The sequence below is a fragment of the Sinorhizobium saheli genome, from assembly GCF_001651875.1.
GTDB classification, from domain to species: domain Bacteria; phylum Pseudomonadota; class Alphaproteobacteria; order Rhizobiales; family Rhizobiaceae; genus Sinorhizobium; species Sinorhizobium saheli.
This window is the reverse complement of sequence record NZ_LNQB01000073.1, coordinates 56797-112065: the sequence shown is the minus strand read 5'-3', so window position 1 is coordinate 112065 and position 55269 is coordinate 56797. Positions and strand designations below refer to the sequence as shown.

58 protein-coding genes (2 of these 58 cut by a window edge) are annotated in these 55269 nt (G+C 65.4%); 32 read left to right on the top strand and 26 right to left on the bottom strand.

Annotated elements, in window-relative coordinates; all coding sequences use genetic code 11:
* From ATB98_RS13970 to ATB98_RS13935, 8 genes are all read left to right on the top strand, one after another.
* On the top strand, positions 1-2007 hold the 3' portion of the coding sequence (locus ATB98_RS13970; protein WP_066875562.1) for a DUF2339 domain-containing protein. Its footprint begins 807 nt before the window's first position; 2007 of the gene's 2814 nt are visible here — the last part of the coding sequence; the start codon falls outside the window, past its left edge; the stop codon is at positions 2005-2007.
* Positions 2004-2660 carry an HD domain-containing protein gene (locus tag ATB98_RS13965; protein ID WP_066874599.1) on the top strand — a complete coding sequence of 219 codons (657 nt, stop codon included), beginning with the start codon at positions 2004-2006 and terminating at the stop codon, positions 2658-2660. The genes ATB98_RS13970 and ATB98_RS13965 overlap by 4 nt, the downstream gene beginning before the upstream one ends.
* Positions 2661-2738: 78 nt before the next feature.
* Positions 2739-3590, top strand: coding sequence for an MOSC domain-containing protein (locus tag ATB98_RS13960; protein WP_066874597.1), 852 nt, complete (start codon positions 2739-2741; stop codon positions 3588-3590).
* A 140-nt stretch (positions 3591-3730) separates the two neighbouring features.
* Positions 3731-4969 carry an MFS transporter gene (locus tag ATB98_RS13955; protein WP_066874595.1) on the top strand — a complete coding sequence of 413 codons (1239 nt, stop codon included), beginning with the start codon at positions 3731-3733 and terminating at the stop codon, positions 4967-4969.
* Between the two features lie 174 nt (positions 4970-5143).
* Positions 5144-6223, top strand: coding sequence for a quinolinate synthase NadA (gene nadA / locus ATB98_RS13950; RefSeq protein WP_066874594.1), 1080 nt, complete (start codon positions 5144-5146; stop codon positions 6221-6223).
* 57 nt (positions 6224-6280) lie between these two features.
* A complete protein-coding gene (locus ATB98_RS13945; protein WP_066874591.1) occupies positions 6281-7879 on the top strand; it encodes an L-aspartate oxidase in 1599 nt (532 codons plus the stop codon).
* A gap of 37 nt (positions 7880-7916) precedes the next feature.
* Positions 7917-8819 carry a carboxylating nicotinate-nucleotide diphosphorylase gene (nadC, locus tag ATB98_RS13940; protein ID WP_066874589.1) on the top strand — a complete coding sequence of 301 codons (903 nt, stop codon included), beginning with the start codon at positions 7917-7919 and terminating at the stop codon, positions 8817-8819.
* Positions 8820-8917: 98 nt separating this feature from the next.
* Positions 8918-9436, top strand: coding sequence for a superoxide dismutase family protein (locus ATB98_RS13935; RefSeq protein WP_066874587.1), 519 nt, complete (start codon positions 8918-8920; stop codon positions 9434-9436).
* A 46-nt stretch (positions 9437-9482) separates the two neighbouring features.
* Here the strand turns inward: ATB98_RS13935 and ATB98_RS13930 are convergent, their stop codons facing one another.
* From ATB98_RS13930 to ATB98_RS13895, 8 genes are all read right to left on the bottom strand, one after another.
* The gene (locus ATB98_RS13930) at positions 9483-10499 is read right to left on the bottom strand and encodes an NUDIX hydrolase (RefSeq protein WP_066874585.1); all 1017 of its coding nucleotides are present in this window, start codon (positions 10497-10499) and stop codon (positions 9483-9485) included.
* A complete protein-coding gene (locus tag ATB98_RS13925) occupies positions 10447-10986 on the bottom strand; it encodes a tyrosine phosphatase family protein (RefSeq protein WP_066874583.1) in 540 nt (179 codons plus the stop codon). The genes ATB98_RS13930 and ATB98_RS13925 overlap by 53 nt, the downstream gene beginning before the upstream one ends.
* A gap of 1 nt (position 10987) precedes the next feature.
* Entirely contained in the window at positions 10988-11596 is a 609-nt protein-coding gene (locus ATB98_RS13920; RefSeq protein ID WP_066874581.1) for a YfbR-like 5'-deoxynucleotidase, read from the bottom strand.
* Positions 11593-12441, bottom strand: a complete 849-nt coding sequence (gene ygfZ / locus ATB98_RS13915; protein WP_066874579.1) for a CAF17-like 4Fe-4S cluster assembly/insertion protein YgfZ — start codon at positions 12439-12441, stop codon at positions 11593-11595. The genes ATB98_RS13920 and ygfZ overlap by 4 nt, the downstream gene beginning before the upstream one ends.
* Before the next feature lie 64 nt (positions 12442-12505).
* A complete protein-coding gene (locus ATB98_RS13910; RefSeq protein ID WP_066874577.1) occupies positions 12506-13258 on the bottom strand; it encodes a hypothetical protein in 753 nt (250 codons plus the stop codon).
* Between the two features lie 14 nt (positions 13259-13272).
* On the bottom strand, positions 13273-13542 hold the full coding sequence (locus ATB98_RS13905) for a hypothetical protein (protein ID WP_085939040.1): 270 nt from the start codon (positions 13540-13542) through the stop codon (positions 13273-13275).
* 158 nt (positions 13543-13700) lie between these two features.
* On the bottom strand, positions 13701-14156 hold the full coding sequence (locus ATB98_RS13900) for a TIGR02301 family protein (RefSeq protein WP_066874575.1): 456 nt from the start codon (positions 14154-14156) through the stop codon (positions 13701-13703).
* A complete protein-coding gene (locus ATB98_RS13895; protein WP_066874572.1) occupies positions 14153-14620 on the bottom strand; it encodes an NUDIX hydrolase in 468 nt (155 codons plus the stop codon). Before ATB98_RS13895 ends, ATB98_RS13900 begins: the two co-directional genes overlap by 4 nt.
* Before the next feature lie 61 nt (positions 14621-14681).
* On the opposite strand from ATB98_RS13895, the gene ATB98_RS13890 reads away from it, so the two are divergent.
* On the top strand, positions 14682-15452 hold the full coding sequence (locus tag ATB98_RS13890; RefSeq protein WP_066875561.1) for an SOS response-associated peptidase: 771 nt from the start codon (positions 14682-14684) through the stop codon (positions 15450-15452).
* 116 nt (positions 15453-15568) lie between these two features.
* Here ATB98_RS13890 and ATB98_RS29490 read toward each other — a convergent pair whose 3' ends face one another.
* Positions 15569-15718 carry a hypothetical protein gene (locus ATB98_RS29490; RefSeq protein ID WP_167354076.1) on the bottom strand — a complete coding sequence of 50 codons (150 nt, stop codon included), beginning with the start codon at positions 15716-15718 and terminating at the stop codon, positions 15569-15571.
* Positions 15719-16110: 392 nt separating this feature from the next.
* On the opposite strand from ATB98_RS29490, the gene cysS reads away from it, so the two are divergent.
* The 7 genes from cysS to rarD all read left to right on the top strand — a co-directional run bounded on the left by cysS (position 16111) and on the right by rarD (position 22781).
* Positions 16111-17511 carry a cysteine--tRNA ligase gene (gene cysS, locus ATB98_RS13885; RefSeq protein ID WP_066874570.1) on the top strand — a complete coding sequence of 467 codons (1401 nt, stop codon included), beginning with the start codon at positions 16111-16113 and terminating at the stop codon, positions 17509-17511.
* A 43-nt stretch (positions 17512-17554) separates the two neighbouring features.
* The gene (locus ATB98_RS13880; RefSeq protein ID WP_066874568.1) at positions 17555-18034 is read left to right on the top strand and encodes a GFA family protein; all 480 of its coding nucleotides are present in this window, start codon (positions 17555-17557) and stop codon (positions 18032-18034) included.
* Positions 18034-18513: a GFA family protein gene (locus ATB98_RS13875; RefSeq protein WP_066874566.1), complete on the top strand. Its 480-nt coding sequence runs from the start codon at positions 18034-18036 to the stop codon at positions 18511-18513. Before ATB98_RS13880 ends, ATB98_RS13875 begins: the two co-directional genes overlap by 1 nt.
* The gene (locus ATB98_RS13870) at positions 18510-19010 is read left to right on the top strand and encodes a GFA family protein (protein ID WP_066875560.1); all 501 of its coding nucleotides are present in this window, start codon (positions 18510-18512) and stop codon (positions 19008-19010) included. Before ATB98_RS13875 ends, ATB98_RS13870 begins: the two co-directional genes overlap by 4 nt.
* Complete coding sequence (gene pip / locus ATB98_RS13865) at positions 19007-19969, top strand: prolyl aminopeptidase (RefSeq protein ID WP_066874559.1); 963 nt, start codon at positions 19007-19009, stop codon at positions 19967-19969. The genes ATB98_RS13870 and pip overlap by 4 nt, the downstream gene beginning before the upstream one ends.
* 53 nt (positions 19970-20022) lie before the next feature.
* Entirely contained in the window at positions 20023-21639 is a 1617-nt protein-coding gene (cimA, locus tag ATB98_RS13860) for a citramalate synthase (RefSeq protein WP_066874557.1), read from the top strand.
* A gap of 200 nt (positions 21640-21839) precedes the next feature.
* Entirely contained in the window at positions 21840-22781 is a 942-nt protein-coding gene (gene rarD / locus ATB98_RS13855) for an EamA family transporter RarD (RefSeq protein WP_066875559.1), read from the top strand.
* Positions 22782-22809: 28 nt separating this feature from the next.
* Here the strand turns inward: rarD and ATB98_RS13850 are convergent, their stop codons facing one another.
* The gene (locus tag ATB98_RS13850) at positions 22810-23427 is read right to left on the bottom strand and encodes an LOG family protein (RefSeq protein WP_066874555.1); all 618 of its coding nucleotides are present in this window, start codon (positions 23425-23427) and stop codon (positions 22810-22812) included.
* Positions 23428-23673: 246 nt separating this feature from the next.
* On the opposite strand from ATB98_RS13850, the gene ATB98_RS13845 reads away from it, so the two are divergent.
* The 5 genes from ATB98_RS13845 to ATB98_RS28005 all read left to right on the top strand — a co-directional run bounded on the left by ATB98_RS13845 (position 23674) and on the right by ATB98_RS28005 (position 30135).
* Positions 23674-25422 (top strand): LysM peptidoglycan-binding domain-containing protein, encoded by a 1749-nt coding sequence (locus ATB98_RS13845; protein WP_066874553.1) that lies wholly within the window; start codon positions 23674-23676, stop codon positions 25420-25422.
* A 173-nt stretch (positions 25423-25595) separates the two neighbouring features.
* Complete coding sequence (locus ATB98_RS13840) at positions 25596-27488, top strand: ABCB family ABC transporter ATP-binding protein/permease (RefSeq protein ID WP_066874551.1); 1893 nt, start codon at positions 25596-25598, stop codon at positions 27486-27488.
* Between the two features lie 106 nt (positions 27489-27594).
* Positions 27595-28293 (top strand): phosphatidylserine decarboxylase, encoded by a 699-nt coding sequence (locus ATB98_RS13835; RefSeq protein ID WP_066874549.1) that lies wholly within the window; start codon positions 27595-27597, stop codon positions 28291-28293.
* 9 nt (positions 28294-28302) lie between these two features.
* Positions 28303-29166 carry a CDP-alcohol phosphatidyltransferase family protein gene (locus ATB98_RS13830; RefSeq protein ID WP_066874547.1) on the top strand — a complete coding sequence of 288 codons (864 nt, stop codon included), beginning with the start codon at positions 28303-28305 and terminating at the stop codon, positions 29164-29166.
* 217 nt (positions 29167-29383) lie between these two features.
* Positions 29384-30135, top strand: a protein-coding gene (locus tag ATB98_RS28005) for an IS5 family transposase (protein ID WP_157111050.1) whose coding sequence is annotated in 2 segments (ribosomal slippage) — positions 29384-29702 and positions 29702-30135 — 753 coding nt in all. Because the reading frame shifts where the segments join, the coding sequence is not laid out codon by codon here.
* Between the two features lie 100 nt (positions 30136-30235).
* On the opposite strand, the gene ATB98_RS13815 is transcribed toward ATB98_RS28005, so the two are convergent.
* The 5 genes from ATB98_RS13815 to alr all read right to left on the bottom strand — a co-directional run bounded on the left by ATB98_RS13815 (position 30236) and on the right by alr (position 36020).
* On the bottom strand, positions 30236-30976 hold the full coding sequence (locus ATB98_RS13815; RefSeq protein ID WP_066874543.1) for an SDR family NAD(P)-dependent oxidoreductase: 741 nt from the start codon (positions 30974-30976) through the stop codon (positions 30236-30238).
* 10 nt (positions 30977-30986) lie between these two features.
* Entirely contained in the window at positions 30987-32477 is a 1491-nt protein-coding gene (gene purF / locus ATB98_RS13810; RefSeq protein WP_066875557.1) for an amidophosphoribosyltransferase, read from the bottom strand.
* A 144-nt stretch (positions 32478-32621) separates the two neighbouring features.
* Positions 32622-33221 carry a CvpA family protein gene (locus ATB98_RS13805; RefSeq protein ID WP_066874541.1) on the bottom strand — a complete coding sequence of 200 codons (600 nt, stop codon included), beginning with the start codon at positions 33219-33221 and terminating at the stop codon, positions 32622-32624.
* A gap of 139 nt (positions 33222-33360) precedes the next feature.
* A complete protein-coding gene (radA, locus tag ATB98_RS13800) occupies positions 33361-34764 on the bottom strand; it encodes a DNA repair protein RadA (RefSeq protein WP_066874539.1) in 1404 nt (467 codons plus the stop codon).
* A gap of 116 nt (positions 34765-34880) precedes the next feature.
* A complete protein-coding gene (gene alr / locus ATB98_RS13795; RefSeq protein WP_066874537.1) occupies positions 34881-36020 on the bottom strand; it encodes an alanine racemase in 1140 nt (379 codons plus the stop codon).
* 150 nt (positions 36021-36170) lie between these two features.
* Here alr and ATB98_RS13790 point away from each other — a divergent pair, with 150 nt between their 5' ends.
* The 3 genes from ATB98_RS13790 to ATB98_RS13780 all read left to right on the top strand — a co-directional run bounded on the left by ATB98_RS13790 (position 36171) and on the right by ATB98_RS13780 (position 38101).
* The gene (locus ATB98_RS13790; protein WP_066874535.1) at positions 36171-37028 is read left to right on the top strand and encodes an AraC family transcriptional regulator; all 858 of its coding nucleotides are present in this window, start codon (positions 36171-36173) and stop codon (positions 37026-37028) included.
* Between the two features lie 69 nt (positions 37029-37097).
* Positions 37098-37799 carry an AzlC family ABC transporter permease gene (locus ATB98_RS13785; protein ID WP_066874533.1) on the top strand — a complete coding sequence of 234 codons (702 nt, stop codon included), beginning with the start codon at positions 37098-37100 and terminating at the stop codon, positions 37797-37799.
* Entirely contained in the window at positions 37796-38101 is a 306-nt protein-coding gene (locus ATB98_RS13780; RefSeq protein ID WP_066874531.1) for an AzlD family protein, read from the top strand. Before ATB98_RS13785 ends, ATB98_RS13780 begins: the two co-directional genes overlap by 4 nt.
* Positions 38102-38316: 215 nt before the next feature.
* Here the strand turns inward: ATB98_RS13780 and ATB98_RS13775 are convergent, their stop codons facing one another.
* From ATB98_RS13775 to rpsF, 5 genes are all read right to left on the bottom strand, one after another.
* Positions 38317-39816, bottom strand: a complete 1500-nt coding sequence (locus ATB98_RS13775) for a replicative DNA helicase (protein WP_066874529.1) — start codon at positions 39814-39816, stop codon at positions 38317-38319.
* 330 nt (positions 39817-40146) lie between these two features.
* On the bottom strand, positions 40147-40722 hold the full coding sequence (gene rplI / locus ATB98_RS13770) for a 50S ribosomal protein L9 (protein WP_066874527.1): 576 nt from the start codon (positions 40720-40722) through the stop codon (positions 40147-40149).
* A gap of 34 nt (positions 40723-40756) precedes the next feature.
* Positions 40757-41710: a YybS family protein gene (locus ATB98_RS13765; protein ID WP_066874525.1), complete on the bottom strand. Its 954-nt coding sequence runs from the start codon at positions 41708-41710 to the stop codon at positions 40757-40759.
* Positions 41711-41891: 181 nt separating this feature from the next.
* Positions 41892-42140 carry a 30S ribosomal protein S18 gene (gene rpsR, locus ATB98_RS13760; RefSeq protein ID WP_012707461.1) on the bottom strand — a complete coding sequence of 83 codons (249 nt, stop codon included), beginning with the start codon at positions 42138-42140 and terminating at the stop codon, positions 41892-41894.
* Positions 42141-42164: 24 nt separating this feature from the next.
* Complete coding sequence (gene rpsF, locus ATB98_RS13755; protein ID WP_066874523.1) at positions 42165-42590, bottom strand: 30S ribosomal protein S6; 426 nt, start codon at positions 42588-42590, stop codon at positions 42165-42167.
* Between the two features lie 353 nt (positions 42591-42943).
* Here rpsF and ATB98_RS13750 point away from each other — a divergent pair, with 353 nt between their 5' ends.
* Positions 42944-43282, top strand: a complete 339-nt coding sequence (locus ATB98_RS13750) for a four-helix bundle copper-binding protein (protein ID WP_066874521.1) — start codon at positions 42944-42946, stop codon at positions 43280-43282.
* A gap of 15 nt (positions 43283-43297) precedes the next feature.
* On the opposite strand, the gene ATB98_RS13745 is transcribed toward ATB98_RS13750, so the two are convergent.
* Complete coding sequence (locus ATB98_RS13745) at positions 43298-44341, bottom strand: aldo/keto reductase (protein ID WP_066874519.1); 1044 nt, start codon at positions 44339-44341, stop codon at positions 43298-43300.
* Between the two features lie 315 nt (positions 44342-44656).
* Between ATB98_RS13745 and fabD the strand changes: the two genes are divergently transcribed.
* The 4 genes from fabD (at position 44657) to fabF (ending at position 48425) form a co-directional block, all read left to right on the top strand.
* Positions 44657-45601: an ACP S-malonyltransferase gene (gene fabD / locus ATB98_RS13740; protein WP_066874517.1), complete on the top strand. Its 945-nt coding sequence runs from the start codon at positions 44657-44659 to the stop codon at positions 45599-45601.
* Between the two features lie 25 nt (positions 45602-45626).
* Entirely contained in the window at positions 45627-46364 is a 738-nt protein-coding gene (gene fabG / locus ATB98_RS13735) for a 3-oxoacyl-[acyl-carrier-protein] reductase (protein ID WP_066874515.1), read from the top strand.
* A gap of 339 nt (positions 46365-46703) precedes the next feature.
* Positions 46704-46940 carry an acyl carrier protein gene (locus tag ATB98_RS13730; RefSeq protein WP_003531676.1) on the top strand — a complete coding sequence of 79 codons (237 nt, stop codon included), beginning with the start codon at positions 46704-46706 and terminating at the stop codon, positions 46938-46940.
* A 219-nt stretch (positions 46941-47159) separates the two neighbouring features.
* Positions 47160-48425: a beta-ketoacyl-ACP synthase II gene (fabF, locus tag ATB98_RS13725; RefSeq protein WP_066874513.1), complete on the top strand. Its 1266-nt coding sequence runs from the start codon at positions 47160-47162 to the stop codon at positions 48423-48425.
* A gap of 307 nt (positions 48426-48732) precedes the next feature.
* Here fabF and ATB98_RS29995 read toward each other — a convergent pair whose 3' ends face one another.
* The gene (locus tag ATB98_RS29995) at positions 48733-48972 is read right to left on the bottom strand and encodes a hypothetical protein (RefSeq protein ID WP_234781923.1); all 240 of its coding nucleotides are present in this window, start codon (positions 48970-48972) and stop codon (positions 48733-48735) included.
* Between ATB98_RS29995 and mltG the strand changes: the two genes are divergently transcribed.
* From mltG to gmk, 3 genes are all read left to right on the top strand, one after another.
* The gene (gene mltG, locus ATB98_RS13720) at positions 48863-49993 is read left to right on the top strand and encodes an endolytic transglycosylase MltG (protein WP_234781921.1); all 1131 of its coding nucleotides are present in this window, start codon (positions 48863-48865) and stop codon (positions 49991-49993) included. The genes ATB98_RS29995 and mltG overlap by 110 nt on opposite strands.
* A 153-nt stretch (positions 49994-50146) precedes the next feature.
* Positions 50147-51034: a YicC/YloC family endoribonuclease gene (locus ATB98_RS13715; RefSeq protein WP_066875555.1), complete on the top strand. Its 888-nt coding sequence runs from the start codon at positions 50147-50149 to the stop codon at positions 51032-51034.
* 3 nt (positions 51035-51037) lie between these two features.
* On the top strand, positions 51038-51697 hold the full coding sequence (gene gmk / locus ATB98_RS13710) for a guanylate kinase (RefSeq protein WP_066874511.1): 660 nt from the start codon (positions 51038-51040) through the stop codon (positions 51695-51697).
* Between the two features lie 60 nt (positions 51698-51757).
* Here the strand turns inward: gmk and rsmA are convergent, their stop codons facing one another.
* From rsmA to ATB98_RS13690, 4 genes are all read right to left on the bottom strand, one after another.
* The gene (gene rsmA, locus ATB98_RS13705; protein WP_066874509.1) at positions 51758-52582 is read right to left on the bottom strand and encodes a 16S rRNA (adenine(1518)-N(6)/adenine(1519)-N(6))-dimethyltransferase RsmA; all 825 of its coding nucleotides are present in this window, start codon (positions 52580-52582) and stop codon (positions 51758-51760) included.
* Positions 52582-53613 carry a 4-hydroxythreonine-4-phosphate dehydrogenase PdxA gene (gene pdxA / locus ATB98_RS13700; protein ID WP_066874507.1) on the bottom strand — a complete coding sequence of 344 codons (1032 nt, stop codon included), beginning with the start codon at positions 53611-53613 and terminating at the stop codon, positions 52582-52584. The genes rsmA and pdxA overlap by 1 nt, the downstream gene beginning before the upstream one ends.
* A gap of 10 nt (positions 53614-53623) precedes the next feature.
* On the bottom strand, positions 53624-54568 hold the full coding sequence (locus tag ATB98_RS13695; RefSeq protein WP_066874504.1) for a SurA N-terminal domain-containing protein: 945 nt from the start codon (positions 54566-54568) through the stop codon (positions 53624-53626).
* Between the two features lie 199 nt (positions 54569-54767).
* On the bottom strand, positions 54768-55269 hold the 3' portion of the coding sequence (locus tag ATB98_RS13690; protein WP_066874502.1) for an LPS-assembly protein LptD. It continues 1844 nt past the right edge of the window; only the last 502 of its 2346 coding nucleotides appear in the window; its start codon lies beyond the right edge, outside the window; its stop codon occupies positions 54768-54770.

Genomic DNA, 55269 nt, shown 5'->3' with positions numbered 1-55269 from the left:
CCCTGGGTGCTGTTCGGGTTCCTTACGATAGCGTGGTTTGCGACGCTCGCCGCATCGCGCCTGCGCCGCTGGACGGTGGTGCCCACGCTCGCCAATATCGGCCTCGGTCTCTGGGGACTGGCCTACGTCGCCTTGTCCACGCCCTTCGAGGCGCCGCCGGTCGCCTTCGCGCTTCTGGTGATGCTCGCCGGCGTCGGCCTGATCTGGCCCGGTAGTGCCGAGCGCCAGGCGGGGCCAGGCGCAACAGCGAAACCGGCCAGGCCAGAAGCCGCCGTGGCCGGTGCGTGGGAGAGGCTCTTCACGCCGCCTCACGCAGCCATCACCATCTCGGCGGCGGTCGTTTCGACCGTTCTCGCCCTTCTCTTCATCAGCCCGGCGGTCAACGCCCTGCGCTTTCCGGTCACCGAGTTCGTGGTCGTGGTTGCGGCCCTTGCCGCCGCGGGCGCCATGCGGCCGACGGCAGTCTATGCCGCGCTGTTCGCCGCCTTCGCGGCCATTGCCGGCATCTGGAGCCTGACCGCCCTCAGCGGCGTTCTTGCCTATCTCGATCCATCGCTCAACCTGCCGGCGCCCGAAATTGTCGTCTCGGGCCTGACGGCGATGCTGACGGCGATGACCTTGTCGGCGCTTTTCGCCCTGTTCGGAACCTTCGTGCTTGCCCGGCGCCCGGCCGCGAACCGGCAGTTCGCGATCCTCTGGGCGGGCGTTGTGGCCGTCGTGCCGAATGCGCTGCTTGCCATGTCGTTCCTGATGACGGGCAACTTCGCCTTCGACCTGTCGCACGGGCTTGCCGCCTTTGCCGGCGGTCTCTTCCTGCTCGGTCTCGTCGAATGGCTCTATCGCGGCCGAGTCGAGGAGCTCGATCTCGCCGCCGGCCTGCTGGTGCTCGGCTCCTTCGGCCTCTTCGTCATTGGCCTGCATGCCTGGACCGACGGTCTTGCCACGACGCTCCTGATTGCATTCCTCGGTGCCGGCTATACGTTCGCGACGCGTCTTCGCGCCTGGCCCGTCCTTCCGTGGATAACGGTCTCCGCTGCCGTCGTCGTCCTGGCGCGGATCGCCTGGGAGCCCACGATCGTCGGCGCGGGCGCCCTCGGCAGGACGCCGGTCTTCAATGCGCTCCTGCCGGGCTACGGCATCCCGGCGCTGCTGCTCGTCGCATCCGCTTATCTGATGCGCGTCTCGCCGCACACACGGGTGCGCAATCTCCTGCAAGCGCTCGCGAGCCTCTTCGTGTTGCTGACGCTCGCAATCCTCGTGCGCCATGCGATGAACGGCGGCGTGCTCGACAGCTCCGTTCCGACGCTCGGCGAGCAGGCGATCTACACGCTGCTCGCGATCGGCGCCTCCGGCATCTTCATGACGCTCGACGGACGGTCGCCGAGCCCGGTGTTCCGCTACGGCGGCATGGTGCTCGGGGCCCTGTCGATGCTCTCGGTGCTTTCGGCGCATCTTGTCGGCCTCAACCCCTATTTCAGCGGCGAACTGCTTGGAAGCATTCCGTTCTTCGATCTGCTTCTGATCGGCTATCTGCTGCCTGGCATAGGCTATGCGGGTCTTGCCTGGTACGCGCGCGGCAGGCGACCGCTCCCCTATGTGATGGCGCTCGCCGTCAGCGGCGCCGTGCTTGCCTTCGCCTGGGCGACCCTGAGCGTCCGCCGTTTCTGGCAGGGGGAGAACGTCGCCGACTGGAAGGGTTTCCTGCAGGGAGAGACCTATACCTATTCCGTAGTCTGGCTCGTGCTCGGCGTGCTGCTCCTGGTCGCCGGCTCGCATTTCAATGCGAAGAGCATCCGCATCGCCTCGGCCGTGCTCGTCTTCATCGCGGTCTTGAAGGTCTTCCTGGTCGACATGTCCAATCTCGAGGGCGTCCTGCGGGCGCTCTCCTTCATCGGCCTCGGCGGCGTCTTGATCGGCATCGGGCTCTTTTACCAGAAGATCCTGTCGGGCGGCGGCGACGCATTCGCCGGCGAGGCCGATGGGGGCGAGGGGAGGGGCCGCGCATGACCCGACTTCCGGCGCTTGCCGCAGCCTTCGCGCCGCATGGGGAGTTGGCCGCCGCGCTTCTGCCCCATGCCTTTGCCGGGAACGACGGCTCGCACGACGCATCGCATCTCATGCGCGTCTGGAAGAATGCGCAGCGAATCCAGGCGGAGGAGGGCGGCGACAGCCGCCAGCTTGCCGCCGCCGTGCTGCTTCACGATTGCGTCGCGGTCGAGAAGAACTCGCCGCGGCGCGCCGAGGCCTCGCGGCTTGCCGCCGAAAAGGCGTGGCAAGTCCTCGACGGTCTCGGCTGGCGCACCTTGGACATCTCGGCCGTCGCCCACGCGATCCTCACCCACAGCTTCTCGGCGAACATCCCGCCGGAGACGCTGGAGGCGAAAATCCTGCAGGATGCGGACCGGCTCGACGCCATCGGCATGGTCGGCGCTGCCCGCTGCTTTTACATCGCCGGGCGGATGGGGAGCGGCCTCTATGATCCGCTCGACCCGCTGGCCGAGGCCCGGCCGCTCGACGACAAGGCCTTCGCAATCGACCATTTCGAGACGAAGCTCTTCCGTCTTGCGGATGGTTTCCAGACGAAGGCGGGGCGGCGCCTGGCGGTCGAGCGCGAAGCACGGCTGCGCAGCGTGCTTGCCATGCTGGTCGATGAAATCTAAATCTTTCAACATGTTGCCGCCGTGCGGTGAATCGGCTTGCGAGCGGTTTGAATCAATTTCTGAATTTGGAAAAAAGCGATGGAAGTGATCGGCATCAACATTCATCCCCTGAAAAGCGGGCGCGCCGTGCCGCAAACGGCCGTCAAGGTCAATCTCGACGGGCTCGCCGGCGACCGACGCTTCATGCTGGTCGAGCCCGATGGCCGTTTCATCACGCAACGCGAATTGCAGGCGCTGGCGCAGGTGGAGGCGCGGCATGCCGATGGCGGCGTGCACCTCAGGATGAACGGCGAGGAACTGTCCGTCCGATTCGATCCGGACCGCCGCCTCGATGTCCGCGTCTGGTCGAGCGACGTCAACGCCGCCGTCGCCGATGATGCGGCCAACGCGGCGCTTTCCGGCTGGTTCGGCCGCCCCGTCAAGCTCGTGCATATGGACGAGGCGGCCGAACGCTTCGTCGGCGCCGAATGGGCGGGGACGGCGGCACCGGTCGGATTCGCCGACGGTTTCCCGGTCCTCATCACGACGACGGGCTCGCTCGCCGACCTCAACCGGACGCTCGTCGAGAAGGGGCAGGAGCCGGTGGGGATGGAACGCTTCCGCACCAACATCCTGATCGACTGCCAGGAACCCTGGGAGGAGGACCTTTGGGAAAGCCTGGAGATCGCCGGCATCGCCTTCGACCTCGTCAAGCCCTGCGCCCGGTGCATCATGACGACGCAGGACCAGGTGACCGGCGAGCGCATTGGCGGCAACCCCATCCAGGGGCTTGCCGAAAAGCGCATGTCCGCCGATCGCCGCGTCGCGGGCGTGCTCTTCGGCTGGAATGCCGTGCCGCGGGGCGAGGGAACGGTGAGGCTTGGCGACGAGGCCAGGATCATCCACCGGCGGGCCGAGCGCTGGCCGATGAAGCAGCGTCCGGCCAGATGAACGCGATCGGCAGTGGGCATCGTTGAGGGCGCGCTTGCGCCTGCGGCATCAATTTCCGTGATCCTTGCCTCAATTTAATTGGCTTTCCTCAGTTTGCGGGCATCGCCATAGTATGGGCCCTCATCAACCGGAGCTTGTTCATGTCCGCTGTTTCACCAGCCGCCACCCGCGCCATCGAGCGCAGCAGCTTGCCGTGGCTCATCATCGTCGCCGGCTCCTTGATCGCCATGCTCACCTTCGGCCCGCGCTCCGCCATGGGCTTCTTTCAGTTGCCGATGCTCGCCGACAGGGGTTGGGACAGGACGACCTTCGGTCTGGCGATGGCGCTCCAGAACCTCTGCTGGGGACTTGGCCAGCCGTTTTTCGGGGCGATTGCCGACAAGTTCGGGACCTGGCGGGTGCTCGCGCTCTCCGGCCTCGTCTACGCCTCGGGCCTTGTCACGATGGCCTTTGCCGACGCGCCGATCTGGCTCCATATCGGCGGCGGCGTGCTCGTCGGCCTCGGCGTCGCTTCCGGCTCCTTCGGCATCGTGCTTTCCGCCTTCGCCCGCAACGTCGCGCCGGAGCAGCGTTCGCTCGCCTTCGGCGTCGGCACCGCCGCCGGTTCGGCCGGCATGTTCCTGTTCGCGCCGCTGAGCCAGGGGCTCATCTCCGCCTATGGCTGGTCCGACAGTCTCGTCTATCTCGGCGTCTTGATGCTGCTCGTGCCGCTCTTCGCCATTCCGCTGCGCGGCAACGCCACCTCCGGCCGCCAGTCGGAGGCGCTTTACAAGCAGACGGTCGGCGAGGCGCTCAAGGAGGCGTTCGGTCATCGCAGCTACCTGCTGCTCGTCTCCGGCTTTTTCGTCTGCGGCTATCAGGTCGCCTTCATCACCGCGCACTTTCCCGCCTATCTCGGCGATATCGGCATCGACGCGCGCTATGCGGTGATCGCGCTCGCCCTGATCGGCTTCTTCAACATCATCGGTTCGTTGTCGGCGGGCTTCATCAGCCAGCGCTATTCGAAGCCCTATTTCCTCGCCCTAATCTATCTCGCCCGCTCGGTCGCCGTCGCCGCCTTCCTGCTGCTGCCGCAATCGCCGGCTTCGGTGATTGTCTTCGCCATCGTCATGGGCCTCCTGTGGCTCTCGACCGTGCCGCCGACCAACGCGTTGGTGGCGATCATGTTCGGCACGCGGCATCTGGGCCTTCTCGGCGGCATCGTCTTCCTGTCGCACCAGATCGGCTCGTTCCTCGGCGTCTGGATGGGCGGCTATCTCTACGATCGCTTCGGCTCCTATGATCCGGTCTGGTGGGTGGGTGTCGCGCTCGGCGTCTTCGCCGCGATCGTCCATTGGCCGATCGAGGAGCGGGGCGTCTTGCGCCCTGCCATGGCCTGAGAGAAGGGCAATGCGTCCGGCAGCACCGGGCGCATTGCCTGTTTGCGACACTTGAAATCTGTCGCAAAACTTTCTAAATCAGTGGCAGCGGCCTCAGCCGCTTTTGTTTTGCTCCAATTATGCTCAGTGTGAGCATAATTGGTCCGGTGCCGGAAACGGCGAGAGGAGAGCCTGATGACCAGACCCGTTCTTCATGCGGAGAAAGCGCCCGCTCCGGCCTTTGTGAGCGCGGCGGCGCGCTACGGCGTCATCGAAAAGCCGGACCTCGCCTTCACGCCGGCAATCGCGCGCGAGACCGAGCATCTCTACGAGAAGGTCAAGGATTTCATCCCTCCGTTCGAGTGGGCCGCCTATGCCCCCTATGTCCACGCGATCAACCGGCTGAAGAAGGAGCGCAACGCGGTCATCCTGGCGCATAATTACCAGACGCCGGACATCTTCCACTGCGTCGCCGATATCGTCGGCGACTCGCTGCAGCTCGCGCGTGATGCCACCAGGGTCGATGCCGAAATCATCGTCCAGTGCGGCGTGCACTTCATGGCGGAGACGTCGAAGCTGCTCAATCCGGAAAAGACCGTTCTGATCCCGGACGTCAAGGCCGGCTGCTCGCTTTCGGAATCGATCACCGGCGCGGATGTGCGCCTGCTCAAGGAGCGCTATCCCGGCGTGCCGGTCGTCACCTACGTCAATACCTCGGCCGAGGTGAAGGCGGAGACCGACATCTGCTGCACCTCGTCCAACGTGCTTGCCGTCGTGGAAAGCCTCGAATCCGACACGGTGCTCTGTATCCCGGACGAATATCTGGCGATGAATGTCGCCCGCCAGACCAACAAGAAGATCCTGACCTGGAAGGGCCATTGCGAGGTCCACGAGCGCTTCACGGCGAACGAATTGCTCGCCTACAAGGAAGCCAATCCGGGCATCGAGATCATCGGCCATCCGGAATGCCATCCCGACGTGATCGCCGTCTGCGACTTTTCCGGCTCCACCGCGGGCATGATCAACTATGTCAAGGACAAGCGGCCCGAGCGGGTGCTGCTCGTCACCGAATGCTCGATGGCCTCCAATATCCAGGCGGAAGTGGAGGGCGTCGATTTCGTCAAGCCGTGCAACCTCTGTCCGCACATGAAGCGCATCACGTTGCCGAAGATCCTCGACAGCCTGCTCAACATGACGGAAGAGGTTCTGGTCGATCCGGCGATCGCCGACCGCGCACGCCTCGCGGTCGAGCGCATGGTGAACCTCAAGCAGTGATCTGAAGCCGGGCGGATTGCCCGAAGTCCATGCATGTCGTGGAGGAGTGACCGAGCCATGCTGACCGACCATTTTCGCCCGCAATCCTTCAACGGGATCGATGACATCGTCATCGTCGGCGGCGGGCTTGCCGGGCTCTTCTGCGCGCTGAAGCTGGCGCCGCGTCCCGTCACCATTCTCGCCGCCGCCCCGATCGGCCACGGCGCCTCCTCGGCCTGGGCCCAAGGCGGCATCGCCGCGGCGATGAGCAATGGCGATACGTTCGAAAAGCACGTGGCCGACACGGTCGCCGCCGGTGCCGGCATCGTCGACGAGAAGATGACGCGGATGATGGTCGCCGAAGGGCCGGCGCGCATCCACGACCTGCTCGAATATGGCGTGCCCTTCGACCGCGATCTCGAGGGCAAGCTCCTGCTTTCGCGCGAGGCGGCGCATTCCGAGCGCCGCATCGTCCGCGTCAAGGGCGACATGGCCGGCAAGGCGATCATGGAGGCATTGATCGCCGCCGTGCGCCGGACGCCCTCGATCCGGGTGCTCGAAGGCTATGTGGTCGAGGAACTGGTGCGCGAGGGCCGCTTCATTTCCGGCGTCGTCGCCAGGCCGGATGCCGGCCAGTCGAAGACCCGCGTTTCCTTCCCCGCGCGCGCCGTCGTGCTCTGCTCGGGCGGCGTCGGGCATCTCTTTGCCGTCACCACCAACCCGTGGGAAGCCTGCGGCCAGGGCGTCGGCATGGCGGCGCGGGCCGGTGCCATCATCGCCGATCCGGAATTCGTCCAGTTCCACCCGACCGCGATCAATATCGGCAAGGACCCGGCACCGCTTGCGACCGAGGCGCTGCGCGGCGACGGCGCCATCCTCGTCAATTCGGCGGGCCGCCGCTTCATGCTCGACATCCATCCGGACGGCGAACTGGCGCCCCGCGATGTCGTGTCGCGCGGTGTCTTCGCCGAGGTCAACGCCGGGCGCGGCGCCTTCCTCGACTGCACCAGGGCCGTCGGCAAGCACTTCCCCGAGATGTTCCCGACCGTCTATGCCTCGTGCATGGCGGCGGGCATCGACCCGGTGACCCAGCCGATCCCGGTTGCCCCGGCAGTGCATTACCACATGGGCGGCGTGCTGACGGACGGGCAGGGGCGGACCTCGATCGACGGCCTCTGGGCGGCGGGCGAGGTGACCTCGACCGGCGTTCACGGCGCCAATCGCCTCGCCTCGAACTCGCTGCTCGAGGCGGTGGTCTTTGCCGCGCGCATTGCCGAGAACATCAAGGGCACCCTGCCGGCGCCGAAGCTCGCCGCCTGGGGCGACGATGCCGGCGAGAACGACGATCCGGTGACCGTCGAGGACAGCCCGCCCTTCAAGGTGCTGCGCGGCCTGATGAGCGAGTGCGTAGGCGTCGTGCGCACGCGCGAGAGCCTGACGCGCGCGATCCGCGAGATCGCCGAGCTCGAGCGGGCCAACACCCGCCTGCGCTTCGCCAATATCGTCACGACGGCCAAGCTCATCACCGTCGCCGCCCTGCAGCGCACGGAAAGCCGCGGCGGCCATTTCCGTGCCGATTGCCCGACGGAACGGCCGGAATGGCAGCGGCGCACCTACCTGACGCTCGCCCAGGCCGAGCGCCTGGCGTCGGACGTGGCCGAGACCGCGCCGGCCTGACGATAACTCACGAGACCTCAACAGCAGGAAAGACAACATGACCGCCGCTCTTCGCCCGGAACTGCCCGCCCTTCTGGCCGAGGAGCAGGTGAAAGCCGCCCTGCTGGAGGATCTCGGCCGCGCCGGTGACGTCACCACGCTTGCGACCATCGGCCCGGACATGACGGCCACGGCGCACATGAGCGTCCGCGAAGCGGGCGTGATCGCCGGGCTGGAGCTCGCGCGCACGGCCTTCCGCCTGATCGATCCATCGATCCGCTTCGAGGCGCTCGCCGCGGACGGCGACCGCGTGGCGCCCGGCACGGCGATTGCTCAAATCTCCGGCCGTGCCCGCGGCGTGCTTTCGGCGGAGCGGGTGGGGCTCAACTTCCTCATGCATCTCTCGGGAATCGCGACCTACACGGCGAAATTCGCCGACGAGATCGCCCATACGGCGGCAAAAGTCTGCTGCACCCGCAAGACCATTCCCGGTCTTCGGGCCCTGGAGAAATATGCCGTCCGCCTCGGCGGCGGCTCCAATCATCGCTACGGCCTCGACGATGCGGTGCTGATCAAGGACAACCACATCGCCGTCTCGGGCGGCGTCGCCGGTGCGATCCGCGCCGCGCGCGCCTATTGCGGCCACCTCGTCAAGGTCGAGGTCGAGGTCGACGGAGTTGCGCAATTGCGCGAGGCGCTGACGGCGGCACCCGACGTGGTCCTGCTCGACAATATGGGGCCGGATCTGCTCCGCGAGGCGGTCGCCATCAACGCCGGACATTGGGGCCTCGCCGCCGCCGACTATGCGGCCGATCCGCGCCGGACCCTGCTGGAAGCTTCCGGAAACGTGAAGATCGAAACGATCCGGGCGATCGCCGAAACCGGCGTCGACTACATCTCGACCTCGAAGATCACCATGGCGGCGCCGACGCTCGACATCGGGCTGGACGTGTCGATCTAGGTAGCTGCGCCACCGCAACTTTGCCGCGCCGGGGCGGAACGACCCCGCCAGCCGCGCGTTGTCCCTCATCAGCCCGAGAGGATGAGGAGGGACTTCCGATGACGAGAACGATGATCGCGATTGCCTGCGTGGCGGCAATGGCGGCTTCCGCTTCGGCGCAGCAATCGTCGCAGACGGCCACCGCCGAGTTCATCGGCAAGGACGGCACCGACATCGGACGGGCCACTTTGACGGCGGGCGGGAAGGGCGTGCTGATCGAAATGGAGATCAGCGACCTGCCGAAGAACACCTGGGTCGCCTTCCATGCTCACGAGAACGGGCGCTGCGACGCAAAGGAAGGTTTCGAGTCCGCGGGCAAGCATTTTGCCGGCGAGGACGAGAACGCCGAACACGGCTTCCTCGCCTCCGATGGCCCGCATGCGGGCGACTTCCCGAATCACTATGTGGGCGCCGATGGCGTCCTTCGCGCTCAACTGTTCAACGGCTTCCTGTCGCTTGACGACAAGGGAAACGCAATTCGCGGCCGCGCCCTCGTCATTCACGCGCACTCCGACGACTATCGCAGCCAGCCGGCCGGCGACGCCGGTGACCGCCTCGCCTGTGCGGTCGTGAAATAATGCCGGTCGCGCAACAGTGCGCAGCTGTTTTTCCGTGAAGCAGGGATCAACGCCCGCCGACCTTGAGGCCGGGGGCGGGCCGCTCGTCGAGGATCTGCCGGCGGAAGCGGAAGAGCGCTGCCGGCCGCCCGCCGGTGGAGGAAAGCGTCTCGCCGGTCGGCTCGACGAGTTCCGCCCCTTCGACGAGGCGGCGGAAATTCTGCTTGTGCAGATGACGGCCGGAGATCGCCTCGACGGTCGCCTGCAGGTCCGTGAGCGTGAAAGCCGGCGGCATCAGCTCGAAGACCACCGGCCGGTATTTGATCTTGCCGCGCAGTCTCGCGACGGCAGTGGCGACGATCCGGCGATGGTCATGCCGCATCGCCAGGCCGATCGCCGGGTTGTCGGGATTGCGGCAATGACCGTCGATCACGGCCTCACGCACCAGCCCCACCTCGTAGAGCAGCTCGTAGCGTTCCAGCACGCGCTCCTCGTCCCAGGGGAAATCGTCGAGTCCGAAGGCGAGGCGCACGCGCGACCGGCGCTGCACGGCGGACTTTTCATCGCCCGGCAGGCCGGCCTCCCACCGCGCGAGCGCCGGCAGGATCGTCTGGTCGAGAATCGCGGGCCGTCCCTGACGCCAGTCTTCCCAGGGCAGGTAGCCGTACCAGTCCCGCCAATGGGCACCGGCCTCGGCCAGCCGCTCGTTGTCCTCGGCGTCCGTGCGCGTCAGCGCCAGATAGCCGACGGAGACCATGTGCTTGCCTTCTTCTCCCGGCAGGCGCTGGCGCCCGCGATCGCCGAACGTATAGAGCTGCTCGATATAGCCGAGCTTGAGTGCGGTCTGCTTTTCTACATGGGCGCGGAGGTTGGCCTCGAAAGTGCGATGATGCGCCGGGTCGAAGGGTCCGAAGGGCAGGCTGTCGCGCGTGTCCGCGTCCGCCTCGCTGGCGGCGAGAATGCGCGGGCTGCGGTTGACGACGGCGACGATGACGGCGTTGAGCCCGATCTCGACCGTGACCGGCTGCCCTTCAACCGGCATGTCGCGCCTTCTCCGGACGGAGCGGCAGGACGAAGGGGGCATTGCCGTCCGCGTCCGCGCCGCGGCCAATGGACCGCACGGCCGCGACCAGCCGTCCTTCGCGTGACAGGGCCTGGTCGCCGATCTCCACGAGTCGCATGTTCGGCGTCGCGAACGGCGAGGCAAGCCGCAAGCGCCTGGCGAGCGCGTCGTCGTCCTGGTCTGGCTCGACGGCAAGGGCTGCGATCAGCGCTGCGGCGGGCGAACGCGAAACGCCCATCCAGCAATGGATGAGCAGCGGCCGCGTGCGGTCCCAATCGCGGGCAAAGTCGATTATGTGCCGGACGTGCTCCTCCTGCGGCGCGATCAGGTCGCCCGTTCCGGCAAAGCTGATGTCGTTGACGCCGAGCGTCAGATGCTTCGCCTGGTCTATCACTGCGGGACGGTGAAAATCCTGACCCCTGGCGAGCAGGCTCAGCATTTCCCGGCAGCCGTGGCGGACCGCCATTTCGGCAATGCGCGCGAGCGGCGAGACGACGATGCCTGCCATGTCAGGCCTCCTGCCTCGTCTCGGCGCGTTCCGTTTCAAGCGCATCGAAGCGGGCCGCGAAGAGCCGTTGCGCCTCGATCGCCGGCAGCGGGTCGATCAGCAGCGTCTCGCGCGTGATCCCGCGGGGCTGGCCGAAGAACTTGCGGGCCTCCTCCGCCGAAAAGCCGGCAAGCTCCGTCGCCTCGAAATAGGCGGCGACGCGGTCCGCCTTCTTGATGCGCTCCTTGAGCTCCCTCGGGGTATGCGGCGGCAGGCCGAAGCGCAGATGGACGGCGCTTTCCAGCCGTTTCTCCACCGTCTTGTAGCCGCCGCCGACGACCGCCTTGAACGGCGAGATCATGTCGCCGATGACATATTCCGGCGCATCGTGCAGCAGCGCCATCAGGCAGTCCTCGGCGTTGCAGCGGTTGGTGCGGCGGAAGATATCCTCGACGAGGAGGCTGTGCTGGGCGACCGAGAAGGCGTGGTTGCCGGCGGTCTGCCCGTTCCAGCGCGCCACGCGGGCAAGCCCGTGCGCGATATCGGTCAGTTCGACATCGAGCGGCGAGGGGTCGAGAAGATCGAGCCGCCGACCGGAGAGCATACGCTGCCAGGCGCGTGCATTGATCATGCGCTTGCCTCGTCGGCTTCGCTCGGGAAGGCGAGGCCGGTCCAGCCCGGCAGCGTCAAGGTCACCGGCACGTCGCCGGCAAGGATGGCCTCGCCCTTGGCAATCGCCTCGCCCGCCTTGTCGATCCGCACGATCCCAAGGCCTGCCCTGTCCTGCACGGTGCCGAGCGCGCCGATCGGCCGCCCGTTGACGGCAATGGTCGTGCCCGTCGGCGGGAGGAGCGTCTCGCCGGCAATGATGACGACCCGGCGGCGCGCGCTGCCGCGGTGCTGCATGCGGGAGACGACTTCCTGGCCGACATAGCAGCCCTTGCGGAAGGAAAGACCGCCGTTCAGATCCATCAGCACATCATGTGGGAAGGCGTCCTGCAGGGCGTAATCGCGGCCCGAAACGGCGACCCCGGCCGAAATCCGCAGCCGGTCGAGATCGGCGAGCCCCGCGTTCGAGGCGATCGTATCGCCATAGAGGCGGAAAACGGAAGTCCCGGCTTTTTCAAACCGATGGTCGCGATAGCTCTTGGGAGGCCGCTCCTCATCGAAGGTGACCGCCACCGCCGCCGGCGACTGCAGTGAAAGCTCCACCGCCGAGCGCAACTTGTACATGCTCAACCGCTTGAGCAGCGGCTCGGCCTGGTCGCTGGACGTCTCCAGCTGCAAGGCCTCGCCATCGCGGGAAATCAGGAAGTCGAACAGGATCTTGCCCTGCGGCGTCAGCAGCGCGCCGGGCCTGGCTTCGTCCGAAGCCAGCGCGCCGATATCCGTGGTGATCAGGCCCTGAAGAAGCGGCTCGGCGTCCTTGCCGGAAACGCGGACGACGGCGCGGTCGTCGAGGCAAAGCTGGGGCATAAGTCGAATCCTGTTCTCTTTACGCAAAGAGGTAGGATGTCCGCCGTTGATCGGCAAGCGTGCTTCAATCGCCGGCGATGAAGAATTTCCAGCGGCCGTCCGGCGTGATGCCGACGCGATAGAAATTGTAATTGCCCAGTTCTTCCATGCCGGCGAAGTCCCCGGCGGTGACCAGCCGGAACAGTTCCACCTTCTCCGGCGGTGTCAGCGATGCCAGCGGCTTTTCGGCAAAATAGGGCCAGACATAAGCCTCGTCCGGCGTGCCCTTGTCGGCCAGGACGAAGCCGGTCGACAGGACGTCGAGGAGGATCGCGAGGATTTCAATGCCGTCCTGGTCGCCGGAGAGCCCCTTCAGCGTCGCGATCGGGTCCTCGTCGCCGGTTCCAGCAACCTGCGTCTGGGTCGGGCCCTTGCCGAGCAGCGGCCGCAAGCGCTCTATGTCGCCCGAGGCGGCGGCCTCGACGATCAGTTCGCGCATGCGGGCGACGGGGGCGGGGATCTTGGCGACGTCCGTCAGCACTTCGACCGGCTCGAGCACTTCCGGCGCGGCACCTTCGTCGCCCTCGGCGCCGGCCGCCTTGTCGACCAGCGGGTCGGGCATCGGGATTTCGAGCGGAGCCTGTTCTTCCGGCGCGGCCCCGTCGGGCTCGTCGGCCGGCGCGGCGTTCTCGCCACCGGCAGCGGGCGCAGGAGCCCCCTGGAGTTCGCTGAGTGCCAGCGCAGGTGCGGCCGTCACCGGCGCGCAGATCGTCACGCTCGCCAACAGCAACGTAACGAGGCGAACCGGGAGGACCCGGTTTGCAAGGTTCCGGCTCATGGGAAGTCCTGACGTTACTGGATTGTCCGCTGTGGCGAGAACTCGCCGGCAAGCATGCGCTCGCGAAGCGAATTCAGCATGGCCTCGGCACCTTCCTCGCCATGGAGCCGGATCGTCTCGCGCATGGCCAGCGCGATTGCCGCATCGGCGATGATCTCGGGTTCGATGCCGTCCGCCATGCCGTCGGCCCAAGCCTCGTTCTGATGTTCAAGGGCCGCCTGCATCTTTTCATGGACAATCATGTCATCGATGTCTGTCAGGCTGGGTTCCATCATTCGTTCCATGCAGCTTCCAATACATGCGCTCGGCTAACCTGGACCCTCTCCGCTGAACCGGGACTGAACGGGCGGAAAGGCCGGTCACTTCTTACCACTCTCTTAACGAACTTAGCAGCCTTTTCCCGAAACGACACGGGCTGCCTACAAAAGAGGTTAACTTATCCCTAATTTCCAAAGCGGGCGATGATTTCTGAGGCGAGTGTTGCACCTTCGGCACGGTATCGCGCTTCGGCGAGGGTCGCCGGTTCCGTGCAGGTTGTATAGACCGATGCGAAGGTCCTATACCCTCGGTTGAAGGCGGCGGTCAGGCGCTCGCGTCGCCTCGGCTCGTCGGCCGTCTCCTTGTCGATCAATTCCTGCACGGAGCGGCGCCAGCTATCCTCCGGCCGGCCGACGCACAGATTGCGCAGGTAGTGGACCGATCCGAGAATTTCCGCGAGGCGGATCAGCCGCTGATCATAGGGCGTCGCCTTTTCCTCCGCGGCCGGGAGAGGCGGGCTCTGCACGCTCTCCTGCGGCGATTGTGCATCGGGCGCCGTCTCCTGCGCAACCGCGCCCGCCGCGACGAGGAGGAGAAAACCCGACAAAAGAAGCCTGAACGAGAACGGCGCGCTGATCATGGGCCTATCAAATCCGAATCGTCGTCCGTTGCAAGGCCGCCGCCGGAAGGGTCTTCCACCGGGACGCCGTGCAGCTTCGCCACGCAGTCGCGAACGCTGTCGGGAACGGGCAGCGCGAAGATTTCCGCCGGCGTGAACCAGCCGAGGCCGGCGGCATCGTCGCAGGCGACGGCGACCGTATCGGGATCCGCCTCGACGGTGAAGACCGAGAGCAGGAAGTGGCGTCCGCCGGGCTCCTTCGCGGGCAGGTCATAGGTTTCAAAGGGCAGGGGGTTGCGGCCGCGGATGCCGGTCTCCTCGGCAAGCTCGCGCAAGGCGGTCTCCGCCGGCGTCTCGCCGGGCTCGGCCCTGCCGCCGGGAAAGGCATACATGTCCGCCCATGGCGGATTGGCCCGCCGGACCAGGAGATAGCGCCCCTCCCGTTCGATGATGGCGGAGGAGGCAGGTTCGGGTTGGCTCGGCATTTCAGTGTCCAGATCCAGATCGGTCGTTGACCCATCCTATGCGAAGTGCCACATCGATGTCATGTGCGGACGATTTGCGCTGACGGCGACGCCGGAAGAATTGATCGAACTGTTCGGCCTGCTGGAGGCGGAGGACTTTCCGGCACGGTTCAACATCGCGCCGACGCAGCCGATCATCGTGATCGTCGCCTCGGACCGGGCGGAGCCCGGCAGCAACCTGCCGGAGCGAAAGGCGCTTCTCGTGCGCTGGGGCTTCACGCCGGGCTGGGTGAAGGACCCCCGCAAATTTCCTCTGCTCATCAACGCCCGCGCCGAGACCGCCATCGGCAAGGCCGCCTTCCGCGCGGCGATGCGGCACCGCCGCATCCTGGTGCCCGCCTCCGGCTTCTACGAATGGCGCCGCCCGCCGAAAGGCAGCCGCGAGCCCTCCCAGGCCTATTGGGTCCGCCCGAAGAAGGGCGGCATCGTCGCCTTCGCCGGCCTGATGGAGACCTGGTCTTCCCCCGACGGGTCGGAGGTCGACACGGCGGCGATCCTGACGACCGACGCAAACCGGACCGTCCGCCCCATCCACGACCGCATGCCAGTGGTGATCCAGCCGGAAGACTTCGCCCGCTGGCTCGATTGCAGGACCCAGGAGCCGCGCGACGTCACCGGACTCATGGTGCCGGCCGCTGAGGATTACTTCGAGGCGATCCCGGTGTCCGACAAGGTGAACAAGGTCGCCAACACCGGGCCCGAGCTTCTGGACGAGGTCGAGCCGGTCGCGCCAGCCGCAAGGAAAGGCAGTGCCGGCGACCGGGACGACGACGGGCAGATGTCGCTGTTTTAGGGTTGGCTTGTGGTGCGGGAAGGTCGAAATGGCCTCTCATCCGCCTGCCGGCACCGCCCCAAATCCCTCTCCCCGATCGGGAAGCGTTAGGGTGAGGGCAAATGCGCCTTAAGTGCTCAAGCCGAACGCTTGACGTGCTTGCGACCGGCCGGCTTGACCTTGGCCTGCAGCGCCGCGGCGAGCACGGCTTTGAGGCCGAGCGGGCGGTATTGCGCCAGGAGATCGGTTGCGGGCGGCTTCGTTTCGGCGGTTTTTGGGGGCTTCATCGCATGTGTTCCTTGGTGTTTCCCTGATTGAGAACTTTTCTTCTTCGTATTTTGAACGAAAACGATGTCCCCGTTGTTCCTCGGGAAACAGGATCCGACGCAGCCTGAGGCTGCATTCGCGAATCGCCTTCCCTCGTCGCGATGTCAGATAAGCCAAATCATGACAAATCCGTGGCCGCCGTGGTTGCGTGCGCCTCGCCTCTTGACCGGCGCGGAGCGACGCGCGATAAGGATCGCCATGAAAACGGTTATCTGCATTATCTGCCGGAAGATTATTCGCTAGCGCTCCGCTGGCCTGGCCGTTTTCGTCTCCAGAAATCCAAGATGACAAACGTGCGGGGCGCTATCCGGGCGCATATTCCGGTGGTTGCATGCAGGCTTGGAGATTTGGGATGGGCGGAATGCCGAGTTTGAAGCTGTACAACACGCTGACGCGCGAGAAGGCCGATTTCCGGCCGATCGATCCGCAAAACGTCCGCATGTATGTCTGCGGCCCGACGGTCTACGACTATGCCCATATCGGCAATGCGCGGCCGATCATCGTCTTCGACGTTCTCTTCCGGCTGCTGCGGCACGTCTACGGCGAAAATCACGTCACCTACGCCCGCAACATCACCGACGTCGACGACAAGATCAATGCGCGGGCGCTGCGCGACTATCCCGGCCTGCCCCTGAACGAGGCGATCCGGCGCGTCACCGAGAAGACCGAGACGCAGTTTCTCGACGATGCCGCCGTCCTCGGCTGCCTCGACCCCACGGTGCAGCCGCGCGCCACCGAGAACATCGCCGAGATGATCGAGATTATCGGAAAGCTCATCGCCAAGGGCCATGCCTATGAGGCCGAGGGCGAGGTGCTGTTCGACACGACGTCGATGGCCGACTACGGCCAGTTGTCGAAGCGCAATCTCGAAGAGCAGCAGGCTGGTGCCCGCGTCGCCGTCGAGGCCCACAAGAGGAGCCCGGGCGACTTCGTGCTCTGGAAGCTGTCCGAGGATCATGAGCCCGGCTGGGACAGCCCCTGGGGCCGGGGTCGTCCCGGCTGGCACATCGAATGCTCCGCCATGAGCGGGCGCTTTCTCGGCGAGGTGTTCGACATTCACGGCGGCGGGATCGATCTGATCTTCCCGCACCACGAGAACGAGATCGCCCAGTCGCGCTGCGCCCACGGCACCGACGTGATGGCGAATGTCTGGATGCACAACGGCTTCCTGCAGGTCGAAGGCCGCAAGATGTCGAAGTCGGAAGGCAATTTCATCACCATCTACGAGCTTCTGCATACGGAGAAGTTCGGCGGCCGCAAGTGGCCGGGCGAGGTGCTGAGGCTGGCAATGCTGATGACGCACTATCGCGAGCCGATCGACTTTTCGGTCAAGCGGCTGGAGGAGGCCGAGCATCTCCTGTCCAAATGGCCGGTGCCCGGTGATGCGACGGGCGAGGCGGAGCCGGCGATCGTCGCGGCGCTTGCCGACGATCTCAACACGGTGGCGGCGATCCAGGCGCTGCATGCCCTGGCGCAGAAAGCCGCTGCCGATTCGAAGTATCTCGGCGCCTTCGCCGCAAGCGCCGCGCTCATCGGCGTCGTGCCGAAGGAGATCGAGCTGGACGAGGCGGTCGTCGAAGAGATCGATGGGCGCGTGCGCGCCCGCCTCGAACTCCTGAAGGCGAAGAACTATGCCGAGGCGGATGCGATCCGCGCGGATCTCCTGGCGCGCGGCATCCAGCTCAAGGACGGCAAGGACCCGGAGACCGGCGAGCGTGTGACGACCTGGGAGGTGAAGCGGTCACAGGCCTGACCGTCACGACCGGCGTCGGCCAGCAGGAACGAGGAGGACGAACATGGCTGATGAGATCCATACGGGCGGATGCCAATGTGGTGCCGTCCGCTTTCGCGTCGAAGGCAAGCTCGGCGACGCTTCCGTTTGCCACTGCCGCATGTGCCAGAAGGCGAGCGGCAACTTCTATCTGCCGCTCGTTTCCGTGCGCGGGGCGAAGGTCACCTGGACGCGCGGCGGGCGTAAAAGGTTCCAGTCGTCGAATGCCGTGTGGCGCGGCTTCTGCGGCAATTGCGGCACGCCGTTGACCTTTGAGGCGCCGGACGGCATGGCGCTCGCGATCGCGGCCTTCGACCGGCCGGAGGGCATCGTCCCGACGATCCAATGGGGCATCGAGGCCAAATTGCCTTATGTCGATCATGTGCCCGAGCTTCCGGGCGAAGAGACGATGGCGGACACGGAGGCGACGTCGTTCCTCGCCGATCTCGTGTCCTACCAGCATCCCGACCACGACACCCAAACCTGGCCACCGGAGGAGAGATGATGAGCGAGACTGTGCGAACAGGAGGTTGTCAGTGCGGCGCCGTTCGCTTCCGCATTCATGGGGAGCTGGGGCGCCCGTCGATCTGCCATTGCCGAATGTGCCAGAAGCAGTTCGGCTCGTTCTTTTCCGCGCTGGTGACGGCGCCGAAGGACGGGGTCGAGTGGACGCGTGACGAGCCGAGCTATTTCCAGTCCTCCGTCAATATCGACCGCGGCTTCTGCGGCAAATGCGGCACGCCGCTGACCTATCGCCATCCCGGCGGTCTCGAAATCGCCATCGGCGCCTTCGACGACCGGTCCGACCTCGCGCCGAAGATCCAGGTCAATTACCAGGCTCGGCTTCCCTGGGTCGAAACGATCTTCGAGCAGCCGGTCCACGAGGACTCGGATTATTACGCGCGGCAGGAACAGATCATCTCCTTCCAGCATCCGGACCACGAGACCGACCAGTGGCCGCCGGCCGGAGTCTGGGCGAGATGATCCGGCGTATCTTTACCGGCGGCTGCCAATGCGGCGCCGTGCGCTACCGCGCCGAGGGCACGCTCGAGGATCCGCATATCTGTCATTGCCGCATGTGCCAGAAGGCGGCAGGCAATTATTTCCTGCCGCTCGCCAATATCGCGCGCGAGGACTTCCGCATCACCCGCGGCGAGCCGGCCTGGTTCCGCTCGTCCGACCTCGCGCGCCGCGGCTTTTGCCGCCGCTGCGGCACGCCGCTCTTCTACGACATGCCGGAAGCGAGCTTCCTGAACATCGCGCTCGGTTCGCTCGACGATCCGGATGACGTGCAGCCGATCTATCAGTCCGGCGTCGAGTCGCGGATGTACTGGTTCTCGCATCTGCCGCGGCTGCCCGAAAAGGAGACGGACGACGGCAGCGAAGCGGCTGCCGAGCGACATCTTACCGTCCTTGAATCCAACCGCCAGCATCCGGACTACGACACGGTGCATTGGCCGCCCGAGGAAGAACTATCGTGAGCTCTCAATTGCGTACGCTCTATCCCGAGATCGAGCCCTATGCGTCCGGCCATCTCGATGTCGGCGATGGCCACGTGATCTATTGGGAACGCGCGGGCACCCCCGGCGCGAAACCGGCCGTTTTCCTGCATGGCGGCCCGGGCGGCACGATCTCGCCGAACCATCGCCGGCTTTTCGACCCGGCGCTTTACGACGTGACGCTGTTCGATCAGCGCGGCTGCGGCAAGTCGACGCCGCATGCGGAGATCGAGGCGAACACGACCTGGCATCTCGTCGCCGACATCGAGCGGCTGCGGGAACTGGCAGGCGTCGACAAATGGCTGGTTTTCGGCGGCTCCTGGGGATCGACGCTGGCGCTCGCCTATGCGGAGACGCACCCCGAGCGCGTTTCCGAACTCGTGGTCCGGGGCATCTATACGCTGACCAGGGCCGAACTCGACTGGTACTATCAGTTCGGCGTCTCGGAGATGTTTCCCGATAAATGGGAGCGCTTCATCGCCCCGATCCCGCCGCAGGAGCGCCACGAGATGATGCGGGCCTATCACCGGCGCCTGACGAGCGAGGATCGCGCGACGCGGCTTGCGGCCGCCAAGGCCTGGAGCATCTGGGAGGGCGAGACGATCACGCTGCTGCCGGAGCCTTCGACGAGCGCGCACTTCGAGGAAGAGGAATTCGCGCATGCCTTTGCCCGCATCGAAAACCATTTTTTCGTCAATGCCGGCTGGCTCGAGGAAGGGCAGTTGCTGCGCGATGCCCACAAGCTCCATGGCATACCGGGCGTGATCGTGCACGGGCGTTATGATATGCCGTGCCCGGCGCGATATGCCTGGCAGTTGCACAAGGCCTGGCCAGAGGCGGAATTCCACCTGATCGAGGGGGCGGGGCACGCCTATTCCGAGCCGGGCATTCTCGATCGCCTGATCCGCGCGACCGACAAGTTTGCCGGCAAGACCGCATAGCGCGGATGGGAAAACGCTGCGCAGATTCATAGAATTGCATTTGGAACCGAGTCATGACCAAGGAACGCATCTATCTCTTCGACACGACGCTTCGAGACGGGCAGCAGACGCCCGGCATCGACTTTTCCGTCGAGGACAAGATCGCGATCGCGGCCATGCTCGACGAATTCGGCATGGACTATGTCGAAGGCGGGTATCCGGGCGCCAATCCGACGGACACGGAATTCTTCAAGCGGAAGCGCACCGAGAAATCCTCCTTCGTCGCCTTCGGCATGACCAAGCGCGCCGGCGTTTCGGCCTCCAACGACCCCGGCCTCAATGCCCTGCTTGCCGCCGACAGCGATGCAGTCTGCCTCGTCGCCAAGAGCTGGGACTATCACGTTGCCGTGGCGCTCGGCTGTTCCAACGAGGAGAATCTCGAGAGCATCCGCGCTTCCGTCGAGGCGGTGGTTGCTTCCGGCCGCGAGGCGATGGTCGATTGCGAGCATTTCTTCGACGGCTACAAGGCGAACCCGGCCTATGCGATCGCCTGTGCGACGACGGCGCTCGAGGCAGGCGCGCGCTGGGTGGTGCTCTGCGACACCAACGGCGGCACGCAGCCGCCGGAGATCCGCGACATCGTTTCGGCCGTGATCGCCTCAGGCGCGCCCGGCGCCAACCTCGGTATCCATGCGCATAACGACACGGGCCAGGCGGTGGCGAATTCGCTGGCCGCGGTCGAGGCCGGCGTGCGCCAGATCCAGGGCACGTTGAACGGCATCGGCGAACGCTGCGGCAATGCCAATCTGGTGACGCTGGTCGCGACGCTCGCGCTCAAGGACACCTATTCGAGCCGCTTTGAGACGGCAATCGACGCCGACAGGCTCCAGGAACTGACCGGGCTCGCCCATTCTTTCGACGAACTCCTCAATCGCTCGCCCGATCCGCAGGCCCCCTATGTCGGCGCCTCGGCCTTCGCCACGAAGGCCGGCATTCACGCCTCGGCGCTCCTCAAGGACCCGAAGACCTACGAGCATGTCGCGCCGGAAAGCGTCGGCAATCTGCGCAAGGTCATGGTCTCGGACCAGGGCGGCAAGGCCAATTTCATCAATGCGCTGAAACGGCGGGGCATTGCGGTCAGCAAGGACGACCCGCGGCTCGACAAACTGATCGCGATCGTCAAGGAGCGCGAGGCGACGGGCTATGCCTATGAGGGCGCGGATGCGAGCTTCACGCTGCTCGCCAGTCGTATCCTCGGAACCGTGCCGGACTTCTTCCACGTCGAAAGCTTCCGGGTCATGGTCGAGCGCCGCTTCGATGCGAACGGCAGGCTGAAGACCGTCTCTGAAGCCGTGGTCAGGGTGATCGTTGACGGCGAAACGATGATGTCTGTCGCCGAGGGCCATGGCCCCGTCAACGCGCTTGACCTCGCGCTGCGCAAGGATTTGGGCAAATACCAGTCGGAGATCGCCGATCTCGAGCTCGCAGACTACAAGGTCCGCATCCTGAACGGCGGCACCGAGGCGGTGACCCGCGTGCTGATCGAATCGACGGATCGAACGGGCGCGCGCTGGTGGACGGTCGGCGTTTCCGACAACATCATCGACGCCTCCTTCCAGGCATTGATGGACAGCATCGTCTACAAGCTCCTGAAGAACCGGGACCAGGTCGGACTGATCGCGGCGGAGTAGGGGCGGATTCACTCGACCTCACCTGCGCCCGCCATGTTAAGCCGTTTTCACCCTTCGCTTCACGGAAATGAATTGGTGCATCACCGTTCGTTGGAGTAGGACGCACGAGGAGGAACGGCGAACGATCCGTCGGGGCGCGCCGTCCATTGAGACCGGAGCGGTTGCCGCTCGGCTCCGGTGAAGCTTTCAGGATCAGGATCATGGCCGAGCCGAACGCGAAACTGCCCGCCGAGAATACCGATTCCGCACGAGGTTTCGCCTTCGCGCTGGCCGCCTATCTGCTCTGGGGCTTCCTGCCGTTTTTCATGAAGGCGGTGGCGCATATCCCGGCAGCGGAAGTCGTCGCGCACCGTATCGTCTGGTCGGTGCCGCTTGCCGGCCTCGTGCTTCTTTGGCTCGGCCGCACGCACGAGATCAAGGCCGCGCTGCGCTCGCCGCGCATGCTGAAGATGGCGACGCTGACCGCTGCCCTCATCACCGTCAACTGGGGCATCTATGTCTGGGCGATCGGCGCGGGCCGTGCGATCGAGACGGCGCTCGGCTACTATATCAACCCGCTGTTTTCGATCTTTCTCGGCGCGCTGCTGCTCAAGGAAAGGCCGAACCCGGCGCAGATGGCGGCGATCGCGCTCGCCGCGCTCGCCGTGGCGGTGCTCGCCTTCGATGCCGGCGGCCTGCCCTGGGTTTCGATCGGGCTTTGCTTCTCCTGGGGCTTCTATGCCTTCTTCCGCAAGACGCTGCCGATCGGACCGAACCAGGGCTTCTTCCTGGAAGTGCTGCTGCTCAGCGTTCCCGCAGCGGGCTACATCGTGTGGCTCGAAGCCACAGGGCAGGGTCATTTCGGTGACACCAACATGACGGATGTCCTGCTGCTTCTCTCCTGCGGCCTCGTCACTGCCGTGCCGCTGATGATCTATGCGAACGGCGCCAAGCTGCTTCGGCTTTCGACCATCGGCATCATGCAGTACATCGCCCCGACCATGATCTTCGTGATTGCCGTCTTCGTTTTCCACGAACCCTTCGGCATGGCGAAACTGATCGCCTTCGCACTGATATGGGCCGCACTCTTCATCTATTCGGGCGCGATGCTCGCGGAAAGCAGGGCGCGCCGCGCGGCGGCGCAGCCGTCGCCGGCGGAATGACGTGGAACGAGTGACGTGAAGGACGGCGTCAAAGCCGGGAAATGATCTCGGTTTCGCCTTCGCGGCTCTTGGCGCCGGCCGAGGCGAGCATGGCGGGGACAATGTCCTCGGCCCTGTCGATCACCAGCGGCTGGACCAGATGGGCCGTATGGACGAAGCCCTCGTCACGCATGTGCTGCATGAGCTCCAGCATCGGGTTCCAGAAGCCGTTGATATTGCCGAAGACCATCGGCTTCCGGTGGCGGCCGAGCTGCGCCCACGTCATGATCTCAACGATTTCCTCGAGCGTACCGATGCCGCCCGGCAGCGCCACGAAGGCGTCGGCGCGCTCGAACATCTTGTGCTTGCGCTCGTGCATGTCGGCGGTCACGATCAGCTCGTTGAGCTGACCGAGCGAGTGGCGCGTCGCTTCCTTGTCCATGAGGAATTCGGGGATGATGCCGGCGACGTGGCCGCCGGCGGAAAGCACGCCGCTTGCGACCGCGCCCATGATCCCGCGCGTGCCGCCGCCATAGACGAGGCCCAGTCCATGATCGGCGATCGACTTTCCGAGGAGGCGGCCCGCTTCGATATAGGCGGGGTCGCGCCCGGGCTGGGAGCCGCAATAGACACAGACGGACAGAATCGGGTTTGCTTCGGTGCTCATGGGCCCAAAAAACATTGCACCGCAGCACGGGTCAAGAAAAATGAGGGACAAAGCCCAGTCGAACGGGCGGCCCGGGATGGCGGGCGCTTGTGCAGAACTACAGGAAACGTTAGCAATTTCAGTAATACATTGAAGAATTCGGACGGCTGTGCCGCGGTTGCGCTATAATGGTGCACTGGCGCTGCAGACGCCGCCAGCAAGGGGGCTGCGGAGGGCATCAAGACGCTCCGCCCTGTGGAGAGTTGCATGATTAAGAACAAGGCCGGTTGGATGGCCCTGGGTGTCCTGGCGATTGCGACCGCATTGATGGTGTTTGTGGTCCAGCCCAATCTGCGTGACACCGACACGGAGCAGACGGCACAATCCGCAGCAGGTGGCGGACAGCCCGGTGAGGTGCCGGCGACGCCGGAGACCGAGGGCGCATCGCCGGCCACGCAAGGCACCAGCGCCGAGCAGGCGGCCAAGGGCACCGCGGACGATGCGGCCCAGAAGGGCACCCCAGGCGTATCCGATCCAGTTGCGAGCTGGACCGTTCCGGGATTTGACGTCCTGCGCGTCGAGCCGGACGGATCGACAGTCATTGCGGGCAGGGCCCAGCCCGGCACCAAGCTCGAGATCATGAGCGGCAACACCGTCGTCGGCACGGCCGATGTCGGCGCCGCCGGCGACTTCGCCGCGGTCTTCGACAAGCCGCTTCCGGCCGGCGACCACCAGCTGACGCTGAGAAGCGTCGGTCCTGACGGCGCCAGCAAGACGTCGGAGGAGGTCGCCACCGTTTCGGTGCCGAAAGATCCAGCCGGTCAACTGCTGGCGATGGTGTCGAAGCCCGGCGAGGCGAGCCGTCTGATCACGACGCCGAAGGCCGACACCGAGGTGAAGCAGGCGGCGATCGAACCGAAGGCCGGTGAACCCGCCGACGCTTCGGCCACGCCTGCCAAGCCGAGCGTCGCACCCGGCCTCCAGGTGACGGCCGTCGAGATCGAGGGCGAGAAGATGTTCGTCGCCGGCAATGCCAGGCCCGGCGCACTCGTGCGCATCTATGCGGATGACAAACTGCTTGGCGAGATGAAGGCCGACGACCAGGGACACTTCGTCGTCGACGGCTTGATCGAGCTTTCGGTCGGCAGCCACATCATTCGCGCCGACATGATGAACGAGGATGCCAGCAAGGTGGCGATGCGCGCCTCGGTGCCCTTCGACCGGCCGGCAGGCGCTCAGGTTGCCGCCGTCGCCGGCTCGTCGACGACGACGCCTGCCACCGGCCTCGATCGCCTGAAGGCGGAGGCGGGCAAGGCGCTCGCGCTGCTGAAGGGGCTTTTCGCCGATGGAAAGCAGCCCTCGACCGAACAACTCGCCGCCGCCCGCTCGGCGACGGAAATCGCTCTCAGCTCGCTCGCCGAGTTCAGGCCGGCGGACAATGCCGATCCGGCCTCGGCGACCGCCGCGGCCGAGGCCTCCAGGGCCGCCGCCCAGGCACTGACGGTGCTGAAGGCGTCCCCGCAGGACCCGGCGAGCGTTGCGGCGGCGCTGCAGAAAGTCGATGGCGCGATCGGCTCGACGCTGACCCAGCAAAGCGGCGGCGTCGCGGCGACCGTGGCGACGGAACCGAAGACGGCGGCCGCGACCGAGACCGCCGCGGCGACGGCAACGCCGAAGGCGGAGCCTGCGCCAGGCGCGCCGGCAGCGCCCGCGAACGAGCAGGCAGCGGCATCCGCACCCGGCGCGGTTGACGAGCAGCCGGCAACGATCGAGCAGGCGCCGCTCAAGGAGAGCAAGACCACCGTCATCATCCGCCGCGGCGACACGCTCTGGCAGATTTCGCGCCGCGTCTATGGCGCCGGCGTTCGCTATACGACGATCTATCTTGCCAACCGCGAGCAGATCCAGAATCCGGACCTTATCCGCCCGGGCCAGATTTTCGGCGTTCCCGACAAGGCGCTCACCGACGAGGAAGCGCGGGAATTCCACCGCAAGCACATGCGACACGAAGAATAGTCGATCTTTTGCCGGCATTTCCATTGCGTCCGCTGCAAGGTGGACCTATCTGACAAAAAAACGCGGCGTCTTCAAAGGGCGCCGCTTTTCATTGAAGATGGAGCGGGAAAACCATCGAAGGGCTTCGTGCCCGGCGTCCCGCATCCACCATCGGAATCGAAGCGGACAGAGACGTGGCCCCCCAGAACCAGAAGAAGACGGTTTCCGCCGATCGCGCCAACCCTCTCGGAACCATCGCCAATCTATGGCCCTATATGTGGCCCGCCGATCGTGTCGATCTGAAGCTGAGGGTCGTCTGGGCGACGGTGATCCTGGTGGTCGCCAAGGTCGTGCTCATCCTCGTCCCCTATTTCTTCAAGTGGGCGACGGATGAGCTCAACAACAGGCCCGACGGCCTCGGCTTCCTGCCGCAGTTCCTCACCGGCGCCGTCATGCTGGTGCTCGCCTACAATCTCGCGAGGCTGCTTCAGACCGGCCTGAACCAGTTGCGAGACGCGCTCTTTGCGAGCGTCGGCCAGCACGCCGTGCGGCAGCTTGCCTTCCGGACCTTCGTCCACATGCATCAGCTGTCGCTGCGCTTCCATCTCGAGCGGCGCACCGGCGGGCTCTCCCGCATCATCGAGCGCGGCACCAAGGGCATCGAGACGATCGTCCGCTTCACCATCCTGAACAGCGTGCCGACCCTCATCGAATTCCTGCTGACGGCGGTGATCTTCTGGTGGGGCTATGGCTTCACCTATCTCTTCGTGACCGCGATCACCGTCTGGCTCTACATCTGGTTCACCGTGCGCGCGAGCGACTGGCGGATCGCGATCCGCCGTTCGATGAACGACAGCGATACCGATGCGAACACCAAGGCGATCGATTCGCTCCTCAACTTCGAAACCGTCAAATACTTCGGCAACGAGGAGATGGAGGCGAAGCGCTTCGACAAGTCCATGGAGCGCTACGAGCGCGCCGCCACCCAGGTCTGGACTTCGCTCGGCTGGCTGAACTTCGGCCAGGCGCTGATTTTCGGCGCCGGCACGGCCGTCATGATGACGATCTCGGCGCTCGCCGTTCAGCGCGGCGACCAGACGATCGGCGACTTCGTCTTCATCAATGCCATGCTGATCCAGCTCGCCATCCCGCTGAATTTCATCGGCTTCGTCTATCGCGAGATCCGCCAGGGGCTGACCGACATCGAGCACATGTTCGATCTCTTGGACGTCCAGGCCGAAGTGCTCGATCGGCCGGATGCCAAGGAGCTCGAGATCGAGCGCGGGGCGATCGCCTTCCGCGACGTGCATTTCGCCTACGATGGGGCCCGGCCGATCCTGAAGGGGATTTCCTTCGAGGTTCCCGCGGGCAAGACGGTCGCGGTCGTCGGGCCCTCCGGTGCCGGAAAGTCGACGCTGTCGCGGCTGCTCTACCGCTTCTACGACGTGCAAACAGGCTCGATCACCATCGACGGGCAGGATGTGCGCGACGTCACCCAGAAGAGCCTGCGCGCCGTCATCGGCATGGTGCCGCAGGACACGGTGCTGTTCAACGACACGATAGCCTACAACATCCGCTATGGCCGGGTGACGGCCACGGAAGCGGAGGTCGAGGCGGCGGCGGAAGCGGCGCAGATCGCCGACTTCATCCGCGACCTGCCGGAAGGCTTCCGGGCGATGGTCGGCGAACGCGGGCTGAAGCTCTCGGGGGGCGAGAAGCAGCGCGTCGCGATCGCCCGCACCATCCTGAAGGCGCCGCCGATCCTGATCCTCGACGAGGCGACCTCCGCGCTCGACACCAAGACAGAGCAGGAAATCCAGGCGGCGCTCGACGTCGTGTCGCGCAACCGCACGACGCTGGTCATCGCGCACCGGCTCTCGACCGTGATCAATGCCGACGAGATCATCGTCTTGAAGGACGGCGTCATCGCCGAACGCGGCACGCATGGCGAGCTGCTCGACCGGGATGGCCTCTACGCGTCCATGTGGAACCGCCAGCGCGAGGCGACGCAGGCGGAGGAGCAGCTGAAACGGGTGCGCGAGAGCGACGAGCTCGGCATTGTCGATCGCGGCATGCCGGCCGCCTGAGGGATCACCGGTCGCCACTATCCAATAGCCATCTGGCGTTCGGCGTTGCCGGGCTGTCGAATTCGCGCTAGTTCACGTCGGAAATCAGATCTGGAGAGTAGGGTTCATGAGTTTGGTCGACACGCTGCGCAACACGCTCGTTCCGGTGCACAAGGAAGGCTATCGCTTCATCGCGATCTTCTTCGTCGTTTCGCTGGTGCTTGGACTCCTTTGGGAGCCGCCGATGTGGATCGGCTTCCTGCTGACCGCCTGGTGCGCCTATTTCTTCCGCGACCCGGAACGCATGACGCCGATCGACGACGATCTCGTCATCAGCCCGGCGGACGGCCGCGTGTCGTCGATCGCCACCGTGACCCCGCCCGATGAGCTTGGCCTCGGCTCCGAGCCGATGCTGCGCATCTCGGTGTTCATGAATGTCTTCAATTGCCACGTGAACCGTGCGCCGATGAGCGGCACCGTTCGCCGCATCGCCTATCGTGCCGGCAAGTTCGTCAATGCGGAACTCGACAAGGCAAGCCACGAGAACGAGCGCAACGGCCTCGTCCTCGAGACGAAGCACGGCGCGATCGGCGTCGTGCAGATCGCCGGCCTCGTCGCGCGGCGTATCCTGTGCTGGACGACGGAAAACGCTTCGCTCGAAGCGGGCGAGCGCTTCGGCCTCATCCGCTTCGGTTCGCGCCTGGACGTGTTCCTGCCGGAGGGCGCCGAACCCCGCGTGACGCTCGGCCAGACGGCCGTTGCCGGGGAGACGGTGCTTGCCGAGTTCGGCTCGGCAAAGGGCCCGGTCATCAGCCGGCGCGCGTGAGGAAGGATCATGGACGAGCCCCGGCAGGAAAAATCCGCAGGCGCCGCTGAAACGGCGGTCGGCGCGACGGATTCGCATGACAAGGCGCGTGGGCCCCGGCTGCGCGAAATCCCCTTGCGCCTCATGGTTCCGAACATGATTACGGTCCTGGCGATCTGCGCCGGCCTCTCCGGTATTCGCCTCGCCTTCGAGAACCGCTTCGAGCTCGCCGTCGCCATGGTCCTGCTAGCCGCCTTCCTCGACGGCATAGACGGGCGCATCGCACGCCTGCTCAAGGCCACGTCGAGCTTTGGCGTCCAGATGGACTCGCTCGCGGACATCATCAATTTCGGCGTGGCGCCGGCGCTCGTGCTCTATGTCTTCCTGCTCGACCAGGCGCGCTCCGTTGGCTGGATCGCGGCGTTGATCTATGCGATCGCCGTCGGCCTGAGACTCGCGCGCTTCAACGTCATGGCCGAGCGCCAGGTCAAGGCGGCCTGGCAATCGGAATATTTTGTCGGCGTTCCGGCGCCCGCCGGCGCCATGCTGGTGCTGCTGCCCGTCTATATCGGGCTTCTCGGCCTCGCGCCGGATCGGGTCTTCGCGCTGATCGCCTCGGTCTATACCGTGCTGATCGCCTTTCTGCTGGTCAGTCGTCTGCCGGTCTGGTCCGGCAAGGCGGAGAACCGCGTGCGCCGCGATCTCGTGCTGCCCGCCATCCTCGTCGTCGTCCTCTATGTCGCGACGCTGATGACCTATACTTGGGAGACGATGGTCGTGACGGCCGTGGCCTATCTCGTCAGCCTGCCCTTCGGCGCCCGCTCCTGGCAGCGCAAATACGGCGACTGGCCCGCCGGCCAGGATAGCGACGGCTTTCCGAGCGACAGCGAGTAAGGCTGTAAGGGTCTTTTCTACGCGCGATAGCCCCTCATCCGGCCTGCCGGCCACCTTCTCCCCGCAGGCGGGGCGAAGGGACAGGCGGCGCCGCCTGAAATCCCCTGTCCGCGCAATGCGGGGACAGGGTTAGGCTCAATCGACATTCAGGATTCCCATCGGCCCCTTGCTGTGATTCATAGGGTTCCGCATTTCAAAGCGGAGCGGGGCGATGGGTATCAAGCGATACGAATTGAGCGACGCGCAGTGGGCGCGGATAGCGGCGTTGTTGCCGGGCAAGGCTGGTGACCCTGGCCGGACGGGCGGCGATAACCGGCTGTTCGTCAACGGCTGTTTGTGGGTGCTGCGCTCCGGGGCACACTGGCGCGACCTTCCGGAACGCTATGGCAAGTGGAAGACCGTGCATCGCCGTTTCAGCCGCTGGTGCCATGCCGGCGTGTGGGAGCGCGTGTTCGCGGAACTGACCGCCGACCATGACAACCAATACCTGATGCTCGACAGCACCATCGTGCGCGCCCATCAACAGGCTGCGAGCGGAAAAGGGGGGCCAAGGATCAGGCGCTGGGGCGTTCCCGAGGCGGATTGACCACCAAGATCCACATGCTGGCCGACGCACTCGGACGCCCCCTGCGCCTGATCGTCACCGCCGGTCAGGTCGGCGACGTCACGCAGGCAGAAGCCTTGCTGGAGGGGTGGTCTGGCGCCGCCGTCCTCGCTGATAAAGCCTATGACAGCAACGCCCTGCGCGAGACGATCGCCGCCATGAAGGCCGAAGCGGTCATCCCCTCAAACCGCTCGCGCAAGGTCATCATCCCTCATGACGGCGAAGTGTATCGACACCGCAACCGCATCGAACGCTGCTTCAACCGCCTCAAACACTTCCGGCGTTTCTCTACCCGCTATGACCGGCGGACAATCTACTTCGAGGGCTTCGCCCTACTCGCCGCTGCAATGATCTGGCTCAGGTGAATGTCGATTCGTCCTAGCCCTCGGGTTTAACCTGAGGAGAGCGGCAACCCGCAACCGTCGACGGGTGGCGGGAAGACATATCCGGCAGGCTTCCGCCAGCTTATTCCGGCATGCGGTAATCGACGATCTTCTTCTCGCGGACGATGAAGAGCTTGCCGGTCTCGGTCTGTTCCGGACCGAGGAGGGGCATCAGCGCGGCCGCAACTTCCGATGGATGCGGCACGGTGGCCGGGTCTTCGCCGGGCATCGCCTGCGCCCGCATGGCCGTGCGCGTCGGGCCCGGATCGACGCTGAGGATCCGCAGCGGCAGGCGTTGGGTTTCGTGCGCCCAGGTGCGCGCCAGCGCCTCGACCGCCGCCTTCGAGGCGGAGTAGGGGCCCCAGAAGGGCCTGCACTTGTGGGCCGCGCCCGACGAGAGGAGGAGCGCGCGGCCGGCGTCGGAGCGGATGATCAGCGGCTCGAGCGAGCGGATCAGCCGCCAGGTGGCGGTGACGTTGATCGCCATAACCTTCTCGAAGACCTTGGCCTCCACGTGCCCGATCGGCGAGATCGTCCCCAATATGCCGGCATTGGCCACCAGGATGTCGAGCTTGCCCCACCTTTCGGCGATGGCGCCGCCGAGCTTGTCGATGGCCGCCATGTCGGCGAGATCGAAGGGGACCAGCGTCGCCGATCCGCCGACCGCCTTGATCGCGTCGTCCAGTTCCTCGAGGCCGCCGACGGTGCGGGCGCAGGCGATGACATGGGCGCCGGCCTTGGCGAGTTCGAGGGCGGTGAAATAGCCGATGCCGCGCGATGCGCCGGTGACGACGGCGATCCGGTCTTTCAGGTTGGGCGTCATATTGTCTTTGTTATCCGTTGCTGGCGAGAACCGAAAGCTTGCGGACGTTGCTCGCAGCCTCCTGGTCGAGAAGGCGGGTCGGGTAATCCCCGGTGAAATAGTGGTCGGTGAATTGCGGCGCCTGCGCGTCGCGCGGCGCACCGCCGACGGCGCGGTAGAGCCCGTCGATCGTCAGGAATGCGAGCGAATCGGCGCCGATGTAGCGGCACATCGAGTCGAGGTCGGGATGCTGGTTGGCGAGCAGCTTGTCGCGGTCCGGCGTATCGATGCCGTAGAAATCCGGATGGAAGATCATCGGGCTCGCGACGCGGATATGCACTTCGCTCGCCCCGGCGTCGCGGATCATCTGCACGATCTTCACCGACGTCGTCCCGCGCACGATGGAATCGTCCACGAGCACGACGCGCTTGCCGGCGATCATGGCGCGGTTCGCCGAATGCTTCAGCTTGACGCCGAAGGCCCGGATCTGCTGCGTCGGCTCGATGAAGGTGCGTCCGACGTAGTGGTTGCGGATGATGCCGTATTCGAAGGGAATGCCGCTCTGCTGCGCGTAGCCGAGCGCGGCCGGCGTGCCGCCGTCGGGCACCGGAACGACCACATCTGCCTCGACCGGCGCTTCCTTGGCGAGATTGACGCCCATGTTCTTGCGCGCCACGTAGACGCTGCGACCGCCGACGATCGAATCGGGGCGGGCGAAATAGACGTATTCGAACAGGCAGAGCCGCTCGGGACGCGCCGTTTCGGGCTTGCGCGCGTCGACCGAGATCGAGCCGTCCGGCTGGATCTCGCAGATAACCACTTCGCCGTTCTCGATATCGCGGATGTACTTGGCGCCGATGATGTCGAGCGCGCAGGTTTCCGAACAGAAGATCGGCTTGCCGTCGAGTTCGCCCATGACGAGCGGGCGGATGCCGATCGGATCGCGCGCGGCGATCAGCTTGGTGCGCGTCATCGCCAGCATCGAATAGCCGCCTTCCATCTGGCGGATGGCGTCGATGAATCGATCGGAGGAGGAGGGCTGCTTGGAACGGGCGATCAAATGAAGAACGACCTCGGTGTCCGAGGTCGACTGACAGATCGCGCCGTCGGCGATCAACTGGCGCCTGAGCGTCAAACCGTTGGTGAAGTTGCCGTTGTGCGCGATGGCGATGCCGCCGACTTCGAGCTCGGCAAAGAGCGGCTGGACGTTGCGCAGGGCGACCTCGCCGGTCGTCGAGTAGCGCGTGTGCCCTATGGAAATAAAGCCGGGCAGCTTGGCGAGCGTCGCCGGGTCGGTATAGTGGTCGCCGACGAGGCCCATGCGCTTTTCGGTATAGAACTGCTTGCCGTCGAAAGTGACGATGCCGGCCGCTTCCTGGCCCCGGTGCTGCAGCGCGTGCAGCCCGAGCGCGGTCAGCGTGGCTGCGTCCGGATGGCCGAGAATGCCGAAAACGCCGCACTCCTCATGGAGGGTGTCGCCGTCGACTTCGTCATGGATTTCGCTGGATCTCAGATCGGTCATCGCAATTCGCCTCTGCTCCGTGCCCGTGCGCATATCGTGATCGCGCTGCCAGTCTTCAAGCGATTTTACTCGAAACGCTGGCGAGCGTCATTTCAAATGGACAAAGCCCGCACAGCGGGCTTTGTCGCAAGATGTCCTTCAATCTCAGCCGTTCGTCGCCGGCGCTTCCTCGGCGGGTGACGGCTCGCTCGCCGGCGGCGGGTTTTCGCCTTCGCCTTCGCCGGTTGCGTCCTTGCCGCGCAGGCGATCGAGAATGGTGGCGTCCGCCTCTTCCGGCAGCAGCGCGATCAGCTTGTTGCCGAGATTGTCGAGGAGCGGTTTCGACTTCGCCTGGGTGACCCATATCGGCTGCTGCTGCGGGGCGACCAGCCAGTTGAAAAACAGCATGGCGACGACAACCAGCAGGATGCCGCGCGCCGCGCCGAAGAGGAAGCCGAGCGTGCGGTCGAGGGCGCCGATGCGGCTGTCGATGATGAAATCGGCGATCCGCATCGTGATGAAGGAGATGATGATCAGGGCGACCAGGAAGACCACGGCCGCGGAGCCGATCATCGCGACGGTCTCGCTGGTTGTGTACTGCTTGGCGTAGGGCAGCAGGTACGGATAGAGAAAGTAGGCGGCGGCGGCCGCGCCGACCCAGCTCGCGACCGACAGAACCTCGCGCGAGAACCCGCGGACCATTGCGAGGATCGCCGAAAACAGCGCGACGCCGAGAACGATACCGTCGAGAATTGTGATGGGCATATTGTCCTTACTCCGACCCGAATCGTGAGTCGGGCCTTACAAGCTTATCCGTCGCCGCCATCGTCCGCACGTGTTCAGACCATCTTTCCACTGCCAAGCTGCACCGTTCCCAAGATGCTGCCTGCGGCGCGGCAAGCCGTCAGTCCTCGTTTTCCGCCTGCTGCAAGGCACGCCGCGATCCCGCGATACGCGCCACCAGGTCCGGCAGGCTTTCCATCTCGCTCCACCGGCCGTTGCCGTTCCGCGGCAGTTCGGTCGATGCAGACGGCAATACGGCCTGGGAGAAACCGAGCTTCTCGGCTTCCTTGAGACGTTGGGCGGTATGCGCAACCGGCCGGACGGCACCCGACAAGCTGACTTCGCCGAAATAGACGCAATCGGCCGGAAGGGCAAGCCCGGCGAGCGACGAAACCAGCGCGGATGCGACGGCGAGGTCGGCTGCCGGTTCGGATATGCGATAGCCGCCGGCGATGTTCAGGTAGACGTCGTGCTGCCCGAGACGGACGCCGCAATGGGCTTCGAGCACCGCGAGGATCATCGACAGCCGTGCCGAATCCCAGCCGACGACGGCGCGGCGCGGCGTTCCGAGCGAGGTGGGAGCGACCAGCGCCTGCACCTCGACCAGCACCGGCCGGGTGCCTTCCATGCCGGCAAAGACGGCAGCACCCGGCGATTTCTCGTTGCGCTCGCCGAGAAACAGTTCCGACGGGTTGGCGACCTCGCGCAGGCCCTTGTCCGACATCTCGAACACGCCGATCTCGTCCGTCGGCCCGAAGCGGTTCTTCACGGTCCTGAGGATGCGGTAATGGTGGCCGCGGTCGCCCTCGAAGTAGAGCACCGCGTCGACCATGTGCTCGACGACGCGCGGGCCGGCGATCTGGCCTTCCTTGGTCACATGGCCGACGAGCACGACCGCCGTGCCGGTCTGCTTGGCGAAACGGATCATCGCCTGGACGCCGGTGCGCACCTGGGTCACCGTACCCGGCGCCGAATCGACGATGTCGCTCCACAGCGTCTGGATCGAATCGATGATGACGAGGTCCGGGCGCTTGCCCTCGGAAAGCGTCGCCAGAATGTCCTCGACATTGGTCTCGGCGGCAAGGAGCACGTCGCTGTCGGCGGCACCGAGCCGCTGGGCGCGCAGGCGGACCTGGGCGACGGCTTCCTCGCCCGAGACATAGATGATGCGATGCTTGCGGCGGGCAAGAGCCGCCGCCGCCTGCATCAGCACGGTCGACTTGCCGATCCCCGGGTCGCCGCCGACGAGCAGGGCCGAGCCGCGGACGAAGCCGCCGCCGGTGACGCGGTCGAGTTCGGAGATGCCGGTCTCGATGCGCGGCGCGTCCTCGATTTCGCCGGAGAGTGTCGTCAGCGCCACCGGACGCCCCTTCTTCGGCGTGCGCGAGGGGCCGCCGCCGATGCCCGCCGTCGGGTCTTCCTCGATGATCGTGTTCCACTCGCCGCAGCCGTCGCACTTGCCCGCCCAGCGGGAGTGGACTGTGCCGCAATTCTGGCAGATGAACTGGGTGCGGGCCTTCGCCATCGGTGTCAGCTTTCGGATGTCTGGAGGGTGGCGACCACCGTCGCCGGAGAATCACGCTCGGCGGTCACATAATGCCGCGAAATCGCTTTTGAAAGGACCGCTTTGTCGTGGGCCCCTCAGGCGCCGCCGACATAGGCGCGGCAGTAGCGACTGCCGAGACTCGTGAGCAGCTCGTAACCGATCGTGCCGCCGGCGCGCGCCACGTCGTCGATCGCGACGTTTCGGCCGAAGAGCTCGATGTAGTCGCCGGCGCGCACCGCCTTTTCCGGCAGGTCGGTGACATCGAAAAGGCTCAGATCCATCGTCACGCGGCCGACATGCGGCACCTTCCTGCCATTGAGGAACCCGAAGGCGCCGGAAGGCATCGCCTGCCTGAGCGTCACGCCGCCGCCGGAGACCGACCGATGGTAGCCGTCGGCATAGCCGATCGCGACGGTCGCGATGCGGCTGTCGCGCGTGAAGCGCACCGAGGCGCCGTAGCTCGCGGTCTCCCCGGAAGGGACGGTCCTGACCTGCAGGATGCGCGCCTCGGCGGTGACGACCGGCTTCATCGGATTGACGGCGCCGCTCATCGCTTCGCCGCCATAGACGGCGATGCCGGGTCGCGTGAGGTCGAAATGATAGTCCTCGCCGAGGCAGACGCCGCCGGAGTTCGCAAGGCTCGCAGGTACGCCCTCAAAGGCGGCCGTCACCTCGCGGAAACGCTGGAGCTGATAGAGGTTCATCGGATGCTTCGGATCGTCGCCGCAAGCGAGATGGCTCATGACCAGCACCGGCGAGAAACTCGCCGGGCGAGCCGGATCGTGGGCGAGCGCGATCGCCTCCTCGACCGAGAGGCCGAGCCGGTTCATGCCCGTGTCGACGTGGAGCACGCAAGGGTGGTCGCCCCGCTCGGCAAGTGCCGCCATGAAGACCGCGAGTTGTTCCTCCGAGTTGACGATCGGCACGAGATCGTTGTCGAAGAAGAGCTGCTCGTTGCCCGGCCACAGGCCGGCAAGAATATAGATGCGCCCATCGGGCACGAGCGGACGGAGTTCGACGCCTTCCTCCACCGTGGCGACGAAGAAATCGCGGGCGCCGGCCGCGTAAAGCGTGCGGGCGGCATGCGCGATGCCGATGCCATAGGCGTCCGCCTTCAGAACGGCGGCGGCACGGGCCTTGTCCGAGCGCTCGTTCATGGCGCGCCAATTGTCGGCGAGCGCGGTGAGATCGACGGTCAGCCTGCTGGCGGCGGAAAGGAATTCGGGGCTGTGCATGGGCAAGCTCTGCGTGGGCGATACAGCAGCATTACATCCAAGCGCCCGGCGCCGCAAACGGCTTCGCGGCAATGGCGGAGCTGCAAATCCGGACATGCGTCGAGCACTTTTGTTCAAGACTGGCGGCTTCGCCGACGCTAGGATTGGCGGATGCATACGATTTCCCAGGAAGAAGCCATCGAGGCCATGCCGCTCAAGGGGGCCGAGCGGACCCGATTCTGGCGGGACGACCGGTTCAAGGGCATGGAGTGCCTGAGCGCCACCTTCATCACCCACGAGTTTGCGCCGCATGCGCACGACACGTTCAGCATCGGCGCCATCGAAGCCGGCTCGCAGATCAGCACCATCAAGGGCGAGCGCTCGCAAACGGGACCGGGCGACTTCTATCTCATCAATCCCGATGAGGTTCACGACGGCCATCCTGGCAGTGACGGCTACCGCTACCGGATGATCTATCCCTCCGCCGAACTCTTCGTCGAGGTTCTCGAGGACGTCACCGGGCGACCTTTCCGCGGAACGCCCTGCTTCTCGCGGCAATGGCTGACCGATCCGGCCCTTGCCGTCGCCTTCAACCACGCACATCGCACACTCGAAGGAAAATCGGGGGCGCTCGAGGCGGACGAGGGTATGTTCAGCTTTCTGGCGACGCTGTTCCAGTGGCACGGGAGCACGATCATCGTTCCGGTGCGCACGCGTGAAAGTTCCGCTGTCCATCGCGCCCGCGATTACCTCGTTGCGAACTACACGAGCGATATCGGCCTGGATGAGCTTGCGAAAGTGGCGGGCCTCAGCCGGGCGCACCTGATCCGGGCCTTCCGCAAGGAGTTCCACATCACCCCGCACGCCTTCCTCACCGACAAGCGCGTGCGCGAGGCGCGAAGCCTGCTGCGCCTCGGCTGGTCGCCGGCCGACACGGCCCATCATTGCGGCTTCGCCGACCAGGCGCATTTCACCCGCCACTTCAAGGCGAGAACCGGCGTGACGCCGGGAGCCTTTCGCGCGGGCTGATCACTTTCGTTCAAGACGGGATGGTGCCGCGGGCCTATTAGCCTCCTTGACAGAAGGGAGATCACGGACGTGAAAAGCGCACGCGCATTTGAAGATTTCTTGGGAGGCGTCAGGGCGATCGCGCCGCTCATCGTGGCGGTCGTGCCGATCGGGCTGGTGTTTGGCGCGGTCGCGGCGACGAAGGGCCTTTCGAGCCTGGAAGTGGGGCTGATGAGCGCACTGGTCTTTGCCGGCGGCTCGCAGTTCGTCGCGCTCGACATCTGGACCAATCCGGCCGCATGGGCGGCACTCGGCTTTTCGGCGCTGCTCGTCAACATCCGCCATCTCCTGATGAGCGCATCGATCGGCACGAAGATGCCTGCCTTCTCCGCGCCCGCCAAATACGCGGCAATGCTGCTCCTCGCAGACGAGATCTGGGCGATGGCCGAGGTTCGGGCGAGTGATGCGCGGCTCACGCCCGCCTGGTATGCCGGCCTTGCGGTGCCGTTCTACCTCGTTTGGGTCCTCGCAAGTCTCGCCGGCTCCATCGCCGGCGCCTTTCTCGGCGACCCGAAAGCGATCGGTCTCGACTTCGCGTTCCCGGCGGTCTTCATCGTCCTCGTCATGGGTTTCTGGAAGGGACGCGAGACCGGCACGGTGCTGGCCGCAAGCGCCGCCGCCGCGGTGCTTACGCAGCAGCTCCTGCCCGGCGTCTGGTACATCGCCGCCGGAGCCGCGGCGGGCGTTGCCGCGACGCTGCTCACCGGCCAACGCCGGGAGGCTTGCGCATGACGCTCGATCCGAACACGCTTCTGGCAATCCTCGCCATGGCCGCAGCAACCGTCCTGACCCGCGTCAGCGGTCTTGTCCTCATTCATTTCGTGACGATCGGCGCCAATCAGAAACGGGCGCTGGAGGCGATCCCACCGGCCGTGCTGATGGCCGTCATCGCCCCGACCGCGCTGGTCACCGGACCGGCCGAAACCCTTGCGGCGCTCGCGACGGCCCTGGCGGCGATGCGACTGCCGCTGCTGGCAGCCGTCGCCACCGGCGTCTTGGTCGTGGCGGTCGGCAGGGCGGTGATCCGGGTCTGAGTGGCTGGGCTTGTATCCTGGATTCGCCCTTCATCCGGCCTGCCGGCCACCTTCTCCCCGCACGCGGGGCGCGAAGGAGACTTGCCGCAGCCTCTGAGGAACTCCCTGGGCCGGCGGCGGGGATGGGACGGGCGCCGCTAGCCCCTTCTCCCCGTCAAAACGGAGAGAAGGTGGCGGCAGCCGGATGAGGGGCCATTTTCCGGCAAACCGCTTTCTCAGTGCTCATACTGCGTGAACGACGGATCGGCGAGGTCGGAGAAGCGGGTGAACTCCGACTGGAAGGCGAGCTTGACGGTACCGGTCGGGCCGTGGCGCTGCTTGGCGATGATCACGTCGGCCGTGCCCTTTACCTTGTCCATCTGCATCTTCCACTCTTCGTATTTCGGATCGAGCTCGTCGCGCGGCTCCATGTTCTTCACGTAGTATTCCTCGCGGAACACGAAGAGCACCACGTCGGCGTCCTGCTCGATCGAGCCCGATTCGCGCAGGTCCGAAAGCTGCGGGCGCTTGTCCTCGCGGCTTTCCACCGCGCGCGAGAGCTGTGACAGCGCGATGATCGGCACGTTGAGTTCCTTGCCGAGCGCCTTGAGGCCCGTCGTGATCTCGGTGATTTCCTGAACGCGGTTTTCACCCGATTTCTTTGAACCGGTCATGAGCTGGACGTAGTCGACAACGAGCACGTCGAGGCCGCGCTGGCGCTTCAAGCGACGGGCGCGCGCCGCCAGCTGGGCGATCGAAATGCCGCCGGTCTGGTCGATATAGAGCGGCACCTTCTGCATCATCTGCGAGCAGGCGACGAGCTTTTCGAAATCCGCCTCGGAGATGTCGCCGCGGCGGATCTTCGAGGAGGAGACCTCTGTCTGCTCGGAAATGATACGGGTCGCGAGCTGCTCGGCCGACATTTCGAGCGAGTAGAAGCCGACGACGCCGCCGTTCTTCGCCTTGAAGGAGCCGTCGGGCTGCACTTCCGGCTCGTAAGCGGCGGCGATGTTGTAGGCGATGTTGGTCGCAAGCGAGGTCTTGCCCATGCCGGGGCGGCCGGCGAGGATGATCAGGTCCGAGCGCTGCAGCCCGCCCATCTTGCCGTCGAGCGAATGGATGCCGGTGGAGATGCCGGAGAGATGGCCGTCGCGCTCGAAGGCCTGTCCGGCCATGTCGATCGCAAGCGCCACCGCATCGTTGAACGATTGAAAGCCGCCGTCGTAGCGGCCGGTCTCGGCGAGCTCGAAAAGTCGCCGTTCCGCGTCCTCGATCTGGCTCTGCGGCGGCATGTCGAGCGGTGCGTCATAGGCGATGTTGACCATGTCCTCGCCGATCGTGATCAGCGAGCGGCGCAGCGCAAGGTCGTAGATCGCCCGGCCGTAATCCTCGGCATTGATGATCGACACGGCCTCGGCGGCGAGGCGTGCGAGATACTGCGCGACCGTCAGGTCGCCGACCTTCTCGTCGGCCTTGAGGAAGGTCTTGACCGTCACCGGGTTGGCGGTCTTTCCCATGCGGATGATCTCGCCGGCGACCTCGAAGATCTTGCGATGCAAGGGCTCGTAGAGATGGACCGCCTTCAGGAAGTCCGATACGCGGTAGAAGGCGTCGTTGTTGACGAGAATGGCGCCGAGCAGCGCCTGCTCGGCTTCGAGGTTGTTCGGCGCTTCGCGGTAGTGCTGGTCCGCCTGATCCTTGGGCAAGGGAGCGAGCTTGCGCGCTGCGTCATTCATGGTGGTTCCGTTTCCGCCTGTGATCCCGTGAGCTGTCCGGTTTGCTCGTCGCCGGGCCTCGCGTCTAGTGTAGACGTGCAACAGTTCCGCGGCTCTCAACCCCGTCCGTCGCCTTTGCCCGTTGTGCACATTGATCCACAGGGGGTGCGGCAAAATCGAAAAAAATTATGCCGCGCGCCGGGCGATGGCGTTGAAGCCGAGAGCGACGCCAATCTAGCTGATTCGCGCTTCCGCGTCGTTCGCCGGTTCCGCAGCGGCGCGCGCGATCCGCCAAAAGAAAGGCCCGGGTCTTGGGGACCCGGGCCTCGCGCATGGCTCTGTCGCCGATGCTTATTCTTCTTCGCCCTGGAATTCGGCTTCCGGGTTGAAGAAGTCTTCCGGCTTCAGCGCGTCTTCGTCGACGCCGTAGATCGCCTCGGCGGAGGTCAGGCTTTCGCCCTTGGCCTGGCGCTCGGCTTCTTCGGCCGAACGGGCGACATTGACTTCAACGATTGCGTCGACTTCCGCATGCAGGTGCAGCGTGACCTTGTGGACGCCGATCGCCTTGATCGGCTGGTTGAGGTTGACCTGGTTGCGGCCGATGTTGAAGCCTTCGGCGGCCAGCGTCTCGATGATGTCACGGGCGGCAACCGAACCATAGAGCTGGCCGGTTTCGCCGGCGGAGCGGACGATGACGAAGGACTTGCCGTCGAGCTTCTCGGCAACCTTCTGGGCTTCCGACTTGCGCTCGAGGTTGCGGGCTTCGAGCGTTGCGCGCTCGGATTCGAAGCGAGCCTTGTTGGCGGCGTTGGCGCGCAGCGCCTTGCCGAGCGGCAGCAGGTAGTTGCGCGCGAAGCCGTCGCGAACCTTCACGGTTTCGCCCATCTGGCCGAGCTTGGCGATGCGTTCGAGGAGAATGACTTCCATTTTGGTTTCCTTTCAGTTTTCCGTTGTTCCGTTGTCAGTTCTTTCCCGTCGGCGTAACCGCGATCGTTCGTCGCGTGTCGGTCAGGCCGGACAGGAGGAAGAAGAATGCCGGGACCGTGAAGACGACCACCGACAGGTAGGCGATCCACAACACCGGCAGCCGCCAGGACTTGCCGCGCGTGCGGAAATGGAAGGCGGCGAAGCCCGAGACGAGGAAGCCCGCCCCGAAGGTGCCGCAGATCAGCGCGCCGACAGGCGCGGCGGCGCCGCCGACGAAGGTCAGGATCAGGCCCGCGAGAAAGGCGAAGATGGCATTGCGGTGCATCCTGAGCGAGGAGGGAATGTCCTCGCGCGGGCGCAGCGACCGGCCGGACATCTGGACGATGCGCGTCGCAATGTAATAGGCGGCAAACAGCATCACGACCCAGATCGCGCCCTGCACGAGCGGCAGGGCGAGGGTGAACATCGCCTTCAGCTGCGTGATCGCCGCGGCGTCGGGATTGTAGAGCGGTTCCTGCGCCTTCAGCGCCTCGACCACCATGTCGACCATGAGGTTGGAGACGCTCGAATCGTAGCCGACGATGTAGCCGACGATGATCATGCCGACGGTCACCAGCCCGGCGAGATGGGCAAGGATATCGGAGAGCGGATACCAGGCGAGCGCGCCTTCGGGCCCGCCGAGTTCGGAGGCCGGACGCGCAAGATTGGCAAGATGGCTGAGCCAGCCGGCCGGAACGAGGGTCACGACCACGATCAGCAGGGCGAAATATGACGAGACCAGCGCCGCCGCCGTGGCACCTGCAACGACGATCGCAGCGATCGCGGCGGCGTTGCCCCAGCCGAGGCCGGCGATCAGGATCGGAAGCGCGGAGGCGGCGTAGAGGACGATCGCAAAGGACGACTGGGTGTTCGCGCCCATCGACAAGAGGGCGGCGGTAATGCCGGCGAGCGCGCCGGTCAGCAGCGATGTCCTGTTCCAGTTCTTCAACGTTCGCTGTCCTGCTTCAACGCAGTTAGGGGTCGAGGGGCCCCAACATGGGATTTGGCGCTTTGCGCCGGTTCCGATCCGCGCCCACCGCGGAAGGGAGGGGTCAGGCGCTTGCTCGAGGCCGCGCCTGACCCGAAGTCGGTTTCCGTTGAGTCAGCCGATCAACGGACGGTCAATTGCCTTACGATACGACGTAGGGCAGCAGGCCGAGGAAGCGTGCGCGCTTGATCGCCTGGGCGAGTTCGCGCTGCTTCTTCTGGGAAACAGCCGTGATGCGGGACGGAACGATCTTGCCGCGCTCGGAAATGTAGCGCTGCAGGAGACGGACGTCCTTGTAGTCGATCCGCGGAGCGTTTGCGCCCGAGAAGGGGCAGGTCTTGCGGCGGCGGTGGAACGGGCGGCGTACCGGAGCGGAAGAAACTTCAGCCATTGTCTTTATCTCCTAAAGCTTCTGTTACGCGCGGTCTTCACGCGGGCGGCGCGGACGGTCGTCGCGCGGGCCACGATCGCCGCCTTCACGAGGGCCACGGCCTTCGCCGCGCGGACGATCGTCACGATCGCGCTTCTGCATCATCGCAGACGGGCCTTCCTCGTGCTTGTCGACCGCGATCGTCAGGTAGCGCAGGATGTCTTCGTTGATGCGCATCTGGCGCTCGACTTCGTGGACTGCCGGTGCCGGGGCATCGATGTCCATGAGGACGTAGTGAGCCTTGCGGTTCTTCTTGATGCGGTAGGTGAGGGACTTCAGGCCCCAGTTCTCGACGCGACCGACCTTGCCGCCGTTCGCTTCGAGGACGCCCTTGTACTGTTCGACCAGGGCTTCGACCTGCTGCGGCGTGATGTCCTGCCGAGCGAGGAATACGTGTTCATAAAGAGCCATCTTGGCTTGCCTTTCTTGCGTTAGTCAGCCCGGGCCTCGGCGGCTAAGCCTCAACGACTGTTCTTAAAGGCTGCAAAGAGCCGGCAAGAAAGTGTTGTATCGAGACGGTCGAGAGCGGAGACACGGGAGGCCGGAATGCCTTGCATTCCTGGCGACTTCTCCATCGGAAGCCGGCCCTCCGTTCAGCCACCAGCCAGAAGACCGGGCGTTTCGAACAGCGCGCTTATACGGATTTTCCGCCGAAATGCAAGGCGTGCGTTGGAAGATCGTCGCGCTGGCGGCGACGTCGCGGAACAATCGCTCGCAATCCCCGTTGGACGCCTTGAGCCCGACAAACCCGCGGGGAAACGCAAATGCACGAGTTCGATCCGAGGATGCAGGAGTGCCTGGAGAACTGTCTGGTCTGCTACCGCACCTGTCTTTCGACGGCCATGAGCCATTGCCTGGAGGCCGGCGAGGAGCACACCGAGCCGTCGCATTTCCGGTTGCTGGTGGCCTGCGCCGAGATATGCCGAACGGCCGCGCATTTCATGCTGATCGGGACACCGCACCACCGGCATCTCTGCCGCGAATGCGCGGAAATCTGCGGCGAATGCGCGGCTGACTGCGAACGCATCGGCGACATGGCCGAATGCGTCGAGGCGTGCCGGCGTTGCGCCGAAAGCTGCCGCCAGATGGCCGCCTGGGAATAGGGCCGGCGCCGGCGCTCAGATCGGCGCCGGATAGAGCCGGTGCAGGCGTCGGATGCCGTTCATGACGTCGTGCGACAGCGTGAGGTCGGCGGCGCCGAGGTCGGTCCTCAGTTGCTCCGTCGACGTCGCGCCGATGATGACGGAGGCCATGAAGGGGCGCGTGAGGCAGAAGGCGAGCGCCATCTGCGCCGGATCGAGGCCATGCTCGCGGGCGAGCGCGACATAGGCTGCGACGGCCGGTTCCTGATGCGGCGTGAAGCGGCCCCCGAGGTCGCCGTTGATCGAAAGGCGCGAGCCGGCGGGCTTTGCCCCGTCAAGATATTTGCCGGTCAGGAGCCCGGCCGCGAGCGGCGAATAGGCGAGCAGGCCGATCTCCTCGTGGTGCGACAGTTCGGCAAGATCGAGATCGTAGGCGCGGTAGAGCAGGTTGTACTCGTTCTGGATCGTCGCCACGCGCGGCAGGTCGAATCTCCTTGCCAGCTCGAGCATCTTCATCGTGCCCCAGGCCGTGTCGTTGGAAAGCCCGATGGCGCGGATCTTGCCCGCCTTCACGAGATCGCCAAGCTTGTCCAGTATCGCCTTCAGATCCGCGGCGACCTGCTCCCGGTCCTGGCGCGACGGATCGTAGGACCATGCGTTGCGGAAGTGATAATGGCCGCGGTTCGGCCAGTGAAGCTGGTAGAGGTCGACATAGTCGGTCTTCAGCCGCTTGAGGCTCGCATCGAGTGCTTCGTCGATTCCCTCCGGGGTGATCGGCCCGCCATTGCGGATGTAAGGCCGGCCGGAGCCGGCGACCTTGGTTGCCAGCACGACGTGGTCGCGGCGGCCGCGGGCCGCCAGCCAGTCGCCGATGATGCGCTCGGTGTTGCCATAGGTCTCCGCCGAAAGCGGCGTGGTCGGGTAGAGTTCGGCCGTATCGATGAAGTTGACGCCATGTTCGAAAGCGTGATCGAGCTGTTCGTGGGCTTCCGCCGGCGTGTTCTGTGACCCCCAGGTCATCGTCCCGAGGCAGATTTCCGAGACCTTGATGCCGGTGCGGCCGAGCGTGTTGTAGCGCATGACGTTGCGTTCCTTGTGTAGGCGGGCGCGCGCCGGCGGGAGGAGAGGGCGCGCCGCCTTGGAATGATGGGTTGGCGGCCCGCGAGACCGGGAGGCATCGGGCGGGCACGGCGGCAAGCGTGGCAAACTTACGCCTTGATTGACGAAGATCAAGGGCAAAAGCCCGAGCGCGGCATGCGAACGGGGCGCCTATGCTTGACTTGCCGTCCAGGAATGTGAATGGAGAAGACAAGACGAGGCGGGTACAAAGAGCGCGGGACCGTGTTCACCCCGCATCCGCTCGAACAGGAAACACCCAGGGAAGGGGCACTCTCGATGAGCATCGCATTCACGTTCCCCGGCCAGGGCAGCCAGGCCGTCGGCATGGGCAAGGATCTGGCCGAAGCCTTTCCGGAGGCTGCCGCCGTCTTTGCCGAAGTCGACGAGGCGCTCGGCGAGAAGCTCTCCGACATCATGTGGAACGGACCGGAAGAGACCCTGACGCTCACCGCCAACGCCCAGCCGGCACTGATGGCGGTGTCGATGGCGGTGATCCGCGTTCTCGAGGCGAGAGGCCTCGACCTCAAGGGCAAGGTCTCCTTCGTCGCCGGCCATTCGCTCGGCGAGTATTCGGCGCTCTGTGCCGCCGGCACCTTCTCGCTCGCCGACACGGCGAGGCTCCTGCGTATCCGCGGCAATGCGATGCAGGCGGCCGTTCCCGTCGGCAAGGGCGCGATGGCCGCGATCATCGGCCTGGAGCACGGCGACGTCGAAGCGGTTTGCGGCGAGGCCTCGGGGCTCGGATCGTGCCAGATCGCCAACGACAATGGCGGCGGCCAGCTGGTGATCTCGGGCGAGAAGCAGGCCGTCGAGAAAGCGGCCGCACTCGCCTCGGAAAAGGGCGCCAAGCGCGCGTTGATGCTGCCGGTCTCGGCGCCCTTCCATTCCGCCCTGATGGCGCCCGCCGCCGAAGCCATGCGCGAGGCGCTCGCCAAGGTCGAAAAGCGCGATCCGATCGTGCCGGTCGTCGCGAACGTGCTCGCCGCGCCGGTCAGCGACGCGGGCGAGGTCGCCCGGCTGCTCGTCGAACAGGTGACGGGACAGGTGCGCTGGCGCGAGACGGTCGAATGGTTCGCCGCCAATGACGTGACGACGCTTTACGAGATCGGCTCCGGCAAGGTCCTGACGGGACTTGCCCGGCGGATCGACAAGACCGTCACCGGAATTGCCGTCAATTCCCCCGCCGACGTCGACACGGCGCTTGCCGCCCTACTGGCCTGAACGCACTATTGTAAGGAAGAAATCCATGTTTGATCTTTCCGGCCGCAAGGCTCTCGTAACCGGCGCAACCGGCGGCATCGGCGAGGAAATCGCCCGCCTGCTCCACGCGCAGGGCGCCATTGTCGGACTGCATGGCACCCGCGTCGAAAAGCTGGAGGCTCTCGCCAACACGCTCGGCGAGCGCGTTCACATCTTTCCGGCGAACCTGTCCGACCGCGCCGAGGTCAAGGCGCTCGGCGAGAAGGCGGAAGCCGACCTCGGCGGGGTCGACATCCTCGTCAACAATGCCGGCATCACCAAGGACGGCCTCTTCGTCCGCATGAGCGACGACGACTGGGACAATGTCCTTGAGGTCAACCTGACGGCCGTTTTCCGCCTGACGCGCGAACTGACGCACCCGATGATGCGCCGCCGTTTCGGCCGCATCGTCAACATCACTTCCGTGGTCGGCGTCACCGGCAATCCCGGCCAGGCCAACTACTGCGCCTCCAAGGCCGGCATGATCGGTTTCTCGAAGTCGCTCGCGCAGGAAATCGCGACGCGCAACGTCACCGTCAACTGCGTCGCCCCCGGCTTCATCGAAAGCGCCATGACCGGCAAGCTGAACGAGAAGCAGAAGGAAGGGATCATGGCTGCGATCCCGATGCGGCGCATGGGAACCGGCGCGGAGGTCGCCTCGGCGGTCGTCTATCTCGCCTCGAACGAAGCGGGTTATGTCACCGGCCAGACCATTCATGTCAATGGCGGCATGGCAATGATCTGACACGGGCTTCAGGGGGCGCTGTCCGGCGCGATCCGCTCGGTCGCGGAACTGCCGATCGGTGCCTTTGTTTGTCGATGCCAAATGCCTGAAATTCAATGTTGACCAAGCGAATGTCGGGCATTTTCGGACTTTGCGGCAGACTTAAACCGTGTTAATCGGGCCAATGACTGTGCGCAGTCGACCGGTCCGGCCTGGTGTCCGGCAGCCCTTGCTGCCTTGGGTTTCCGCGGTTTCGGTTGGATGGATTGCCCGGTGGGCCATCTTGGTCTATCAGGCGTGATGAAAGTACCGGTGCCGCAAGCGGCGCCGCAGAGAAACATAAGGTCGAGGAACTCCGACATGAGCGATATCGCAGAACGCGTGAAGAAAATTGTTATTGATCATCTTGGCGTCGATGCCGAAAAGGTCAGCGAAGGCGCAAGCTTCATCGATGACCTCGGCGCGGACTCGCTCGACACGGTCGAACTGGTCATGGCATTCGAAGAAGAATTCGGTGTCGAGATCCCGGACGATGCGGCGGATTCGATCCTGACCGTCGGCGACGCCGTCAAGTTCATCGAAAAGGCCCAGGCCTGATCCTTCAGGGCTCGAGGCCAACGGCGGGCCGCAGCTTGCGGCCCGTGCAGCCCTGGGGAAGTGGGCTGGCCCGCCTTGGCTGCGGGTTGCGATCAGCAAAGCGCTCCCGCCTTTCCCTCTGATCGTCATTTACTGGAATTGGAATGCTCGCACGGGTCCGGATCGTCACGCGTGGTCCGATCCGGTGCTTGAATTGAACGGTCAGGATGGGTCACGGGTATGAGACGTGTCGTTATCACCGGTACCGGCATGGTATCTCCTTTGGGTTGCGGAACCGAGGTTAGCTGGTCGCGGCTTCTGGCCGGCCAGAACGCGGCCCGCAAGGTCACCGAGTTCGAGGTCGAGGACCTTCCCGCCAAGATCGCTTGCCGCATTCCCTTCGGTGACGGTTCGGACGGCACGTTCAATGCTGACGACTGGATGGAGCCGAAGGAGCAGCGCAAGGTCGATCCGTTCATCGTCTATGCGATGGCCGCCGCCGACATGGCGCTCGCCGACGCCGGCTGGAAGCCCGAAAGCGATGAGGACCAGATTGCGACCGGCGTGCTGATCGGCTCCGGCATCGGTGGTCTGGAAGGCATCGTCGACGCGGGCTATACGCTCCGCGACAAGGGGCCGCGCCGCATCTCCCCCTTCTTCATTCCCGGCCGCCTGATCAACCTTGCTTCCGGCCAGGTCTCCATTCGCCACCGGTTGCGCGGTCCCAACCATTCGGTCGTGACGGCCTGTTCCACCGGCGCGCATGCGATTGGCGACGCGAGTCGCCTGATCGCGCTCGGCGATGCGGACGTGATGGTGGCCGGCGGTGCCGAATCGCCGATCTGCCGCATCTCGCTCGCCGGCTTTGCCGCCTGCAAGGCGCTCTCGACCCAGCACAACGACAATCCGCAAAAGGCCTCTCGCCCCTATGATGCGGATCGGGACGGCTTCGTCATGGGCGAGGGCGCGGGTATCGTCGTTCTGGAGGAACTGGAGCACGCGAAGGCCCGCGGCGCCAAGATCTATGCCGAAGTCATCGGCTATGGCCTCTCCGGCGACGCTTTCCACATCACCGCTCCGTCGGAGGACGGCGAGGGCGCCTACCGCTGCATGCAGATGGCGCTGAAGCGCGCCGGCATCACGGCGGCGGACATCGACTACATCAACGCCCACGGCACCTCCACCATGGCCGACACGATCGAACTCGGGGCGGTCGAGCGACTCGTCGGCGACAGCGCGTCGAGGATCTCGATGTCTTCGACCAAGTCGGCGATCGGGCATCTGCTCGGGGCCGCCGGCGCGGTCGAGGCCATCTTCTCGGCGCTTGCCATTCGCGACAACATCGCGCCGCCGACCCTCAACCTCGACAACCCGTCGGTCGAGACGAAGATCGATCTTGTGCCGCATGCCGCCCGCAAGCGCGAAATCAACGTGGCGCTGTCGAACTCCTTCGGTTTCGGCGGCACCAACGCATCGCTGATCCTGCGTCGCTACAGCGGCAATTGATGCCTGCCGCATGCGTTTTAATGCGTGTCGCCCGAAACTCGACAGGGTTTGGGCGGCATCCATGAAACTGGTCCCGAGGGCTGGGAATGGGGCCGGATAATCCGGGGCATTTTTCTCCCTTCCCGCATCGGCTCGGTGTTCCAGTCCTGCTTTTTGCCGCAATGCTCGCTACAAGCTCTCTGCGGAGGAGAAGGCGCCTGGAGCGCCGCTCGCCAAGGGCTGTTTTCGCGGGGCTATATTCGCGCAAGGCACATCTGGTAATTGTAGTATATACCCATTGCTCTGACACATCTCGCTGGCTGCCGGTCTAAGCCGAAATTCGCACCGGCTGCGGTATGAATGAAATTGCGAATTTCGGGTTCGGGATAATCGTGAGCGACTCAAACGATAACAGCGCGGCCCAGTTCGGCCGCAATGAAGCCGGGAGCAACGGGCCGATCATTCCGAAGTCGGCAAACGAAGCGCTGCGCCCGGAAAAAGTGCCCGAGCCGCCGAAACGCTCGCGCAAGGCGCGCAGCCAGGTCGTCATCTTCTTGAACTTCGTCATGACCGTGGTCGTCTTCGTGGCGCTTGCGGCGGCCGGTGCGGTCTATTACGCGATGCACGAATACGAGAAGCCGGGCCCGCTGGAGGCGAACAAGAACTTCATCGTTCGCAACGGCGCCGGCATCAGCGAGATCGCCAGCGGCCTTGAACGCAACAGCATCATCACGGACAGCCGCGTGTTCCGCTTCGTCTCCGAAGCCTATCTCGACAACGATACGCTGAAGGCCGGCGAGTACGAGATCAAGGCCCGCGCCTCGATGCAGGAGATCATGCAGCTCCTGAAATCCGGCAAGTCGATCCTCTATTCCGTCTCGCTGCCGGAAGGGCTGACCGTCAAGCAGATGTTCCGCAAGCTCGCCGACGACCCCGTGCTGACCGGCGAGCTGCCGACGGAGTTGCCGCCAGAGGGCTGGCTCAAGCCGGACACCTACAAGTTCACGCGCGGCACCAAGCGGACGGAGATCGTCCAGCAGATGCTTGCGGCGCAGAAGGCGCTGGTCGCGCAGATCTGGGAGAAGCGTGAGCCAGGGCTGCCGGTCTCTTCGGTCGAGGAATTCGTGACGCTTGCCTCGATCGTGGAAAAGGAGACGGGGCGCGCCGACGAGCGGCCGCGCGTCGCCTCGGTCTTCCTCAACCGGCTGGAAAAAGGCATGCGGCTGCAGTCCGACCCGACGATCATCTACGGCATTTTCGGCGGCGAGGGCAAACCGGGCGACCGCGCGATCCTGAAGGCGGATCTCGACAAGGAGACCCCCTACAACACCTATCTCATCAAGGGCCTGCCCCCGACGCCGATCGCCAATCCGGGCCGGGCGGCGCTCGAAGCCGTGGCCAATCCGTCGCGCACGCCCGAACTCTATTTCGTCGCCGACGGCACCGGCGGGCACGTCTTCGCCGAGACACTCGACGAGCACAACGCCAATGTCCGGCGCTGGCGCAAGCTCGAGGCGGAAAAGGCTGCAGAAGCCGCCAAGGCCGCGGCGGCAGCCGAGGACGCCATCACCGAGACAAAGGCGCAGTAACACGAGACTGCATGTGGACGACAGGGCCGCGGCGCGGATATCCCTTGCGGGATGCCGCGCCGCGGCCTTATTGCTTCTGCACCGCATTTTTACATCGCTGCGTGTCTGGTCCGTGATCGGCACTGAGACCCGCGGCAGCGAATGGAGGAAATGATGCCGCTCCAATCGATGACCGGCTTTGCCAGGAGAGAGGGGAGCAGCGGCCGCTATCGCTGGGCCTGGGAATTGCGCTCGGTGAATGGCAAGGGGCTCGACGTGCGGCTTCGCCTGCCGCCGGGGCTCGAACGCCTCGAGCAGGATTGCCGGCGCCTTGCTTCGCAATATTTCTCGCGCGGCAACCTGCAGGTCGCCCTCTCGCTCAATGGCGCGGAAACGGCCGTGGAAGCCGTCGTCAACAGGGAGGCGCTCGCAGCCGTCCTGAAGCTTCGCGAACAACTGGGCGACCTCGTCGATCCGGCGCCGTTGCGCTTCGACACATTGCTGTCGCTCCGCGGCATCGTCGATTTTCGCGAACCGGAGGAAAGCGAGAGCGAGCGCGCGGCGCTCGATGCCGAAATCCTCGCCGGCCTGGAACTCGCCCTTGCCGACCTCAGGGCCATGCGGGAGGAGGAGGGCAGGGCGCTCGGGCAGGTGCTGCTTGCCCAGCTGGATCGCATCGAACAGCTGACGGCAACGGTGGAGAACGATCCGTCGCGCAGTCCGGCGGCGATTGCCGAAAGGCTGGCCCAGCAGGTGGCGCTCATCCTCGACAACGCCGCCTCCATCGACCGTGAAAGGCTGCATGCGGAAGTGGCGCTGCTTGCCACGAAGGCGGACCTCAGGGAAGAAATCGACCGCCTCGGCTCGCACATCGCCGCCGGGCGCGATCTCCTGGCGAAAGGCGGACCTGTCGGGCGCAAGCTGGATTTCCTTGCACAAGAATTTAACCGCGAATCGAATACGATCTGCTCGAAGTCGAATGCCGCCGCCGTCTCCGCCGCCGGTATCGAGTTGAAGGTGGTGATCGACCAGTTCCGCGAACAGGTCCAGAATCTGGAGTAGGATATGACGCCGGCGACCGTTTCGCCCATCAAGATCGCCCGCCGCGGGCTCATGCTCGTGATTTCCTCGCCGTCGGGCGCGGGAAAGTCGACCATCGCGCGCAACTTGCTCGAAGCCGATCCGGAGCTGAGCATCTCGGTGAGTGTCACGACGCGAGCGCGCCGGCCGAGCGAGATCGAGGGGCGGCACTATTATTTCAAGAGCATCCGTGAGTTCGAGGCGCTGCGGGCGACGGACTCGCTGCTCGAATGGGCGGAAGTGCACGGCAATTTCTATGGCACGCCGCGCGATGCCGTCGAAAAGGCGATGGCGGAAGGCCGCGATATGCTGTTCGACATCGACTGGCAGGGCGCGCAGCAATTGCAGGAGAAGATGGCGGGCGACGTCGTGTCGATCTTCATCCTGCCGCCGACCATGGCCGAACTGCAGTCGCGGCTGCACCGGCGCGCCGAGGACAGCGAGGAAGTCATCGCGACCCGGCTCACCAATTCGCGCGCGGAAATCGAGCATTGGCGGGAATACGACTACATCGTCGTCAACGATGATCTCGACCGCGCCTTCTCGGCCGTGCGGGCGATCGTCGAAGCCGAGCGCCTGCGCCGCGACCGCCGTCCCGGCCTGTTCGAATTCGTTAACGGATTGCTGACCGAAAATCCGTTCTGAAGCGCTCCGACCCGAGACGGGTCGAAAGGGAGGTGCGCCCCTTACCGTGCGCCTGCCCGCTTAAAGACAATTGGCCAATCGACAGAATTCCTCGACCGTGAGCGTTTCCGCGCGTCGCTGCGGGTCGATCTCCGCTCTCGCGAGCAGCGCCTCGCCGCCGAGCGGCTTCAGGCTCTGGCGGAGCATCTTGCGACGCTGGCCGAAGGCCGCCTGCGTCACCTTCTCGAGGGAAGCCGCGGAGCAGGGGATCGGATCTGCGACAGGCTCGAGATGGACGACCGTCGAGGTCACCTTCGGCGGCGGCGTGAAGGCCTGCGGCGGCACGTCGAAGGCGAGGCGCGCCTTCGTCCGCCAGCCGCAGAGGACACCGAGCCGGCCGTAGTGGTCGTCGTCGGCGCCGGCGACGATGCGCAGTCCCACCTCGCGCTGGAACATCAGTGTCATCGACTGCCAGAAGGGCGGCCAGCGCCCGGGCAGCAGCCAGTTGACGAGAAGCTGCGTGCCGACATTGTAGGGGAGGTTGGCGATGATGCGGGTGGGACCGTCGGCGAGCGCCTCGAAATCCACCTTCAGCGCATCGCCTTCGACGACCTCGAGCCGCCCGGGATAATGGGCGCCGATTTCGGCGAGCGCCGGCAGGCAGCGCGCGTCACGCTCGATCGCCACGACCTTCTTCGCGCCGAGGGCGAGAATGGCGCGCGTCAGGCCGCCCGGCCCGGGGCCGACCTCGATGACGGTCACATCGTCGAGCGGGCCGGCGGTCCGCGCGATCTTCTGGGTGAGGTTGAGGTCGAGCAGGAAGTTCTGCCCGAGCGCCTTCTTCGCGTCGAGACCATGGCGCTGGATGACGTCGCGCAGCGGCGGCAGACCGTCGAGTGCCGCCATCAGCGTTGATCTCCATCGGCATGGCCGGCGAGTTCGGCGGCGAGGCGCAGAGCCGCCAGGAGGCTGTCTTCGCGCGCGACTCCCTTGCCGGCAAGGCTGAAAGCGGTGCCGTGATCCGGCGACGTCCTGATGAACGGCAGGCCGAGCGTGACGTTGACGCTGTCGTCGAAGCCGAGTGCCTTGGCGGGGATCAGCGCCTGGTCGTGATACATGCAGATGGCGACGTCGTAGGTCTCCCGTGCCCGGTCGTGGAACATCGTATCGGCGGGAAGCGGCCCCACGACGTCGAGCCCCTCGGCGCGGAGCCGATCGATGATCGGGCGGATGACCGCCTCGTCCTCGAGGCCGAGCGCTCCCCCTTCGCCCGCATGCGGGTTGAGCCCCGCGACAGCCAGCCGGGGTCTCGGCAAGCCGAAGCGGCTCTTGAGATCGGCGGCCGTGATCGTGCAGGTCCTGTAGATCAGCTCCGGCGTCAACGCGCCGGGAACGTCCTTGAGCGGAATATGGATCGTCACGGGAACGGCGCGGAGCTTCGGCCCTGCCAGCATCATCACCGGCAGGGGTGCGGCGCCGGTCGCCTTGGCGGCGAGGTCCGCGAGATATTCGGTATGGCCGGGGAAGCGGAAGCCGGCCTCGTAGAGCACCGCCTTCGCAATCGGATTCGTGGCGACGGCCGAGGCTTCGCCGGCGATCGCGAACCGCACGGCCGTGTCGATCGCATCGGTGACGGCGGAGGCATTGGCCGCGTCCGGGCGACCGGCGACGACGGGAGCGGGGCAGCGGACCGGCCACACCGGCAGGGCCCGCGCGAAGGCGGCAGTTGCGCCGCTACAGTCGGTTTCCGTTATCGGCACGGCCTGCCCGAGCGCCCTGGCGCGCGCCGAAAGCACCGCAGGGTCGCCGATGAAGAGGAAGGGCGGCGTCGGCCGCTCGACGCGTCGCGCCCATACGGCAAGGCTGATGTCCAAACCGATACCGGCCGGATCGCCCATCGTCAGGGCGACGACCGGCCTGCCGCTCGCGTCGTTCATGGCGACCCGCTTACTTGTTGACGATCTGCGCCTTGGCGCGCAGCTCTTCGAGGTATCTCTCGCTGTTCGGGTCCTCTCCGCCCGCCTTCTTCTTGCCGAGATCCTCGGCGCGGAAAACGATCTCGGCGGCGGTGTCGTCATTGACCTGGCGCTTCTTGCAAATCGCCAGATATTCGACGCCCTTCTCGGTGACGCGCGTTCCGGTCGTCGTGCCGTCGCCGGCCTTCTCGACCAGCGGCTTCCAGTCATCCGGCAACTGCTGTGCGAGCACGCGGCCGAGATTGCGGATCGAGACGTCGCGATAGTTGGCCGCGAAGGCCTTCGAGGTGTCGCAGCCCGGGAACTCAGAACGCGAGGCGTTCGCCTCGGCCTGCCGCTTCGCCGTGATCTTGCCGCGCTTCGATTCCGGAATGACGAAGATGACCTGCTGGAGGAAATATTCCGTCGTGACCGGCTTGTTGCCGCCGTCTTCCATCATGCGCTTGACGAGGTCGCCGCCGGAAAGACGATTGGCGCTGCCGTAGCGGAAGTTGACGACGCGCGGCCAGCTCATCTGAACGGCGATGTACTGCTTGAAATGGTCCACGCCGACGCCGGCCTGCTCGAGGATCTTGCCGAGTTGCTCGGGCGAGAGTTTGTTGCCGGCGGCGAAGCGCGCAAAGGCCGCATCGACGTCGGCGGTGCTGACGGACTGCTGCACCCGCGCGATTTCCGCCCGCTTCAGCGCCTCGTCGACGAGCTGCTGCTTTGCCTCGGCCGCGCCGCCGCCCTGCCGCTGGAGGCGAAGGAAGGCGGCCCGCTTGGCGATGTCGCCGGAGGTGATCACCGTATTGTTGACGATCACCTTGACCGCACTTGCGGCCCGCGCCGCCGTTCCTGCCGTAACGCTCAGCGCCCCCGCCAAGGCCAGTGCCGAAAGCATCCTCACAATCGAGTTTTTCCCGCCCATCATCATTCCCTGCTCGTTCTGCCGCCCGTTGCCAACGGCGTCTGCCACTCCGCCGGCCTTGCACCTTCCCGGTGTCAATGTGAGGCAAATGCATAATACATGCGGCCAAACGATGACAAGACCGACGGTGGCGCGGCGGTTGCCGCCGCGCCCTCGTCGATGAAGCGGAGGAGACGGGCAGGCGCCGGACGCCTGCGTCGGTTTCTCAGAAGTAGTCCAGCTCCTCGAACCTCGTCTCGCCGACATTGATGTCGCCAAGCGTGCGGAAGCTGATGCGGGCGCCGATCGACCAGTCGTTGGCCAGCGAGTTGTCGGGATCGCGCTCCTGCTTGTAGACGAGCGAGAACAGCGTGTCCTGGTCATCATAGGTGATGCCAAGGCCGTTGCGCGAGACGACGCCCTCGTTGATGTCGTAGGTCAACGCGCCGAACACCGACCAGTAGTCATGGAACCGGTAGGCGGCGGCGGTCTGGATCTCGTCCTGATCGGAGGTCGAGCCGTAAAGCGGCTGCGCTTCGATCCGCGTGTAGGTCAGGGCCGCCTGCCAGTTCAGGCCGAGATAGCCGACCGTCGCGTCGGCGCGGCGGAAGGCGAGGTTCCTTTCGTCCAGCCGACCGGAAAGGCTCGCCATCAGCCCGGAAGGCGCGTCGATGCCGACCATCGCGACATAGTCGGACCGGTCGGTTTCGAGACCCGAATTGGCGCCG

Excerpts from the sequence above, each read along its gene's own strand:
- ATB98_RS13965 (WP_066874599.1), top strand. The coding sequence starts at position 2,004 with ATGACCCGACTTCCGGCGCTTGCCGCAGCCTTCGCGCCGCATGGGGAG.
- ATB98_RS13960 (WP_066874597.1), top strand. The coding sequence starts at position 2,739 with ATGGAAGTGATCGGCATCAACATTCATCCCCTGAAAAGCGGGCGCGCC.
- ATB98_RS13955 (WP_066874595.1), top strand. The coding sequence starts at position 3,731 with ATGTCCGCTGTTTCACCAGCCGCCACCCGCGCCATCGAGCGCAGCAGC.
- nadA (WP_066874594.1), top strand. The coding sequence starts at position 5,144 with ATGACCAGACCCGTTCTTCATGCGGAGAAAGCGCCCGCTCCGGCCTTT.
- ATB98_RS13945 (WP_066874591.1), top strand. The coding sequence starts at position 6,281 with ATGCTGACCGACCATTTTCGCCCGCAATCCTTCAACGGGATCGATGAC.
- nadC (WP_066874589.1), top strand. The coding sequence starts at position 7,917 with ATGACCGCCGCTCTTCGCCCGGAACTGCCCGCCCTTCTGGCCGAGGAG.
- ATB98_RS13935 (WP_066874587.1), top strand. The coding sequence starts at position 8,918 with ATGACGAGAACGATGATCGCGATTGCCTGCGTGGCGGCAATGGCGGCT.
- ATB98_RS13930 (WP_066874585.1), bottom strand. The coding sequence starts at position 10,499 with ATGCCCCCTTCGTCCTGCCGCTCCGTCCGGAGAAGGCGCGACATGCCG.
- ATB98_RS13925 (WP_066874583.1), bottom strand. The coding sequence starts at position 10,986 with ATGGCAGGCATCGTCGTCTCGCCGCTCGCGCGCATTGCCGAAATGGCG.
- ATB98_RS13920 (WP_066874581.1), bottom strand. The coding sequence starts at position 11,596 with ATGATCAATGCACGCGCCTGGCAGCGTATGCTCTCCGGTCGGCGGCTC.
- ygfZ (WP_066874579.1), bottom strand. The coding sequence starts at position 12,441 with ATGCCCCAGCTTTGCCTCGACGACCGCGCCGTCGTCCGCGTTTCCGGC.
- ATB98_RS13910 (WP_066874577.1), bottom strand. The coding sequence starts at position 13,258 with ATGAGCCGGAACCTTGCAAACCGGGTCCTCCCGGTTCGCCTCGTTACG.
- ATB98_RS13905 (WP_085939040.1), bottom strand. The coding sequence starts at position 13,542 with ATGGAACGAATGATGGAACCCAGCCTGACAGACATCGATGACATGATT.
- ATB98_RS13900 (WP_066874575.1), bottom strand. The coding sequence starts at position 14,156 with ATGATCAGCGCGCCGTTCTCGTTCAGGCTTCTTTTGTCGGGTTTTCTC.
- ATB98_RS13895 (WP_066874572.1), bottom strand. The coding sequence starts at position 14,620 with ATGCCGAGCCAACCCGAACCTGCCTCCTCCGCCATCATCGAACGGGAG.
- ATB98_RS13890 (WP_066875561.1), top strand. The coding sequence starts at position 14,682 with ATGTGCGGACGATTTGCGCTGACGGCGACGCCGGAAGAATTGATCGAA.
- ATB98_RS29490 (WP_167354076.1), bottom strand. The coding sequence starts at position 15,718 with ATGAAGCCCCCAAAAACCGCCGAAACGAAGCCGCCCGCAACCGATCTC.
- cysS (WP_066874570.1), top strand. The coding sequence starts at position 16,111 with ATGGGCGGAATGCCGAGTTTGAAGCTGTACAACACGCTGACGCGCGAG.
- ATB98_RS13880 (WP_066874568.1), top strand. The coding sequence starts at position 17,555 with ATGGCTGATGAGATCCATACGGGCGGATGCCAATGTGGTGCCGTCCGC.
- ATB98_RS13875 (WP_066874566.1), top strand. The coding sequence starts at position 18,034 with ATGAGCGAGACTGTGCGAACAGGAGGTTGTCAGTGCGGCGCCGTTCGC.
- ATB98_RS13870 (WP_066875560.1), top strand. The coding sequence starts at position 18,510 with ATGATCCGGCGTATCTTTACCGGCGGCTGCCAATGCGGCGCCGTGCGC.
- cimA (WP_066874557.1), top strand. The coding sequence starts at position 20,023 with ATGACCAAGGAACGCATCTATCTCTTCGACACGACGCTTCGAGACGGG.
- rarD (WP_066875559.1), top strand. The coding sequence starts at position 21,840 with ATGGCCGAGCCGAACGCGAAACTGCCCGCCGAGAATACCGATTCCGCA.
- ATB98_RS13850 (WP_066874555.1), bottom strand. The coding sequence starts at position 23,427 with ATGAGCACCGAAGCAAACCCGATTCTGTCCGTCTGTGTCTATTGCGGC.
- ATB98_RS13845 (WP_066874553.1), top strand. The coding sequence starts at position 23,674 with ATGATTAAGAACAAGGCCGGTTGGATGGCCCTGGGTGTCCTGGCGATT.
- ATB98_RS13835 (WP_066874549.1), top strand. The coding sequence starts at position 27,595 with ATGAGTTTGGTCGACACGCTGCGCAACACGCTCGTTCCGGTGCACAAG.
- ATB98_RS13830 (WP_066874547.1), top strand. The coding sequence starts at position 28,303 with ATGGACGAGCCCCGGCAGGAAAAATCCGCAGGCGCCGCTGAAACGGCG.
- ATB98_RS13815 (WP_066874543.1), bottom strand. The coding sequence starts at position 30,976 with ATGACGCCCAACCTGAAAGACCGGATCGCCGTCGTCACCGGCGCATCG.
- purF (WP_066875557.1), bottom strand. The coding sequence starts at position 32,477 with ATGACCGATCTGAGATCCAGCGAAATCCATGACGAAGTCGACGGCGAC.
- ATB98_RS13805 (WP_066874541.1), bottom strand. The coding sequence starts at position 33,221 with ATGCCCATCACAATTCTCGACGGTATCGTTCTCGGCGTCGCGCTGTTT.
- radA (WP_066874539.1), bottom strand. The coding sequence starts at position 34,764 with ATGGCGAAGGCCCGCACCCAGTTCATCTGCCAGAATTGCGGCACAGTC.
- alr (WP_066874537.1), bottom strand. The coding sequence starts at position 36,020 with ATGCACAGCCCCGAATTCCTTTCCGCCGCCAGCAGGCTGACCGTCGAT.
- ATB98_RS13790 (WP_066874535.1), top strand. The coding sequence starts at position 36,171 with ATGCATACGATTTCCCAGGAAGAAGCCATCGAGGCCATGCCGCTCAAG.
- ATB98_RS13780 (WP_066874531.1), top strand. The coding sequence starts at position 37,796 with ATGACGCTCGATCCGAACACGCTTCTGGCAATCCTCGCCATGGCCGCA.
- ATB98_RS13775 (WP_066874529.1), bottom strand. The coding sequence starts at position 39,816 with ATGAATGACGCAGCGCGCAAGCTCGCTCCCTTGCCCAAGGATCAGGCG.
- rplI (WP_066874527.1), bottom strand. The coding sequence starts at position 40,722 with ATGGAAGTCATTCTCCTCGAACGCATCGCCAAGCTCGGCCAGATGGGC.
- rpsR (WP_012707461.1), bottom strand. The coding sequence starts at position 42,140 with ATGGCTGAAGTTTCTTCCGCTCCGGTACGCCGCCCGTTCCACCGCCGC.
- rpsF (WP_066874523.1), bottom strand. The coding sequence starts at position 42,590 with ATGGCTCTTTATGAACACGTATTCCTCGCTCGGCAGGACATCACGCCG.
- ATB98_RS13750 (WP_066874521.1), top strand. The coding sequence starts at position 42,944 with ATGCACGAGTTCGATCCGAGGATGCAGGAGTGCCTGGAGAACTGTCTG.
- ATB98_RS13745 (WP_066874519.1), bottom strand. The coding sequence starts at position 44,341 with ATGCGCTACAACACGCTCGGCCGCACCGGCATCAAGGTCTCGGAAATC.
- fabD (WP_066874517.1), top strand. The coding sequence starts at position 44,657 with ATGAGCATCGCATTCACGTTCCCCGGCCAGGGCAGCCAGGCCGTCGGC.
- fabG (WP_066874515.1), top strand. The coding sequence starts at position 45,627 with ATGTTTGATCTTTCCGGCCGCAAGGCTCTCGTAACCGGCGCAACCGGC.
- ATB98_RS13730 (WP_003531676.1), top strand. The coding sequence starts at position 46,704 with ATGAGCGATATCGCAGAACGCGTGAAGAAAATTGTTATTGATCATCTT.
- fabF (WP_066874513.1), top strand. The coding sequence starts at position 47,160 with ATGAGACGTGTCGTTATCACCGGTACCGGCATGGTATCTCCTTTGGGT.
- ATB98_RS29995 (WP_234781923.1), bottom strand. The coding sequence starts at position 48,972 with ATGACGAAGTTCAAGAAGATGACGACCTGGCTGCGCGCCTTGCGCGAG.
- ATB98_RS13715 (WP_066875555.1), top strand. The coding sequence starts at position 50,147 with ATGCCGCTCCAATCGATGACCGGCTTTGCCAGGAGAGAGGGGAGCAGC.
- gmk (WP_066874511.1), top strand. The coding sequence starts at position 51,038 with ATGACGCCGGCGACCGTTTCGCCCATCAAGATCGCCCGCCGCGGGCTC.
- rsmA (WP_066874509.1), bottom strand. The coding sequence starts at position 52,582 with ATGGCGGCACTCGACGGTCTGCCGCCGCTGCGCGACGTCATCCAGCGC.
- pdxA (WP_066874507.1), bottom strand. The coding sequence starts at position 53,613 with ATGAACGACGCGAGCGGCAGGCCGGTCGTCGCCCTGACGATGGGCGAT.
- ATB98_RS13695 (WP_066874504.1), bottom strand. The coding sequence starts at position 54,568 with ATGATGATGGGCGGGAAAAACTCGATTGTGAGGATGCTTTCGGCACTG.